Below are 57,671 nucleotides of genomic sequence, written 5' to 3'. Positions count from 1 at the left end.
CTATGTGGAAGTAGATGATGAAAAACGTTATCTGTTTGTAGGCGGACATCATGACGGACGTGTGACAATGATGCATCTGGAGAAAGATGGCAGCATTGGAACGATTGCAGATGGTATTTTCCATAAAGGAATGGCACGCGGCAGTGACAGGCGTACCAATACACCGCACGTTGACTGTGTAAAACTGACACCGGATCAGAAGTTTTTGTGTGCAGTTGATAACGGATTAGATCAGGTTAAGATCTATCGTGTGGATTATACTTATGGTAAATTAAAACTGGTGGATATCATTCGTGGACCGCTTGAGTCTGCGCCGAGAATGATCCGTTTTTCCAGAGATGGAAAATATGCTTATATCCTGTATGAACTGACACATGAGATCGAAGTGTACAAATACTCCGTTGAAAATGAACAGCCACAGTTTGATAAGATCCAGACGATCACAACACAGGGAAAGAAAGAGGAAGATATCTGTGCCGCATCCGGTATGGAGATCACTAAGAGCGGAAAATATCTCTTTGTTTCCAATGCCGGTGTGAACACAGTGGTTGCATATGAGATCGATCCTGCAACAGGTATGCTGACACAGGCATTCCGCACTAAAGTAGACAGTGATTATCCGAAAATGCTTGCAATTTATCCGGATGAGAAACATTATCTTACTGTAAATAATACATCCAATGATATCGTATCTTATACGATCAATTATGAGAAAGGTTTCTCTCTGCAGAACGGTGCGCCGGTCAAGGTTGATAAGCCAAACTGTATTTATATCTTAAAATTAGAAGAATAAAAAGAGTTCCATATGGCATGCCATATGGGCTACCATATGGCATGAATAGCACAGCAAAAGATAGCAAAATACCCACAGAATACCATAAATGGTGTGCTGTGGGTATTTTTTACACGAAACTTCTAAAAAAATGAAGAATATAAAATGTTTTCGGAAAAGAAGTTTTTAGTTTGATTTTAGGGGGAAAAAATTTGAAGAAGAATGTTGTTGGTTTAATAGGTATCTTAATTGTTATGTCATTAACTGCTTGTGGTAATAAAACAGAAATTTCAGAGGAGACAACGCAGAATGATGTACAGACAGATATGGTATATAACGCTTATAAAAACAAAATGACCGCAGAAGAACTATCGGATGCATTTATCGATGGTTCAGTAGACGCAGTTGATACCGCAGATCCGTCATCTGCATGGAATATTTCTGATCTAAATAAGGATTCACAGGGAGAGGAGTTGTATTCGATAGGGGAGAGAGTCGATCTTGATAATGACGGAGAAAATGAACTGGTTATCTGTGGTCCTTATGGCGGAATATATTTAGATTGCCGTGATGATAAGGTATACGAATTTGCCAGAGGAGACGGCAGTGCGATTGTACTTTCCTATACTTATTACAATGGAGATGTATGGATTATGTACAGCAATGACATGAATGCAGGATATGAAACCTATCATATGGAAAAGTATGAAGGAGCGGATAACCTGGCTGCAGAAATGAACTTTGGTGAAGAACTCATAGATGAAAATGATCCGGATTCTGGAATGAAATATTTCTGGAATGGAAAAGAAGTTTCGAATGACGAATATGACGCATTCTGCAGTAAGATTTTTGCGGCACAGGAAAATACAAATTAAAAGTACACATGGCATAGATCCCATCCAAAACGGATATAGTAATAAAAGATCAATAAGGCAGCAGTAAAGGAAAAGGGTGGGCGATGAACAGAGAAGAACGGTTGAGACGTCAGAAGGAATTTCTGATCAGCTTTGCATTTGGAGCAGTGTGGCTTGTGATCTTATGGGTAGTATTAAAAGCGGCGGGATCTGTGCTTTTCCCGTTTCTGGCAGCTTTTGCAGTGGCGGCGCTATTGGCTGAAGCAGTGAAGTTTATTTCGGAGAGAACACATATCAAAAGAGGAATCGTGGCGGTTACAACGGTTCTTTTCTTTTATATACTTCTGGCAGCTGTCCTTTATTTTGCAGGCAGTTATCTGGTGAGGCTGATCTATGATCTGACGCAGGAGCTGTCTGTCTTTTTTTCGGATATGGTTGTGCCTGTCATGCAGCGCTTTTACCAGTGGGTGGAACGTTTGTCAGTTGTGTTTTATCCGGTAGGGCAGACTGGAAAAACGCAAGGATTGCAGGATGTCGGTGCAGAGTCAGCACAGACGATAAAGAATGCAGGAAAGCTGATGTCGGGCATCTCAGATGGTGTTATTGACGGGGTATCCGGGATGGCAGCAGGAATACCGGGATTTTTTATGAAACTTCTGATCACAGTGATCGCAACGGTATTTATGGAACTGGAATTTCCACAGATCAGGGCATTTTTAAAGCGGCAGATTCCGGCGGAATACCAGCGTGCGTTCCGGGATGGAAAAAATTATGTGACAGGGACGATGGGAAAATGCATTATCTCTTATTGTCTGATCTTCGGGATCACGTTTGCGGAACTTGTGGCAGGTCTGTTTTTGCTTGGAATCAAAAATGCATTTGCCATTGCATTTATTATTGCGGTACTTGATATCCTTCCGGTGCTTGGAACCGGTACAGTGCTGATCCCGTGGGCGGTACTCGCCTTCGCATCGGGAAGGATCTCTACCGGAGTCGGTGTGTTCGCGCTTTACCTTGTAATAACAGTCGTGCGGAATCTGATCGAGCCGAAACTGGTGGGAAAACAGATGGGGTTATCGCCGGTGATCATGCTGCCATGTATGCTGATCGGTTTAAAATTTTTTGGAATCATCGGTCTGTTTGTAGTACCGCTTCTGGTTTCATTTCTGAAACAGTTGAATGACAGAGGGATTATAAAAATGTTTCGTTAAGCTGGGAACCATAAGTTTGTGGAATGATAAAAATAACCTCCGCTTATAAATGAAAAAATTTTGCGTTAAAAATTGAATTTTCCGGGAAATACGACGAAAATTGCATTGACGGAAAAATTTCTCTATGCTAAATTTACTCATGTATTTCTATCAAGTAGTGATACAGGAGGATGAAAAAAATGAAAAAAGCATTAAGCGTATTATTGACCATGGGACTTACCGTTTCCATGCTGGCAGGATGTGGTTCAAATGGAGCTGCAGATAATGCATCAGCAGGCAATGCAGCAGATAACAGTGCTGCAGACAATACTGTAGCTGCGACAGAGAGCAGTGCAGCAGCCGGCGAAGCGAAATCAGCATCGGATATCAAGGTAGGTGTGATCTACATTGGTGATGAGAACGAGGGATATACAGCAGCACATATGGCTGGTATCGATCAGATGATGAGCAATCTCGGATTATCTGAGGATCAGGTCGTAGAGAAAACTCTGATCCCGGAAGATGAATCTGCTTATGATGCAGCAGTTGATTTAGCAGATCAGGGATGTAACATTATTTTCGGTACAAGCTTTGGACATGAGAGCTACCTGCTTCAGGCAGCAGCAGAGTACCCGGAGGTTCAGTTCTGCCATGCAACCGGATATCAGGCAGCATCTTCCGGACTTTCCAATATGCACAACTATTTTGATTCTATCTACGAAGCACGTTATGTTTCCGGCGTTGTTGCGGGTATGAAATTAAACGGGATGATCGCAGACGGAACCATCACAGAGGATACAGCTAAGATCGGTTATGTTGGTGCATTCCCGTATGCAGAGGTTATTTCCGGATTTACTTCTTTCTATTTAGGAGCAAAGAGCCAGTGTCCTTCCGCAACTATGGAAGTACAGTATACAAACAGCTGGGCAGATATGTCCGGTGAGGCAGAGGTAGCAGCAAAACTGATCGATGACGGATGTGTCCTGATCAGCCAGCATGCAGATACCACTGGTGCTCCAAGTACCTGTGAGGATAAGAAAGTTCCATGTGTCGGCTACAACGTTGATATGACAACTGTTGCTCCGGATGCAGCACTTACTTCTCCGACAAATAACTGGGGTGTTTACTATACACATGCAGTACAGTGTGTATTAGACGGAACAGCAATCGAGACTGACTGGTGTCAGGGATTTGCAGAAGGTGCAGTTGACATTACACCGATCAACGAGGCAGTTGCAGCAGAGGGAACAGACGCAAAAGTAACAGAAGTTGAAAATGCAATCAAAGACGGATCACTTCATGTATTCGATACATCCGCATTTACTGTAAATGGTTCTTCCTTAGAAGACCTGATCGCAGAAGGTGGCGATTATGCAAAATATGCAGATTATGTATCAGACGGATACTATCATGAGTCTGAGCTGGCATCTGCTCCATCTTTCGATATCATTATTGATGGTATCACTTCTGTGACCAACTAAGAGCATCTGCGGTGCAGAATGATTGATTAAGATTTTTAGCAGAATATAATTCTGCCATAATGCAAAAGAGCATGTCTGAATGAATGCTTTTTGTATCATAAATAAGCGGAACTGTGAAAGGACAGACCTTTTATCACAGTTCCGCAGTTTACGTTAAAGGAGGACTGTTTGTGGAACCGGTAAATGCGATTGAACTTTTGGGAGTCACCAAACGTTTTGGAGAGGTTGTCGCAAATGACAATGTAAATCTGACAGTGAGAAAGGGAGAGATCCTTTCCATATTAGGAGAGAATGGTAGTGGAAAGACTACGCTGATGAACATGCTCTCCGGTATTTATTTCCCGGATGAGGGAGAAATCCGTGTGAATGGGAAAACCGTGACGATCCGGTCCCCGAAAGATTCCTTCGAACTTGGAATTGGAATGATTCATCAGCATTTCAAGCTGATCAATATCCTGACAGCCGCCGAGAATATTATTTTAGGTCTGCCGGGAAAAGAACGCCTGAATTTAAAACAGGTGGAAAAAGAAGTCAAAGAACTGACAGACCGCTATGGTTTTGATTTAAATCCATCCCAGAAAATTTATGATATGTCCGTTTCCCAGAAACAGACAGTTGAGATCGTAAAGGTTTTATACCGTGGCGCGGATATTCTGATCTTAGATGAGCCGACTGCCGTTTTAACACCGCAGGAGACTGAAAAATTATTTGCGGTATTGCGCAACATGCGTGCCGCAGGAAAATCCATCATCATCATCACACACAAGTTAAACGAAGTATTAGAGCTTTCTGACCGTGTGGCAGTGCTTCGAAAAGGAAAGTACATAGATACGGTGGAGACAAAGGGTGCAACGGTAGAGTCTCTAACTGAGATGATGGTCGGTGAAAAAGTAACGCTTGATATCAACCGTACCGAACCGGAAAATGCAAAAAAACGAATTGAGATGCGCGGTGTGACATGCCGGAACAAGGAAGGTTTAAAAGTATTAAAAGAGGCTTCTTTTACTGCATACAGTGGGGAAATCCTTGGAATCGCCGGTATTTCCGGAAGCGGACAGAAAGAGCTTCTTGAATCTGTTGCAGGTTTACAGCCGATCGAGAGCGGAGAGATCCTTTACGATTCCCCGGAAGGAAAGGTCGAAAAAATTTCCGACATGAAAGCGGAGGATATCAAAAAACTTGGTATTGCATTATCGTTTGTCCCGGAGGACCGTCTCGGAATGGGATTAGTCGGTTCCATGGATCTGACTGATAACATGATGATCCGCAGCTACAAGGAAGGAAAACATTTCTTTGCAGACCGTAAGGCACCGAAGAAACTGGCACAGGAGATCGTTGACAAACTTGAAGTCGTAACGCCGGGTGTTGAAACTCCGGTCAGCCGTCTTTCCGGTGGAAATGTCCAGAAAATTCTGGTAGGACGGGAGATCGCAAGCAATCCGAATGTGCTGATGGTAGCATATCCGGTGCGCGGACTTGATATCAATTCATCCTATACGATCTATAATCTCTTAAATGACCAGAAGAAAAAGGGAGTTGCTGTCATCTGTGTCGGCGAGGACTTAGATGTGCTCTTAGAGCTGTGCGACAGGATACTTGTGTTAAATGGCGGAAGAGTTTCCGGTATTGTGGATGCGAGAAGTACCACAAAAGAAAAACTCGGACTTTTGATGACAGGTTCGGGAGAGGAGAAACAGGCAAATGAGTAAAGAAGTAAAAGAACCGGCAGTTCGTATGATAAAACGGGATACGATAAGCACTGCTAAAGCATGGGGAATCCGTCTTATAGCTGTTGTATTATCGCTGATCGTTGCAGGACTTGTGATCGTTGCGATCACAAAACAGAATCCGCTTCAGGTATATCTTGGTATCGTAGATGGTGCGGTTGGAAGCAGCCGTCGTGTGTGGGTGACGATCCGCGAGACATTAGTACTTTTATGTATTGCGATCGGGCTGACACCTGCATTTAAAATGAAGTTCTGGAATATCGGAGCTGAGGGACAGATCTTAATGGGAGGTATGGCAACCGCCGCACTGATGATCTATGCGGGGGATGCAATGCCAAACTGGCTTCTTCTGATCCTGATCTTTGTTGCAAGCGCCACAGCAGGTCTGATCTGGGGACTGATCCCGGCAGTGTTTAAGGCATATTTTAACACAAATGAGACATTGTTTACGCTGATGCTTAATTATGTGGCAATGCAGCTTGTAACATTTGCCATTGTATTCTGGGAGAATCCATCTGGTTCGAATACGGTCGGTATTATCAATGCAGCAGGACAGAAAGGTTGGTTCCCATCTGTGTTTGGAAATATGTATGGACTGAATGTGATCGTGGTTCTTGTCATCACACTCGGTATGTATGTATACATGAAATACAGTAAACAGGGATATGAGATCGCTGTTGTCGGAGAAAGCCAGAATACCGCGCGTTATGCCGGCATCAATGTAAAAAAAGTAATCATCCGTACCATGATGATTTCCGGTGCTATTTGTGGTCTTTCCGGCTGTCTGATCGTCAGCGGTGCAAGCCATACGATTTCTACAAGTACAGCAGGCGGACGTGGATTTACCGCGATCATCGTAGCATGGATGTCTAAATTTAATCCATTTGCCATGATCTTAGTATCTGCATTTTTAGTATTTATGCAGCAGGGATCGATCCAGATCGCTTCCCAGTTTGGTTTAAATGAGAATGCATCAGATATCATTACAGGTATTTTGCTGTTTTTCCTGATTGGATGTGAGTTTTTCATTAATTACAGACTGGAATGGAAAAAGAACCATAAGGAGGGAAAATAAATGAATCTGCTTATGACATTTATACAAAAAGCAATCGGACAGGGCGTTGCGATATTATTCGGTGCGACCGGAGAGATCGTGACAGAAAAGTCCGGTAACTTAAATCTTGGAATACCGGGTATCATGTACATGGGTGGTATTGCCGGTCTGATGGGTGCTTTTTTCTATGAGAATGGCAATGAAAATCCAAATGGATTTATTGGTCTTTTGATCGCCTTTTTTGCAACACTGATCGTAGCTGCGTTAGGCGGACTGATCTATAGTTTTTTAACGATCACACTGCGTGCAAACCAGAATGTTGTCGGTCTTGCGCTTACAACATTTGGTGTAGGTTTTGGTAACTTCTTTGGTGGATCTATCTCAAAACTTGCAGGAGGTGTCGGACAGATTTCCGTACAGACAACAGCGGCTGCGTTTCGTGCAAAGATTCCGGGACTTTCCGCGATTCCTTTTGTCGGAGATTTATTATTTTCCTATGGATTTCTGACCTATTTGTCCGTGATCCTTGCGGTATGCATGACTTATTTTCTGAAAAAGACCAGACGCGGATTAAACTTACGTGCAGTCGGAGAGAGCCCGGCAACCGCAGATGCTGCAGGTATCAATGTATCGAAATATAAATATATTGCAACCGTGACAGGGGCAGCAATAGCAGGTCTTGGCGGACTTTATTTTGTCATGGAATATCTAGGAGGAACCTGGTCAAACAACGGTTTCGGTGACCGCGGATGGTTAGCGATCGCACTTGTTATCTTAGCACTCTGGAATCCGGATCATGCGATCTGGGGATCATTTCTTTTTGGCGGACTTTATATTTTATATATTTATCTGCCGGGACTGACACGTGCAACACAGGAACTTTGCAAAATGCTTCCTTATGTAGTAACGATCATTGTGCTTGTTATTACAAGTAAACGGAATAAACTGGAAAACCAGCCGCCGGCAAGCCTTGGAGAGGCATATTTCAGGGAAGACCGGTAATAGTTCCGTGAGAGGTGCGGGATATACGTTCTGCATAAAATCAGACAGAAAGAAAAGAAATCACTTTGCGGACAGCAGCACTTATCTGGGTGCTGCTGTTTGTGACTAAACATATTTCACGTTCCGGGATAGGCTCCACAAGGCGGATCGCGTAGGCATTGCCGCGTGCGATCGCTTCCGCAGCGAGCTCTTCCGGATAAAAACCGATACCGAGGTTGTGTGTGATCATCGGCAGGATCTGGTCGGTGGTAGCAGCCTCCATATCCGGTGCGAACATCAGGCCGTGACTTAAAAAATAACGGTGATACAATTCTCTTGATCCGGTGCCGTCGGCAAGCCCTATGAATGGTATCCCGGAAAGATCGTTTAAGCTTCGGATCTGCGAAGCCAATTCTTTATATTTTGTTCCCCCAATCAGAATTTCACGGTAGGAGGCAAGGTGCGTTTTGTGCAGTGGCTTTTGGATGGCGAGCGGTGAGGTGACGGCTGCAAAATCGACAACTTTGCTCTCTAATGCTAAAATTGCCTGTGGTGTGGAGTGATTGAAAATACGGATGCGTACATGAGGATATTGTTCATGAAAACGTTCTAACACCGGAAGCAGCCGCAGGCGTAACGCATTTTCGCTGGCTCCGATGGAAACCAGTCCATTTTCGAGTTCCATGTTCTGACGGATCTCATCTTCCCCAAGCGAAAGCTGCTCATAGGCGATCGCAACATGTTCATATAATCTTTTCCCTTCGGGAGTCAGTGTGATACCCTTGTTGGAACGTAAAAAAAGCGTACAGTGTAATTCTGCTTCCAGGTTATTCATGCACCTTGTGATATTTGGCTGGTTATTGTGCAGTGCCTCGGCAGCTCTGGTAAAACTTTTATATTGTGCAACATAGTAGAAAATACGGTAATAGTCGTAAGTGATCATGCGGTGTTTGCCTCCTGTGATTTTTATTTTACCATATAAAAATCATATGACAGATATATCAATAATACTTTTTACATCTGATAACAGGGATACTATAATACAGACGATGTGAGAAATCAATGAGAAAAAAGGAATAAGAGGTGAGAACATTGGCTTTGAATCAAAATGAGCCAAGGAGTACCAAAGTGCAGATGTCGGAGGCGTTTATCACGAGTGTGTTTCTGGCACTGTCCGGTGGATTTCAGGATGCGTACACATATTTTACGAGAGATGGCGTGTTCTCGAATGCACAGACCGGAAACGTGGTACTCATGAGTCAGCATTTTATGATGGGAGAGTGGAGTGAGGGATTGCGTTATCTTCTTCCATTGCTCGCATTTGCAGTCGGTGTGTTCGTGGCAGAGCGGATACAGGGAAGTTTTAAGTATGCGAGAAAACTGCACTGGAGACAGTCAGTATTACTCTGCGAAATTGCGATTCTGATGCTGGTCGGATTTCTGCCGGAAAAACTGGATATGGCAGCAACCGTCCTGGTTTCGTTTTCCTGTGCCATGCAGGTACAGACATTCCGGAAAGTCGGCGGATATTCCTATGCGAGCACAATGTGTATCGGAAATCTGCGGAGCGGGACAGCAGCATTTTCACTGTACCTCAGGGAAAAACGTCCCGAGCAGATCAGACAGGCACTTTACTATTTTGGAATCATTTTATTCTTTGCAGTCGGTGCGGGAATCGGAGGTAATCTGTCTGTGCGGTACGGGTTCCATGTGATCTGGATATCTGGTGGACTTCTGTTGATCAGTTTTCTGCTGATGTTCTTAGAAAAGATTAGATAATGGAGGGAAAAGGATGGAGACAATATTTCCAAGACAAGAAAAAGCAGATCTGTTGTTTGATAAAATTTTGAAAGATCCGGAAGCCTGTGAGCGTCTGATGCAGACTTTTTATGGAGAAATTGATTCGGATCTTGAACTGGTGGGGGGGTATCTTCCGCCGGAACAGTTTGCAAAGGCATTGTTTGATGCCTATAAAAACCGGGATCTGACAGCATTTTTGATGGCAGTCTGCAAAAACAGCATGTTTGACTTACTGCGCAACTCATTTTTAGCACCGTTCCGCTTTAATGCGGACGGACAGATCAATCCGTATCTGCTCACAGACGAGGATGGAAATCTGATCCAGACAAAGGAGATCCATGTGAGTGAAAAAGATTATAACCGGTTTAAAAAGGTATTCCGGAAAGAGAAAGGTGTAAAGATGTATCTTGCATACGGATACCGCAAGCGTCACAGTTATAATGCAGATACGATGGATGTGATGGAATATAAGATGGGTGAGCACATCGGTCTTTTGCTTGTCTATGAATTGCCGGATACTGTAAGGCAGCAGAGGACAGAGGCTCAGGCATATGCGGCAGTGTGGGATATCATGATGAAACTGCAGAAAGACCTGCCGCGTTCTTTTGTTTATTACGGACAGGATTCGTTGGAAGATGAGGGACAGCGGTTTGATGAACTGGGTGTATTTCTGCCGATCCACCGTTTCTCGGATCGGCTGGAAAAGAGTATTGACCGTGCAGAAAAAATCGTTCATGGAGAAATATAAAGGAGAGTGAGTATTATGTTAACAGCAGTAACAGGTATCAACTGGGGAGACGAAGGAAAAGGACGTATTGTAGATTTACTGAGTGAACACGCGGACTATGTAGTCCGTTATCAGGGAGGCAACAATGCAGGACATACCGTAGTGACAGATAAAGGAAAATTTGTATTGAATCTGCTGCCGTCCGGTATCCTGCACCCGGAGGTCGTCTGTGTGCTTGGCAACGGAATGGTCATTGATCCGGATCACTTAAGACATGAGATCGAGATGATGCGCTACATGAATGTACAGATCAGCCCCCAAAATTTAAAGATATCGGAAAAGGCGACCGTCTGCATGCCATTCCACGTCAGACAGGACGTTTTAGAGGAGGAGAGACTCTCTAAGACCGGCGAGGCATTTGGTTCCACAAAAAGAGGAATCGCCTATGCCTATGGCGATAAATATATGAAGAAAACGCTTCGGATGGGTGATCTTTTATATCTGGATTCGGATGTGATCCAAAAGAGGATTGCGATGATCGTGGAAAGCAAAAATCTGATCCTTGAACATATATATGGACAGGCACCGCTTTCGGTGAATGAAGTTTTAGACTGGTGCAGAGGACAGGCAGAATTTTTAAAACCATATATTACAGATACCGGTGCTCTGTTAGAACAAGCAGCTTCCAGAGATAAAAATATTCTTTTTGAGGCACAGCTTGGAGCACTGCGGGATATCGATTATGGAATTTATCCATATACCTCCAGTTCCAGCACGATCGCAGCTTATGCAACGATTGGTGCAGGCATTCCAAAGAGACAGCCGGATCGGGTTGTGGGAGTCATGAAAGCATACTCAACCTGTGTCGGTGAAGGACCGTTTGTGGCAGAAAAGGCAGCAGGCGAAGAATGGAATGAAAAATTAAGAAAAGCAGGAAATGAATTTGGGGCAGCAACCGGACGTCCGAGAAGGGTCGGACCATTTGATGCAGTTGCGAGCCGATATGGATTACAATGCCAGAATGCAGGGGACATTGCATTGACAAAGCTCGATGTATTAAGCTGTTTTGAAAAGATTCCGGTAATCATGGGATATCGTGTAAATGGAAAACTTATCACGGATTTTCCAACCAATATCCTGCTTGATGATGCAATGCCGGAGGTTGAGATGTTAGACGGATGGAACTGTGACATCTCATCCTGCAAAAACTGGAATGATCTTCCGGAAAATGCAAAGAAGTATATTGAAAGGATCGAAGAGCTGATCGGACATTCCATTTATCTTGTTTCCACCGGGGCAAAAAGAGATGAATATTTACTGAAAGAGTAATATGCTATTCGCCAAATGCTGGTTTGTGGGTGACATGAGTTTCCTTGTGTAGGGTGGTTCTGGGGATTTACGATTGGCAAATTGCATCAAGCCGGGACTCGTTTTGTTCCGTTGTACGAAAATAAGTCAATCTAAGGCTGCCTGGTATAGGTTGTGGCGGAGTGACGTGTGCGTCTTAAACGCCCCGTCCGGGGGGCATTAAGACTTGTGCTGCCGTCCGTGGCAGCACAACACTGTGTTACGGACAGGCAGACTAAGATTGCCTAATTTTCTCCCAAAGTCACAAAACGAATCCCGGCTTGATGCGATTTGCCAGCCGTAAGGCTGTGAACCACCCTTCGTCGGGGAACTCACATCACAACCTTGGGGGTGCGTAAATTTTTAGTGTTTTGTGTCTGAATCTGATTAAAAAAAGATTTCCAAATAACTATATTCAATGGTTTATTATTTGTTTGACAACACTGGCAAAAACCTCGATATATACCACTATGCCCATATTTATTGCCATACACATTTGAAAAAATATTCTGCGTTATTAATCTGGCAATTTACGAAAAATTTCATGTAATACAATGCAGCAGCTGAAAATTTTGGAAAGTCATCAGGCTAAATATTAATGATACAGCACATTAGAATTTTAAGCATATTCTCATTCGTGCGAATATCAAAAATCCACACCTACGCCCCCGAATTTTGAGATGAACCGCCCACCCAAATGGTGTTCACAACCTGACGATTGGCATCTTGCGCAAAGCCGGAGCTAATTTTGTGACTTTGGGAGAAAATTAGAAAATCTTGGTGTGCCTGTCTACATACAGTGATGTTCTGCCACGGATGGCAGAACAAGGCAGCATCGAGTCATGGATGACTCGTTGTTGCCGGTCACGTCACTCCGAGAAAATCTAATTCAGGCATACCTAGACTTTTCTTATTTTCGTACAACGGAACAAAAATTACTCCGGCTTTGCGCAAGATGCCACTCACAAGCCTACGATACACCATTTGGGGAGATGATTTATTTCATAAACAAACCAGCATTTGTCTCAACAAAATTCAGTTAGAAGTATTTTGAGAAATAATCAGTTGCAGTACCGGAACATTTTATCTGTCAGTATTCTTGCAAAGATCAGTCCAAGCGGCAGGCATACGATGATAAGGATCGCAGAGGCAAACCAGGAAGCCGACACATCCAAAGACATAATGCCGAGATTGTAGATCGCGCGGTACAGATACAATCCAGGCACCATAATGACAATGGATGGAACAGTGATCGCGATTCTTGGATAACCGACATGATTTTTTAAGAGCGATGCAAGAAGTCCGGCGGTCAGTGCACCTAAAAACGCAGCGGCTGCAGAAGGCATTCCGAAAAGATCTACAAGTTCCAGACGGAAAGTATTTGCAATAGCACCAATGATCGCGGCAGATGCGGCAAGCTTTGCCGGACTGTTGAACATGACGGAAAATCCAAATACGCCACAGAAACTTGCGAGCAGACGGAATACGATTTTTTCAGCCAGACTGAGATTTAATGGAAGAAAATCTACCGGCTGTAAATGCAGTAAAAGTGCTACCATCCATGCAAACATTGTGGCGACGGCAATAATGATCAGCGCATAAGCAAGACGTTCCAAACCGGAACGCATATCCAGTTTTGCAAGGTCGATACCGCTTGTGATAAATGGAAAGCCTGGGATGATAAAAAGCATTGCACAGATATAGCCTGCTTCATGCTGAATGGAAATCCCCCACAGAAGCTCTGCGATTTTTAAAAGTCCGGCATAAACCAGACAGGCACCTGAGACGGAAGCAGCAATGCACAAAAACAGTGTAAAATGATGCTTTGTGAGTTTGCACCGGAGATAATTTCCGATGCCTGCGCCGAAGAAAGCACAGAGCATTTCAACAGGTCCGCCGCCTAACAAAAATGTAAACGCACTGCATGCAAAAGCAGCAGCACATCCAAGTGCAAAGGGCGAATAAAGACCATGGATCTGTTCGATCTGGTCTAAATAAGCATGAATCTGCTCCCCTGACATTGTGCAGCATTCACCTGCAAAGTCATTGACGAAACGTTCTAACCTGTTTAATTTTGAAGTGTTGACACCGGTGTTTGTCAGGCAGAGAGACTGTGAAAAACAATCGTTTCCGTCAAAACATGTATATTCGATCGACATTAAACCAATGTCTGCGGTACAGGTGATGCCGAGCAGAGAGGCAAGCGTATTCATAGAACTGCGTACCCGCCATGCACCTGTACCACAGGAGAGCATCATCAGACCGGTACGCCCGATCACGGATGCTTTTTCGGTAAGACCTGCCTGGGTGATCGGCAGTTCTTTATCATTTCCTGTGAACTGATGCCAGGGAATATCCATATGATTTTTGATGATCCGATTCTGTGTCATTTAAAACACTTCCTTCTATAATAAATAATGTTTTGGCTGATATAAAGTGTATCTGCTCTTAGCAAAAAGTCAAGTCAGTATTCGTATAAATTTATCTGTAAATGAGCCGATAACCATAATAGAAACGAGAAAAACCCATAAATGGAATTAGAAGGCAAAAGTCAGATTTTTCACGGAAGAAAGGGGATTATTATGAGTGAGATCAGTAACAACAGTGCATTAAATTCTTATGCAGCGGACTATTCTTACCGCACAGAATACAACAGGAAAACGGATAATAACAAAAAGACCGATGGCACAAAAGAGATGGATAAGACGGCAAAGAAAAGCAGGGTAAGTGGAAGAACGATCGGAGATCCGGTTCTGAGTGATAAAGCAAAAAAATATTATGAACAGTTAAAAGCAAAATATTCCAATATGGATTTTATCCTTGTTTCACCGGAGCAGAAGGAGGAAGCCGAGAGTAAAAAGGGGATGTACCAGAGTTCGAAAGAACTTATTGTCCTGATCGATTCAGACAAGATTGAGAAGATGGCAGAGGATGAGGAGTATCGCGCAAAATACGAGGGAATTTTAAGCAATGCAACATCCCAGTTAAGCCAGATGAAAGACAGTTTAGGATCGAAAGCAGATTCTGTCAGTTCTTTTGGGATGACCTTTGATGACAACGGAAATGCATCATTTTTTGCAGTTGTCGATAAATCTCTTGCGGCACAGAAAGAGCGTATCGCTGATAAAAAGGAGGCTGCAGCAGAAGAAAAAAAGAAAGCGCAGAAAAAAACACAGGAAAAACGCGCGGAAGAGAGAAAAGCAGACAGGGCAGATAAAAATAAGAAAATGGATTCTGCCGATAAGACGAATTCGAAGGAAAAGTCATCAGATGCGGACAAAGTGACGGTTTCCGCTTCCTCCTGGGAAGAATTGCTCAAAAAGATAGATAATGTCATTTATGAGAGCAGGGCAGATTCTGTCCTGACGAAAGAAGAAAAAGCAGTCGGACAGTCTTTTGATTATTCCATATAAAAATACTGGTTTTAGTGGGAAAAAAGGACAGTTGAATCACAGCGCATTCTATGGCAGAATAAAAGAAAATACAGTAGAAAAGATGTATAGGGTGACATTGTGAAATATACAGTATTGATTGCGGATGATTCAAAACTTCAGAGAGTAATTTTAAAAGAAAATTTAAAAGATATCTATGATGTGGCAGAAGCATCATGCGGGCAGGAATGTCTTGATCTGGTAGAGAACAGCGAAGGAAAGATCGATGTCGTTCTTTTGGATATTGTGATGCCGGGAATGGATGGATTTGAGGTGCTGAGGAAAAGACAAAGATCCGAAATCTTTAAAAATATACCTGTGATCGTACTTACCATGAGTGATATGAAAGCAGATCAGGAACTCGCAGAACAGTTAGGTGCCGATGGATTTCTGTTAAAACCGGTGAATCTGAAAGATGCTCACTTTCGGATTCGTCAGGTTTTAGGGGAATAAATGAAGAGATTGCCTATATGTAAAAGAAAAAATTGAATCACGGAAACAAAACGTGTATAATGGATATAGAAATATGTTTGACAGGGGAAAAATTATGGCACAGAAAATTATTTTAACAGGTGACCGCCCGACGGGCAAATTACATGTGGGACATTATGTAGGCTCTTTAAAGCGAAGAGTTGAACTTCAGAATTCCGGAGAATATGACAAGATCTTTATTATGATCGCAGATGCACAGGCACTTACAGATAATGCAGATAATCCTGCAAAAGTGCGCAGCAATATCATGGAAGTAGCACTCGATTATCTTTCTGTAGGAATTGATCCGGCGAAGTCGAATATCTTTATCCAGTCTTATGTGACAGAGCTGACAGAGCTGACATTTTATTATATGAACCTTGTTACGGTATCGAGACTGCAGCGCAATCCGACCGTAAAATCAGAGATTCAGATGCGTAACTTTGAGACAAGCATTCCGGTTGGATTTTTCTGTTATCCGATCAGTCAGGCTGCTGATATCACTGCATTCCATGCAACGACAGTTCCGGTTGGCGAAGATCAGATGCCGATGCTTGAGCAGACAAAGGAGATCGTACACAAATTTAATGCCGTATACGGTGAGACACTGACAGATCCGCAGATCTTACTGCCGGAAAACAAGGCATGTTTAAGACTTCCGGGTATTGATGGAAAGGCAAAGATGAGTAAATCACTCGGCAACTGTATTTATCTCTCCGAGCCGGAAACTGACGTAAAGAAAAAGATCATGTCCATGTATACTGATCCGAATCATATCCGCATTGAAGATCCGGGTAATCTTGAGGGCAATACAGTATTTACTTATCTGGATGCGTTCTGCAATGATGGACATTTTGCAGAATATCTTCCGGAATATTCCTGTTTACAGGAGTTAAAAGATCATTATACACGCGGTGGTCTTGGCGATGTCAAAGTGAAGAAGTTCTTAAATAATGTCATGCAGGAAGAGCTTTCTCCGATCCGTGCACGCAGAAAAGAATACGAAAACCGTATCGATGATGTGTATGATATCTTAAAGAAAGGCAGTGAGACTGCAAAAGCTGAGGCAGAAAAAACGCTTGCCGAAGTAAAACATGCAATGAAGATCGACTATTTTGATACACCGGAGTTTTTAGAAGAACAGAGAGAAAAATTCAAGTAAAATATAAAAAGACTGCCCTGCAGGTGGAAACACAGCGGGGCAGCTTTTTAATTCATAGGAAATTACGTCCTAAGAATCAGAAAGCTCTCCGGGCGGGATGCGCATCTCGCGGAGAAGAAGTTAGCTGTAAACAGCATCGCTCGAGCGCGAAAGAGTCGCAAGCGACTCTTTGTTCTGTAACGGGATTTTATCCACGGATAAGGTTTACGAAGTGTGGCATTTTGTGATAAAGTATAGAAGTACATTTTTTGGAAAGGAAAACAGACGTGGTAAGACGAAGAAAAAGTGGTTTAAACTTTGGAAAACGAAAGAAAAAGATCAATTTTACAGTAGTAAAAGAAGTTTTGTCATGGACAGTAGAAATAGCGCTCACATTACTTATTGCATTTACCTTTGTTTATTTTATCGGACTCCGGACAAGTGTTGTAGGACAGTCAATGTCTAAGACATTAAATGGCGGAGACCAGATTTTAGTAAACCGTTTTGTTTATAAAGTGACAGATCCGAAAACAAATGATATAATCGTATTTCTGCCAAATGGAAATGGAAAATCCCATTACTATGTAAAGCGTGTCATAGGTGTTCCGGGAGATACCATACAGGTTAAAAATGGAACGGTATACGTCAACGGAAAAGCATTTGATGAGGAAACGGATGTTGCATCTATTGAAGATGCAGGACTTGCGGCGGATGAGATCACACTTGGACCGGATGAATATTTTGTTCTGGGAGATAACCGTAATAACAGTGAGGACAGCCGTTATGCAAATATTGGAAATATAAAAAAAGACTATATCATAGGAAAAGCCTGGTTTCGGATCGCGCCGTTCTCGGAACTTGGATTTCTATAAAAATAAGAATATAAGATTTTATGCAGAGAAATGGAGGAAAATATGCAATTTCAATGGTATCCAGGGCATATGACAAAAGCAAAACGTCAGATGCAGGAAGATATAAAACTGATCGATCTGGTTATTGAGCTGGTGGATGCAAGAATACCGCTCGCAAGCCGTAACCCGGATATAGATGAACTTGGAAAAAATAAGGCAAGACTGATCCTGATGAACAAATCAGATCTGTCAGATACGAGAAGAAACCGCGAGTGGTCGGATTTTTTCCGTGAAAAAGGTTATTTTGTGGTCTGCTTAGATGCAAGAAGCAAGGCAGGGATGAAGGATGTTACAAATGTTGTGATGGAAGCCTGCAGGGAGAAAATCGAGCGTGACCGGAAAAGAGGAATCAAAAACCGTCCGGTACGTGCGATGGTTGTCGGTATTCCTAATGTCGGTAAATCGACATTTATCAATTCTTATGCCGGAAAGGCGTGTGCAAAGACTGGGAATAAACCGGGTGTTACAAAGGGAAAACAGTGGATCAGACTCAACAAAAACGTGGAACTGTTAGATACACCGGGGATTCTCTGGCCTAAATTCGAAGATCAGAGAGTCGGACTTTATTTAGCACTCATCGGTGCGATCAAAGATGAAATATTAAATATTGATGAGCTGTCGTTAGAGCTGATAAAAATACTGTTAAGTGATTATCCGTCCGTACTTCATGAACGTTATGGTGTGGAGGAGGATGCAGAACCACCGGTAATTTTAGGACAGATCGCAGAAAACAGAAAGTGCATCTCAAAAGGCAACGAATTAGACTACAGTAAAGCAGCAGCACTTCTGATCGATGAATTCCGGAGTGGAAAATTAGGACAGATCACACTGGAACGTCCGAAAATGCAGGAGGACAGTGCCGGGTGAGACAGACGGATATCAGGGCAGTGTTAGAACTGATCCTGTATTTTGCACTTGTGGCAGGAATCACGTTTCTGATCATTCACTTTGTGGGACAGCGTACAGTTGTAAATGGTGTTTCCATGCAGCCGACGCTTTCCGATGGGGATAATCTTATCGTAGATAAGCTGTCCTATCGTTTTCATGACCCGGACAGGTTTGATATTATTGTTTTTCCACAGGAAGACGGCAGATATTTTATCAAGCGGATCATTGGACTTCCGGGGGAAAACGTACAGATCGATGAGGATGGATTTATTTACATCAATGGCGAAAAGCTGATGGAGTCTTACGGAAAAGAAGTGATGCGTGATCCGGGACTGGCAAAAGATGGGATAGATCTCGGGGCGGATGAATATTTTGTGCTTGGGGATAACCGGAATAACAGCATGGACAGCCGTATGGAAGAAGTCGGACTGATCGCGAAAAACAGGATCATAGGACGTGCATGGCTTCGTATTTATCCGTTTTCAGAAATCGGTTTTCTAAAACATGGTTCCTGACACAGGGATACCCGTAAAATATGTGAGCTATTGTACAAAATACAGACAGCAGAAATGGAAGTGTCAGAGATGGAAGAACGAAAAATAGGACAGATCAAAGATGAATTAAAGGCGGCAACGGAAGCAATGCTGCCTTCTTTTATTGCTTCTTATGAGCCGGATGAGAGAAGCGGCGTTAAAAAACTTGTGGAGCAGGCAAAAAAGCGCCTGCAAAAATTAGAGGAAGAGCGAAAAAGAGTCTGGAATCTGCAGGAATATGAGCGAAAATACAGTGAGTATGCATATATCTGTGGAATAGATGAGGTAGGAAGAGGACCTCTTGCCGGTCCGGTCGTTGCCGGTGCGGTGATCCTGCCCAAAGACTGCGATATACTATATATCAATGATTCTAAAAAACTTACAGCGGCAAAACGTGAGGAACTTTATGATGAGATCATGGAGAAGGCGGTCGCAACAGGGATCGGTATGGTGCCGCCGCAAAGGATCGATGAGATTAATATTTTACAGGCAACTTATGAAGCAATGCGTGAAGCTATAAGTAAATTAAATCCTTCACCCGATATATTATTAAATGATGCGGTGACGATACCGGAAGTTACAATTCCGCAGGTACCGATCATAAAAGGAGATGCAAAGAGTATTTCCATCGGTGCAGCGAGTATTATCGCAAAGGTGACGAGGGACAGACTGATGGTTGAATATGACCAGATCCTTCCGGAGTATGGTTTTGCGTCAAACAAAGGATATGGTTCGGCGGAGCATATTGCGGCATTAAAGAAATACGGCGCATCCCCGATCCACCGCAGGAGTTTTATCCATAATTTTATAGAGTAAACGTTTGAAATCGGGTGTAGTGTGAAAATATATTTTTCGCACATGGGAATGAGGTTTGTTATGCAGATCAGAGATATGTTGGGGCAGTACAGTCAGAATGTCAAAAACGGAACAGAGGAACTTATGAGTGCGCAGGGAACACAGAAACTTGTGTCATCCATGCAGGAACTAGAGCCGGGCAGCACGTTTGAAGGAACGGTTAACAGTGTCAAAAATGGCAAAGTTATTCTGGCACTCGGAAACGGACAGACTATAACAGCAAGACTCGATGGAAAAGTATCCATTCAGCCGGGTGAGTCTATGTTTTTTCAGGTCCGTTCCAATGATGGGACAACGATCGCACTTCGTCCTTATGTTCAGGCAGGCAATATCAATAATCCGATCCTGTTAAATGCTCTGACTGCCGCAGGAGTTCCGGCGACAGAGCGGAATATCACGATGGTGGATTCCATGATGAAAGAACAGATGTCGATCAATAAACAGAGTATTCTTGATATGGGAAGAGTTATAGGAAGCAATCCAAATGTCAATGTAAATACAGCGGTTCTGATGACAAAGATCGGACTTCCGGTCAGTACAGAGATGGCATCACAGTTTGAAAATTATATGGCTGACCAGCATGCGATCGTAGATGAAATGGATCTTGCAATGAATCAGCTCGGACGTCTTTTAGGAGATGCGGATTTAGGAGAGCAGCAGTCCTTTGAATTATATGGGAAAGTATTAGATATTTTAAACGGAGAGGGAGAAAGTCTCACACAGGCTGCGGATGGATTACAGCAGGATCAGACAGGAGCAGCCATAAATGCCGGAGAAAACATACAGGCAGGCACAGCCATAAATGCAGACGGCAATCTACAGGCAGGCACAGCTATAAATGCAGATGGCAATCTACAGGCAGGCACAGCCATAAATGCAGATGGAAATATACAAGCAGGCGCAACAGTAAATGCCGGTGGCAACATAAATACAGAGACCGCTGCAGATCAGATTCAGAATCAAACAGCAGCTGGAGAAGCGCAGATGCAGCAGACTGCAAAAGATCTGCTTTCAATGGGAACTGCAGAGTCAGGAGCAGAAAATGCATCATTAAAAAATACGCAGATGCAGACGGACACGTTAGAGCAGATCTTAGATCAGAATGGTCTGGATCATTTAAAACGTTTACTGCAGAATATCCCGACGCTGACCGGCAATACAGATCTTTTTGAGATGAATGCAGAGGAAGATGTGTTTGTGGATACAATGTCAGGAGAGGATGCGGGGAAGAAGACATTAGAATTAGCGCAGACAGTGACAGAACCGGAAGTAAATTTAAAACAGTCCATGACGGCAGAAGATTTTTTAAATACACTCCGGGATGCGTTAGGACAGAACCGGGAGTATGGATTTGCAGGAATGACCAAACTGTTCGGAAGTAAGGAATTTGCTGCGATCTTAAAGAACCGTGCCCAAAAACAGTGGCTGCTTGAACCGGAACAGTTAAAAGAAACATCTAAGGTCAGTGAACTTTATGAACGTTTAGATCACCAGATGAAACAGATGGAAAATGTAATGAAAGCTGCCGGAGTCACACAGAACTCTTTTGTACAGACGGCAGCAGACATCCGCAGCAATGTGGAATTTATGAACCAGATCAATCAGGTGTATACTTATGTACAGCTTCCACTAAAATTGTCGGGACAGAATGCATCCGGGGATTTGTATGTGTACACCAATAAAAAGAATCTGAATGATCCGGAAGCAGAACTGACCGCTTTTTTGCATTTAGATCTTGATAATTTAGGTTCCACGGATGTTTCTATCCGCATGAAGGACAAAAATGTAAAGACAAATTTTTATATTGCAGATGATGCGTCCTATGATCTGATCGAAAAGCATCTTCCGGTGTTAGAAAAGAGACTGGCACAGAAAGGGTATCATTGCAGCATTACGATGTCAAAAGAAGAAAAAAAGGTTGAATTTGTAGAAGATTTTCTGCAGAAAGATATGCCACAGATGGGAATGGTTCACAGATATTCGTTTGATGTACGTGCATAAGCAGCGCAGGAGGCAGTTAGTTATGTGGTTTGATGGAAAAAATAAAGAACAGGGGAAAAAACAGAAAACTGCAGTGGCGGTAGCATATGAGCCGGGTGATGCGGCACCGAAGATATTAGCAGCGGGAAAAGGAGAAGTTGCAGAGCGTATCATTGAAAAAGCGAAAGAAAATGATGTGCCGTTTTATCAGGATAATAAATTGGCAGAAACTCTCTCAAAACTTCAGATCGGTGATACGATACCGCCGGAACTTTATGATGTTGTGGCAGAAATCCTGGTGTTTGTAGATGATATGGATAAAATGAAAGCAAAATTAAGCAGGGCAGGATTACTGTGATCAGGTCTTGTTTTTACAGGATGGAAAATGTAAAATAAAATAGCGGAACAATGGGGGATAAACTACGGAGAAAGTAAATAAACGTGCAGTGGGGGCTGCATATGAGAAAACAGCGGGAGAATATTTACAAACAAAAGGATATGAGATCCTGCAGTATAATTTTCGCTGTCGCATGGGAGAAATCGACATCATTGCAAAAGATCAGGGATACCTTGTGTTTATTGAAGTGAAATATCGTAGGAACAGCAGGTGTGGACGTCCGGCAGAGGCAGTAACACCAAAAAAACAGCGCACGATCAGCAAGGTCGCATCCTATTATCTGCTGACACATGGCTGTGGAATGGATACGCCGTGCCGCTTTGATGTTGCAGCTGTATCTGGTGATGAGGTGGAACTCATAAAGAATGCATTTGAGTATCAGGGATATCTTTAGAATGGGAAGGATGACAGTGTGAGTTTTAAAAAGAAAAATAATGACGTTGTATTAGAAGAAGTATGGTGTGAAAGTGGAGCGGGGGCAGGACTACCGCTCCTTAAATATCCTCTGCTTGAGCAGAACGGAATCGTAGAGCACTGTTTTACCACAAGATGTGGTGGTGTAAGTAAAGGAATTTATGAATCCCTGAATTTAAGTTTTACGCGCGGAGACGAGGAAGCGGCTGTACGGGAAAATTTTAAAAGACTTGCCGGTGCGATGAAAACAGATATTTCAAAGTTTGTTTTTACAGACCAGACACACACGACAAATATAAAAAGAGTGACGGCTGAGGATGCCGGAAAAGGTATTGCAAAAGAGAGAGATTATAAGGATATCGATGGTCTGATCACAGATGAGCCGGGACTTGTGCTCTCAACTTTTTATGCGGACTGTGTGCCGTTATATTTTGTGGATACGGTGCACCGGGCAATCGGAATGAGCCATTCCGGCTGGAAGGGAACCGTTGGAAGAATGGGGGCAGCCACGATCACAGCAATGAAGCGTGAATTTGGCACTGAGGCAGAAGATTTAGTCTGTGCCATCGGTCCGTCTATATGTCAGGATTGCTATGAGGTCAGTGAGGATGTTGCAGATGCTTTTAAGGAAGCATTCCCCGGTCATACGGATGAAATCCTTCTGGATAAGAAAAATGGCAAGTATCAGCTTGATCTTTGGAAGGCGAATGAGATCGTCCTGACAGAGGCAGGTGTTTTAAAGGAAAAGATCGCAGTTACAAATATCTGTACCTGCTGTAATCCGGATCTGTTATTTTCCCACCGTGCCAGCCATGGAAAAAGGGGAAATCTTGGAGGATTTATTTATCTGAAAGAAAAGAATGGAGATTAGTGTGAAAAATATATTTTTCACACGTAAGATTTGTGCTGGCGCACAAACTTAAGATGCGCTGGAGGACAGCACAGAAATGGAGATTAAAAATGGAAAAGAAAAATTACGTTGATTATATCGTGGAAGAAACAAAAAAGATCCTTGCGATCGACAGTCCGTCAGGCTACACCAAAGAGGTGGCAGATTTTGTCTTAGACGAATACCGTGCGTTAGGATATGAGCCGGAACTTACCGTAAAAGGCGGCGTTCTTGTCGCATTAGGAGGTAAAGAGAAAGACAATGCAGTGATGTTAGAGGCACATATTGATACACTCGGTGCGATCGTAACAGAGATCAAGTCAAACGGAAGACTAAAGGTATCTCCGATCGGTGGCATGAATGCAAACAATGCGGAGGCAGAAAACTGTCGTGTGGCAAGTAGATTTGCCGGTATTTTTGAGGGAACCTGCCAGCTTTCTAACGCTTCTGTCCATGTGAACGGGGATTACAGTGATACCAAACGAAGCTGGGATGAGATGGAGATCGTGCTTGACGAGAAAACAGCGTCTAAAGAAGAAACAGAGAAATTAGGTATCATGGCAGGTGATTTTGTATGCTTTGATCCGCGCACTACGGTCACAAAGACAGGTTATATCAAGAGCCGTTTTCTGGATGACAAATTAAGCGTCGGTATTTTACTTGGATATGCAAAATATTTAAAAGAAGAAAATATCACGACAGAGCGCATGATATACCAGCATATCACAGTCTATGAGGAAGTCGGACATGGCGGTGCAGCATCTATCCCGGAGGGTGTGACAGAAGTGATCTCCGTGGATATGGGCTGTGTGGGAGATGGACTCTCCTGCAGGGAAACACAGGTATCTATCTGTGCAAAAGACAGCAGGGGACCTTACAATTATGATGTTGTTACAGGACTGATCAAAGCAGCGAAAGACAACGATATTGATTTTGCCGTGGATGTTTACCCATACTATGGCTCAGATGCAGATGTGGCACTGACAGCAGGCTATGATGTGCGCCATGGTCTGATCGGTGCGGGTGTATACGCATCCCATGGATATGAGAGAAGCCATAAGGATGGTGTGAAAAACACATTTGAGTTACTGCGTGCATATCTGGGTTAGTCAGGCACAGATGACAAAAGGTTGTATTTTTTTAGGATAACAGGCTGCAGGCTTCATAAAATCTTCATAATATCTTCATAATATCATAGGATTATCTTTATTGTATCAGCAGATGCCCCGTGTTATAGTGACCGTATGATAGAAAATAGTACGGTTAGTACGGACAGGGGGTATCTGATTGATACAGTTAAATTATCGTGATTCCAAACCGATCTATGAACAGATCAAGGATGGACTCAGAAAACTTGTAATATCAAATTCTCTTTCTGCAGATGAAAAACTGCCATCAGTCCGGGAACTTGCGGCAAAGCTTGCCATTAACCCGAACACGATACAGAAAGCCTATCGGGATCTGGAAAGTGAAGGTTATATCTATACGGTCACTGGAAAAGGAACTTTTGTTGCAGAACGAAAAGAAGTATATGATGCGAGAGCGAAAGAGTTATTGACGGAATTTGATGAGATTGTGGAAGAACTATTCTTTTTGTCTGTAAAGGAAAAGGAATTGGTCGAACGTATGGATAATCTGGCAGAAGGGAAGGTGGACCAATGATACAGGTAAGTCATTTGGAAAAGTCCTTTGAGGGATTTCGTGCATTGAAAGGTGTGGATATGCATGTGGAAAAAGGTGCGATATACGGACTGGTCGGACCAAACGGAGCGGGTAAATCAACATTGATCCGCCATATTACAGGGGTATATAAACCGGATGCGGGTGAAGTTTTAATTGCAGGAGAACCTGTATATGAAAATAAAAAAGTAAAAGCAAAATTTTCCTATATTCCGGATGAAATATTTTATTTTATGCAGGCAGACACGATGGAAATGAAACGTTTTTATCAGGGAATTTATCCTGCATTTGATGAAAAACTTTTTTACCGTATGCAGGAGTTTTTCCCGAATATCGACGTAAAAAGAAGTATCAGACGACTGTCGAAAGGAATGCAGAAACAGGTTGCTTTCTGGCTTGCGATCTGTGCAAAACCGGAGTTTATGATCTTAGATGAACCTGTGGACGGACTTGATCCGGTCATGCGCAGACAGATCTGGAGCATTATCATGTCAGAAGTTGCAGAAAATCAGATGACAGTACTGGTATCATCCCACAATTTAAGAGAGCTGGAGGATGTCTGTGACCATGTTGGTATTATGCATCAGGGAAAAATCATGATCGAACGATCCTTAAGTGATCTGCAGGGAAATGTGTCAAAGATCCAGGTCGCATGTCAGAGCGGTGTGCCGAAACTACCGGAAGAATTTGAAGTCCTTCATATGTCTAATACAGGACGTGTATATACACTGATCGTAAAGGGAAATCCGGAAGATGCCAAAAGAGCACTGGCCGAAACAAATCCGCTGATCGTGGATGTGCTTCCACTGACATTGGAAGAAATCTTTATTTACGAGATGGGAGGTGCTGATTATGAAGTCAAAGACATCCTCTTTTAATATGACGATATTTCGAAAGAATCTTACACATTACTGGCCGATCTGGGTGGTATATCTTTGCTATCTGATCATGGTGGTGCCGGTCAGCATCGGATTGATTTATGCGAATGTTGAAAATAATTATATTGGAAATATGCCGTTTGAACATAAACAGTACTATGTTGTTGGTTCCATGCTGTCAGGTGCGGGATCGGTGATACCTGTTTTTGTTGCGGCAGCGGTGGCTGCACTTGCAGTATTTTCCTATTTATATAATCCACGCAATGCAAATATGATACATTCATTGCCGGTGGACAGACGGGAACTTTATATCACAAATTATGTGTCAGGATTTGTGTTTCTGTTTGTCCCGGAGCTGCTCGCTTTTATTGCAGGCGTGTTAGTATGTCTGGCGAATCAGATTAACTGTATACAGTATGTATTTTACTGGTTTATAGATATCGCAGGAATATCATTTTTTGCATATTCGCTTGCAGTATTTGTTGCCATGCTCACCGGAAATATTTTTGCCATGCCATTTTATTACCTTGCGGTCAATTATCTGTGGATCGGCGGTACAAAGATGATACAGAATATTTCGAGTCTGATCTGTTATGGGGTATCAGATACATGGTCATATAATCCGTCGAGTATTTTATCTCCGCTTGACTATCTGTTCCGTAATCTGTCGATGGGCATAGAGTATGATAAAGATTATGTACAGGCAGTCGGTGTTACGATCAGTGGTGGGAAAATTGTAGCGGCTTATGCGGTGGCTGCAGTTGTGATTACGGTTCTTGCATATGTTTTATATAAAAGACATAAGGTTGAGACGGCGGGAGATGTGGTCAGCATTTCCATTCTAAAACCGGTATTCCGCTGGTTGTCCGGTATATGTGGCGGCGGACTGATCGCACTTGCAGTATCGGCATTGTTATTAGAGTATATCAAAATGAATGAGTTTATCTGTCTTTTCATTCTTATGCTTGTTTTTGGCAGTATCTGTTTTCTGGCAGCGGAAATGGTTCTGCAGAAAAGTTTTCGGGTATTGTGCAAAAAAAGAATTATGGAATGGGTTGGCTTTGCAGCAGCAGTCCTGATCCTGTTAGGATGTTTCCGTATCGATGTATTTGGCATTGAGCGCCGTATTCCGGATGCATCTGAGATTGAGGCGGCATTTGTGAATATGGATTATCCGATCTACATTTCAAAAGAACAGATACCTGAGATATTGAAGTTACAACAACAGTGCGTTGATAGTAAGGATGAATATTTATCTGTATATAAAAAAGAAAAAAATTATTATTATACAACATTCCGTTATTATATGAAGGATGGCTCTATGTTTGAGCGGAGATATCCGGTTTCTGTTACCGATACGGCATTAAAAGATAAAAAATCCGTTGCATATAAGCTGGCTGCTTTAGAGGCAGATCAGGATAATCTGATGAAACAGGTTCTGGGCGATGGATATAAGGAAAATGATTATTATTCCGGTTATCTGACTGTTTATAATGGCAGGGGTGAGTCTGATGTATATACGTTTTCAAGGGACGAGAGCAACATTCTCAAAGAAGCCATTGAACAGGATGTAAAAGAGGGCAATTTTGATGCTTATCAGCTTCCTGCGGTTTATAAAGATGAACAGGAAAGCATCTATACCAATTCGCTTTCACTTTCCTATTATGGAAAAGGGAATGGTTACCAGACATGGGATTATTATTATAATTATATGGATTACAGGAATATGAGAAATAATAATGTTATGGTTGGTGATGCATCCGGCAGCTGTTATATTCAGGTTGGCCCAAAGTGTGTGAATACGATAAGAGTGTTAAAAAAGATGGGTGTGATAAATGATACCTGGCATCTGTACAATTATAATGAGCTTGAGGAGATTCAGAAAAATACAGGTGTGGCAGAATAAGTGAATGGGTCATGCTGAAAAGTCCGATGAGGAAAATATCTTTACAAGAACCACAGGATATTGTAAAATCAAAATAGTGTTCAGAGCATGGTTTTAACCGCTCATGAGTGTATGAGATTTGAAGATAAAAGGAGTACAGAAAATTATGAGTAAACCTGTAGTGGCAATCGTAGGTCGCCCGAATGTTGGAAAATCAACGTTGTTTAACGTGCTTGCAGGCGAGCGGATTTCCATCGTAAAAGATACGCCGGGAGTGACCAGAGACAGGATTTATGCAGATGTGACTTGGCTGGATTATCATTTTACCATGATCGATACCGGTGGTATTGAGCCGGACAGTAAAGATATTATTTTATCCCAGATGCGTGAGCAGGCAGAGATTGCAATCGCAACTGCGGATGTGATCATCTTCCTGACAGATGTAAGACAGGGGCTTCAGGATTCAGATGCCAAGGTGGCAGATATGCTGCGCCGTTCGGGAAAGCCGGTCGTTTTAGTTGTCAATAAAGTGGACAGCTTTGAAAAATTCATGCCGGATGTGTATGAGTTTTATAATCTGGGTATCGGGGATCCATATCCAATCTCAGCATCCTCCATGTTAGGTCTTGGAGATATGCTTGATGAGGTGGTTAAAAATTTCCCGGAATATAATAAGGACGAGGCTGAGGATGAGAGACCGAAAGTTGCAATCATCGGAAAACCGAATGTAGGAAAGTCATCCCTGATCAATAAACTTGCACAGGAGGATCGTGTGATCGTATCCGATATCGCAGGAACGACACGTGATGCGATCGATACGGATATCCGTTACAATGGAAAAGAATATGTGTTTATTGACACGGCAGGACTCAGACGCAAGAATAAGATTAAAGAAGAAATAGAGCGATACAGTATCATCCGTGCAGTGACTGCAGTGGAACGTGCTGATGTATGCATCATTGTGATCGATGCGACTGAGGGTGTGACAGAGCAGGATGCAAAGATCGCAGGTATTGCCCATGAAAGAGGAAAAGGCATTATCATTGCAGTCAATAAATGGGATGCCATTGAAAAAGACGATAAGACGATCTACCGCCACACAGAGAAGATCCGTCAGATCTTAAGTTTTATGCCATATGCGGAGATCTTATTTATCTCTGCAAAATCAGGACAGCGTTTAAATAAACTGTTTGATATGATCGATCTTGTCATCGAGAATAACAGCATGCGTATAGCAACCGGTGTATTAAATGAAATTGTTGCAGAGGCAGTGGCAATGCAGCAGCCGCCTTCAGACAAGGGAAAACGTTTAAAGATCTACTATACCACACAGGTTGCAGTAAAACCGCCTACGTTTGTTATTTTTGTCAATGACAAAGAACTGATGCATTTTTCCTATACACGTTATTTAGAAAACCGTATCCGTGATACGTTTGGATTCCGTGGAACAGCGTTAAAATTTATCATTCGTGAGAGGAAGGAAGAACAGTAATGCTTGGGGCAAGAATCATAGCAGTGGCAGTGGGGTATTGTTTTGGATTATTCCAGACAGGATATATTTATGGAGAAAAGCATGGCGTTGATATTCGGACACAGGGAAGCGGCAATGCCGGAACGACGAATACGCTTCGTGTGTTAGGCTGGAAAGCGGGTCTTATCACGTTTCTGGGAGATCTGTTCAAAGCTATTTTTGCTGTGCTCTTGATCCGGTTCATTTTTATTGGAAAATATCCGGATGCGGTCAAAATATTAGAACTTTATGCAGGATTTGGAGCAGTTTTAGGACATAACTTTCCGTTTTATCTGAAGTTTAAGGGCGGAAAGGGAATCGCGTGCACATCCGGTATGATACTTGCCGTATGCCCGCTTGCAGCACCAATCTGTCTGATCCTTTTTATCGGATCGATCGCAATTACAAGATATGTATCGTTAGGTTCGATTCTTGTGGTTACAAGTTATCTGATCCAGGTGCTTATTTTTGGACATATGGGATATCTGCATGTGGATGCTGTATATCTGCCGGAGTTTTACATAGTCAGCGCATGTTTTACAGCGATGGCATTATGGAGACACAAAGCCAATATTAAGCGTCTGCTTACTGGAACAGAAAACAAATTTGGAATGAAAAAAAATTAGGAGGAATCGGCATGTCAAAGACAGCGGTTATTGGTGCAGGAAGCTGGGGTACAGCACTTTCTCTGGTATTACATACAAATGGCAATGATGTGACAGTCTGGTCAATCGTGGAGCAGGAGATACAGATGCTCCGTGAAAAACATGAGCATGTGGATAAACTTCCGGGAGTAAAATTGCCGGAAGATATTACGTTTACAACAGATTTAAAAGAAGCGATCGAAGGAAAAGATTATCTGATCCTTGCAGTACCTTCTGTTTTTACAAGAAGCACAGCGAAATCTATGACTCCTTTCGTGAAAAAGGGACAGGTGATCGTCTGTGTGGCAAAAGGGATTGAGGAAGACACGCTTATGACACTTTCTGATATTGTAGAGCAGGAGATTCCTGCCGCAGATGTAGCAGTAATGTGTGGACCAAGCCATGCTGAGGAGGTCGGAATCGGACTTCCTACCACGGTGGTTGCCGGTGCAAGAAAAAAATCTGTGGCTGAGGGTGTGCAGGATATCTTTATGAACGAAGTATTCCGTGTATACACAAGCCCGGATGTCCTTGGAATGGAGCTTGGCGGATCTTTGAAAAATGTGATCGCGCTTGCAGCAGGAATGGCAGATGGACTTGGGTATGGAGACAATACCAAGGCAGCTTTGATCACACGCGGTATTTTTGAAATCAGCAGACTTGCAATTAAGATGGGGGCAAATGCTGAGACGTTAAACGGACTTACCGGCATCGGTGATCTGATTGTAACCTGTGAGAGTAAACATTCAAGAAACCGTAAAGCCGGTATGCTGATGGGACAGGGTTACACGATGAAGCAGGCGATGGATGAAGTAAAGATGGTTGTTGAGGGTGTTTACTCTGCGAAAGCAGCCATTGCGCTTGCAAGAAAATACGAAGTAGATATGCCGATCATTGAGGAGATCAATCATGTTCTGTTTGACGATAAAACGGCAAAAGATGCAGTGCGCGAGCTGATGCTGCGTGACCGCAGGGAAGAACACAGCAGTTTAGAGTGGGCAGAATAGACAGGAGTAAAAATGGAACAGCAGACAATCAGGATTAAATATCATTCAGATGAGATAGAAAAACTTACTTATATTGACGGAAAAAGTGACTGGATCGATCTTCGGTCAGCAGAGCATGTTGTATTAAAAAAAGGCGAATTTAAGCTGATAAAACTTGGAGTATCCATGCAGCTTCCGGCAGGATATGAGGCGGTCATCGTACCGAGAAGTTCTACCTATAGGAATTTTGGAATCATTCAGACGAACCATATGGGTGTCGTGGATGAAAGTTATTGCGGAGATGATGATGTGTGGATGATGCCGGCACTTGCAATGCGTGATACAGAGATCAATGTCAATGACCGCATCTGCCAGTTCCGTATCCAGAAACACCAGCCGGTTATTCATTTTGAAGAGACGGATACATTAGGCAATGAAAATCGTGGTGGTATCGGCAGTACCGGAAGAGCGTAAAAGATGATATATATATTTTGTGCCTTGTACCATGAGGCAGAACCATTGATTCGTGAATATGGACTGAAAAAAAAGACAGATGAAACTTGTTTCCCTGTCTTTTTTGATGAGGAAGAAAATATTCTGCTCACAGTAACAGGATGTGGAATGAATGCGGCAGCGGCTGCGGTGATGCGAATCTGCACAAAGAGAACTCCACAACCGGAGGATTTTCTGGTAAATATCGGAACCTGTGCGTGGATATCCTGTGGAGAACATGGAGTATATGTACCCGATGATAGTGGATATCAATCTAAAAAAAAGATATATCTGTGTAAAAAGATTACAGAACATGTGACGGGACGAACGTTTTATCCGGATATTTTGTACAGACATCCTTTTACAGAAGCAGAGATTATAACAGGAGCAGTGGCTTACTGCGTCAAAGACAGGATGAAATTCATAAAAAAATATGAAACATCTGCAAAAAACAGCGTATCAGACAGTTTTTTGTATGATATGGAAGCATCAGCCGTGTATCAGTCCGGGGCATATTTTTTTGGACCGCATCAGATGTCATTCCTGAAAATTGTGACAGATGATGGAAATGTACAGAATATGTCAGCAGAAGTGCTAAGACAAAGTGTTGAAGGTGTAGTTGCAAAAATCAGTCATTATCTGGATGAACTGGTAAAGATTGGTGAAATGAAAAGATCACAGTATGAAAAAAAAGCCAGCGAAGTATCAGAATTTGCGCAGCGGTTAAGCACCGATATGCACTGCTCGGCAGTGATGCGTGCTTCGGTGGAACAGCAGTTAAAATATGCTTCACTTGCGGGGATTGATTATCAGGGGGTTATCAGCGAAATGTATCAGAGCGGGAAATTGCCCTGCAGGGATAAAAGAGAGGGGAAACGCTGTTTTGAAGAACTTGGACGAAAATTATTATAATCCGTTTTTTTCTCATATTTATGTGGAAGAAGAAATAGCAGATCATCCGCGGGTAAAGAAGATCCTCACACGGTTTGAAAATGCAGAAGTTGTATATATCAGACATTATAAAGATATATTCTGCAGACGCAGACAGGATTATGAGGAACAGCACCATGCGCAGAACCTGATCCTGGCGAAAAAGACAGGCAGTCTGATCTATCAGGGCGCCCCGGTGTGCCAGAATTTTGGGAATACCTGGTTTTATTATACTTCCTGCATGATGAACTGTATTTACGATTGTGAATACTGCTACTTAAAAGGAATGTACCCTTCGGCTAATATTGTAATTTTTGTTAATATAGAAGATATTTTTAAAGAACTACATCAGATGCTGTCAGAGCATCCGGTATATCTGTGTGTGTCCTATGATACGGATCTTTTAGCGTTCGATTCCGTGACCGGTTACGTCAGGGAATGGGAACATTTTGTACTGGAAGAAAACAAAAGATCACCGAATCCGCTTAAAATTGAAATCCGCACGAAATCAGCGAATGAAAAATCTTTTGAAAGCCTTATTCCGGATGAAAATATTATTTATGCATTTACATTATCACCACAGCGTGTTACAGAACAGTATGAGCATAATACGCCATCGTTAAAACAGCGTATTTCCTGTGTAACAGGGGCGGTTCAGAAAGGCTTTCCGGTGCGTCTGTGTTTTGATCCGATGATATACTGTCCAGACTGGCAGCAGGAGTATGATGAAATGATAAAACTTGTTGCAAAAGAAGTACCGATGGATCAGATCTTTGATGTCAGTGTCGGTTCTTTCCGTGTATCACAGGATTATTTGAAAAAAATGAGAAAAAGCGAACCTTATTCTGCGGTGGTACAGTTTCCATTTCAGAATGATGGCGGTGTGTATCATTATGGAAAAGAGCTGACAGAACAGATGGAACACTATCTGACCGGTAAACTTCTGCAATATGTGCCGGAAGATAAGATTTTCCGGTGGGAGTCGTGAGAAAGGGATAGTATGATACAGACAGCTATTGTAACAGGCGCTTCATCCGGTATCGGACGCGCTGTCAGTGAAAAATTATGTGCGTTGGGATATGATGTATTTGGTATCGGGCGCAGGTTTGATTCAAAAGTGGAAACAGAACAAAATGTGGGTGTATTCCATCCCATCATCTGTGATCTGACTGATACGGACAAACTGTGTGCCATCGTAAAACAGATCACATCGGAACACACAGTAAAAATCCTTGTCAATAATGCAGGGGCAGCTTACTATGGACTTCATGAAGAACTGAATCCAAAGAAGATACAGGAAATGGTCCGCGTGAACTTAGAAGTACCATTGATCCTTACACAGCAGCTTTTACGGACACTGAAGAAAAATAACGGTTATATCATCAATATATCGTCTGTTACGGCAAAACAGCCAAGTCCGCATGGATGTGCTTATGCTGCAACTAAGGAAGGACTTGCAGCATTTTCTGCAAGTTTATTTGAAGAGGCAAGAAAATATGGGGTTAAAGTGACTGCGATATACCCGGATATGACTGAAACAAATCTGTACCGGAATGCGGATTTTACAGTTGGAGAAGAAAAAGCATCTTATCTCACCCCGAAAGAAGTGGCAGAGGCAGTGGAATATGTGCTAAAGCAGCGGGAGGGAATCGTAATTCCGGAACTTGTATTAAGACCGCAGCTTCACCGAATCCGTAAAAAATGATTATGCCTGATCATAAAATAAACTTTTTATAAAAAAGAAGAACATCTGTATCCGTCAATCTGTACAGTTTTTGATAAAAAAGCCGTCAGTTTGACGAAAAAAGGAAAAAGATGCACAGAGCACTGTGACATCCTACAAGAAAAACAAAAATTCTTTGTGTAGGAGACATATGGCGCTTTTTGCATCTTTTTTGTATAGTATATTTATCAAATAACGAAACACAAATATCAGGAGGTATTTAGACCAATGGCAAGTTTATCATTAAAAAACATTTGCAAAGTTTATCCTAACGGTTTTGAAGCTGTTAAGGATTTCAACCTTGAAGTAGAAGATCAGGAATTCATCATTTTCGTAGGACCATCCGGATGTGGTAAATCTACTACACTTCGTATGATCGCCGGACTTGAGGAAATCTCCTCTGGTGAGTTCTATATCGACGGAAAGCTCATGAACGATGTTGAGCCAAAAGACAGAGATATCGCAATGGTATTCCAGAACTACGCTCTGTATCCTCATATGACAGTTTTTGATAACATGGCATTCGGATTAAAATTAAGAAAAGTTCCGAAGGATGAGATCAAGAGAAAAGTTGAGGAAGCAGCTAAGATCCTTGACCTTGAGAAATTGTTAGATCGTAAGCCAAAGGCTTTATCCGGTGGACAGAGACAGCGTGTTGCTATGGGACGTGCTATCGTTCGTAATCCTAAGGTATTCCTTATGGATGAGCCGTTATCCAACCTGGATGCAAAACTTCGTGTACAGATGCGTTCTGAGATCGCTTCCTTACATAACAGATTAAAAGCAACTATCATCTATGTAACACATGATCAGACCGAGGCTATGACACTTGGTACCAGAATCGTTGTATTAAAAGATGGTGTTATCATGCAGGTTGATTCTCCGCAGAAATTATACAATGAGCCGAATAACTTATTCGTTGCTGGATTCATTGGTTCTCCGCAGATGAACTTCATCGATACAAAATGTAAAGTAGAGGGAGACAAAGTATCTCTTACATTTGATAACACAACAATCGTATTACCACCAGCAAAAGCAAAGAAACTTGCAGATGCAGGATGCAACGGAAAGACTGTTGTTATGGGTATCAGACCAGAGGATATCGGTGATTCCGAGATCGAGATCGAAGCACACAAAGACTGTGCATTCGAGGCTGATGTAACAGGATACGAGTTATTAGGTTCTGAGGTATTATTATACTTCAAAGCAGCAGGCACAAGCATGACTGCAAAAGTTGATTCAAGAACAACAGCACGTATGGGAGATCACATCAAACTTGCTATTGATCCTGAGAAGATTCATGTTTTCGACAAAGAAACAGAATTGACAATTACCAACTAATTCGGTAAAATTAAACAGAACATCATTTAAAATAAAACTGGGTACAGTGATGTACCCAGTTTTTGTTCGTCAGTGAGGCTGAAATTGTAAAGCAGATGATGAATGTAAACCAGACGAAGGGGAGATATCGGAAAGGAAACAGATTATGATTTCAAACCATAAAATACAGACAGCACTTGATGAGATAAAAGATATATCGAGAATTGATCTTGCACTTTATACAGAAAAAGGAAAACCGGTTGCGGCAACCTTTGAGCCGGAGGAGGATTTAGAAGATGCGATCACGTCTTTTGCAGATTCCATGGCAGAGAGCCAGATGCTCTCAGGATATCACTTTTTTAAAGTTATCGTGGATGGCGAGGTGGAATATATTCTGCTGACAAAGTCGCAGGCAGAGGATGCTTATATGGTAGGGCGTTTAGCAGTCTGCCAGATCAGGAATCTTGCGGCGGCATATATGGAACAGTTTGACCGGAACAATTTCATGCAGAATATCCTGCTTGGCAATATGTTAGTCGTAGATATGTATAATAAGGCGCAGAAACTTCATATTGAGCAGGCGGAACGTGTGGTTTATGTGATCGATCTGGAAGATAAAAAAGATTCCACAGCAGTGGAACTTGTAAAAAATCTCTTTGCAACCAAAATGCGCGATTATGTGACAGAAGTGGACGAGCAGAGTATTGTGCTGATCAAAGATGTACGTGACATCAAAAGTGAAGATGAATTACAGAAGTTAGCCGATATGATCGTGGATAATATGCACACGGAGGCGATGGTGCGTGTAAGAGTCGGTTACGGTAATCAGGTGAATAATCTGCCGGATATTGCAAAATCCTATCAGGAGGCAAAGATGGCGCTTGAGGTCGGGAAGATTTTCTATGCGGAAAAGGAGACGATCGCATATCGTTATCTCGGCATCGGACGTCTGATCTACCAGCTTCCAATGAGTCTGTGTGAAATGTTTATTCATGAGGTGTTCGGTGATGAGATACCGGATATCTTTAATGAAGAGACAACAACAACGATACAGAAATTCTTTGAAAACAACCTTAATATATCAGAGACAGCCAGACAGCTTTATGTACACAGAAATACTTTAGTGTATCGTCTGGAGCGGTTAGAAAAGATCATTGGACTTGATATCCGTAAATTTGATGATGCGATGACATTCAAACTTGCACTGATGGTTATTTCACATATGCAGTATGCGAAACGTCAGGATACGGATCAGAGATAGAAATTTGAAGCAGATACAAAGGTTATCTGGTAAATAAGGAATAGATTTAGCAGGAAAGGGAAGAAAGAAATGGCAAAGACAGGCGGCTATGACGAGAGCAGTATTTCTGTTCTTGAAGGGCTTGAGGCGGTAAGAAAAAGACCGGGAATGTATATCGGCAGTGTTTCACGGAAAGGTTTAAATCACCTGATCTACGAGATCGTGGACAATGCGGTGGATGAACATCTTGCGGGAGCCTGCGATACGATTTATGTAACGTTAGAAGCGGATGGTTCCTGTACCGTGGAGGATAATGGACGAGGTGTTCCGGTCGGCATGCATGCAAAGGGAGTTTCGGCTGCCCGTATAGTTTATACGACACTGCATGCAGGAGGAAAGTTTGATGATTCCGCTTATAAGACCAGCGGTGGTCTGCATGGAGTCGGTTCTTCGGTTGTAAATGCATTATCGACACATATGGATGTCTGGATCAGCAGAGATGGCTATATCCATCATGATGGTTATGAGCGTGGTATTCCGGTGGTCGAATTGGAAAACGGGTTACTTCCGACCATTGGAAAAACGAAAAAAACAGGCACAAAAGTCAACTTTCTCCCAGATCCGGAGATTTTTGAAAAGACAAGATTTAAAGAAGATGAAGTAAAGAGCCGTATGCATGAAACAGCATACTTAAATCCGGCACTGACGATCATTTATGAGGATAAACGCGGGCCGGAAGTGGAGCATATCGTATATCATGAGGAGGAAGGAATCATTGGTTTTGTCAAAGATCTGAATAAAAACAATGAGGTACTTCACGATGTGGTCTATTTTAAAGGTGAGCAGGATGGAATCACAGTTGAGGCTGCATTTCAGTATACAAATGAGTTCCATGAGAATATTCTGGGATTCTGTAACAATATTTTTAATGCAGAAGGTGGTACGCATATTACCGGATTTAAAACGGTATTTACAACTGTCATCAATTCCTATGCGAGGGAACTTGGGATTTTAAAAGAAAAGGATTCTAATTTTACCGGAGCAGATGTCCGTAATGGTATGACGGCGATCGTTTCCATCAAACACCCGGATCCACGTTTTGAGGGACAGACCAAGACGAAACTGGACAATCAGGATGCAGCGCGTGTCACGGCAAAAGTGACCGGGGATGAGATACAGCTTTATTTTGACAAAAATTTAGAGGTATTAAAGACCGTGATCTCCTGCGCGGAGAAAGCGGCAAAGATCCGCAAGACCGAGGAGCGTGCGAAGACGAATCTTCTGACAAAACAGAAATTCTCTTTTGATTCCAACGGAAAGCTTGCAAACTGTGAGAGCAGGGACGCGTCGATCTGTGAGATATTTATCGTCGAGGGAGATTCCGCGGGAGGTTCTGCAAAGACGGCGCGTGACCGTAATTTTCAGGCAATTCTGCCGATCCGTGGTAAGATTTTAAATGTTGAGAAAGCAAGTATTGACAAGGTGCTTGCAAATGCAGAGATCAAGACGATGATCAATGCATTTGGATGTGGTTTTTCCGAAGGATACGGCAATGATTTTGACATCACGAAACTGCGCTATGACAAGATCATCATCATGGCAGATGCCGACGTCGATGGAGCACATATTTCCACACTGCTTCTGACACTGTTTTATCGTTTCATGCCGGAATTGATCTATGAGGGACATGTCTATGTGGCAATGCCGCCATTGTACAAAGCGATCCCGTCTAAAGGGGAAGAAGAATACCTTTACGACGATGCGGCATTGGAACGTTACCGCAGGAACCATAAGAGCAATTTTACTCTGCAGCGTTACAAAGGTCTCGGTGAGATGGATGCGGAGCAGCTCTGGGAGACGACATTGAATCCGGAAACGAGGATCTTAAAACGTATTGAGATCGAAGATGGACGTATGGCATCTGATATCACGGAACTTTTGATGGGAAATGATGTGCCGCCGCGCAAGATGTTTATTTACGAACACGCGCAGGACGCAGCACTTGATATCTGACAAGGTGAATGACTGCCGTTCATTTGATAAATGTGGATAGCAGCCGAAAACTTATTATGACAGAATGGAGTATGATATGAATCAGGAAGAACAGATTATCCGCACAGAATACTCGGAACTGATGCAGAAATCTTATATTGATTATGCCATGAGTGTTATCATTGCGCGTGCGCTGCCGGATGTGAGGGACGGCTTGAAGCCGGTGCAGAGAAGAACACTTTACGATATGTATGAACTGGGCATCCGTTACGACAAGCCGTACCGTAAATGTGCGCGTATTGTTGGTGATACGATGGGTAAATATCATCCGCACGGTGACAGCTCTATTTATGATGCACTTGTTGTAATGGCACAGGATTTTAAAAAAGGTCTGCCGCTTGTGGACGGGCATGGTAATTTTGGTTCTATCGAAGGTGATGGTGCCGCTGCAATGCGTTATACCGAGGCACGTTTACAGAAGATCACACAGGAAGCATATCTGGCAGATTTAGACAAAGATGTAGTAAATTTTGTCCCGAACTTTGATGAGACAGAAAAAGAACCGGAAGTACTTCCTGTAAAAGTGCCAAATCTGCTTTTGAATGGAGCAGAGGGAATCGCTGTCGGTATGACGACAAGCATTCCGCCACATAATTTTGGCGAGGTCATTGACGGTGTGATCGCATATATGAAAGATCCGGATATCAACACAGAGCAGATGATGCAGTATATACCGGGACCGGATTTCCCAACAGGCGGTATCGTTGCAAATAAGGACGAGCTGATGGCTGTCTATTCAACTGGTATGGGCAAGATCAAGATCCGTGGCAAGGTAGAAGTGGAAAAGGGAAAAGGCGGAAAAGACCGTCTTGTCATCACCGAGATTCCATATACCATGATCGGTGCGAATATCGGAAAGTTTTTAAATGATATCTATAATCTGGTTGAGACAAAGAAAACTTCTGATATCGTTGATATTACAAACCAGTCTTCGAAAGAAGGAATCCGTATTGTTCTGGAATTAAAAAAAGGTGCGGATATCGAGAATTTAAAGAATCTTCTCTATAAGAAAACGAAACTGGAAGATACATTTGGCGTCAATATGTTAGCAGTAGCGGATGGCAAACCGGAAACCATGGGAATCGTTCCGATCATCCGTCACCATGTGAATTTCCAGTATGAACTTGCAACACGCAAGTATCAGACACTTCTTGCAAAAGAACGTGATAAAAAGGAGATTCAGGAAGGTCTTATCAAGGCAACCGATGTCATTGATCTGATCATTGAGATCCTGCGTGGAAGTAAAAATGTAAAGGATGCAAGAGCATGTCTGACGGATGGCATCACGGATAACATCAATTTCAAATCCGAACAGTCGAAGCGTGAGGCGGCAAAACTCCGTTTTACAGAAAGACAGACTACAGCGATCCTCGAGATGCGCCTGCAGAAATTGATCGGACTTGAACTGGAAGCACTTTTAAAAGACCATGACGAGACGCTGAAAAATATTGCAAAATATGAGGATATTTTAGGCAGCCGTGCAGCTATGGCAAAAGTTATCATCAAAGAGTTAGAGAATTTTAAGAAAGAGTATGAAAAACCAAGAAAAACGGTGATCGATAACCTGGAGGAAGCGGTTGTTGAAGAGAAGAAGATCGAGGAAATGGATGTTGTATTCCTGATGGATCGTTTTGGATATGCAAAAACTGTGGATGTTGCAACTTATGAGAGAAATAAAGAGGCAGCGAATACGGAAAACCGCTATATCTTAACCTGCAAAAATACGGATAAAATCTGCATTTTTACAAATAAGGGACAGATGCATCTGTTAAAGGTATTAGATCTTCCTTATGGTAAATTCCGTGACAAGGGAACGCCGATCGATAACTTAAGTAATTATAACAGCAGCGAGGAAAATTTTGTCTATATCACGAATCTTGCTGCAATCAGCCGGTCACAGGTTCTTTTTGGAACAAAATCTGCAATGTTAAAAGTTGTGGATGGAAGTGAATTTGATGTAGCAAAACGTACCACAGCCGCGACAAAGTTAAACGAAGGTGATGAGCTGATCTTTGTACAGGCGCTTACACTGGAAGAAACACTTGTGATGCAGTCTGAAAAAGACTTTTTCCTCAGAATTGATATTTCAAGTATCCCGGAAAAGAAAAAGGGAGCGGTCGGAGTGCGTGGCATGAAATTAGGTGCAGGCGATGCACTTACTGCCATTTATCTGCTGAATGCAGAAGATTCGGTCAATGTTGAGGTAAAAGGCAAAGAGGTAGCATTAAACCGCCTGCGTACTGCAGGACGTGACACGAAGGGAACCAAACGATGAAACAGACAAAAGGTTACCAGATCTGGCAGATCCTTTATCCGATCGGACTTTATTATGTAGTATCGAGTCTCTGCTATTTTGCACTGGAGATGCTTCTTGGTACTGCGAATGAGACGTATATGCTGCGTCAGCTTGTATGTGCGGCGGTTACGATCCCGGTTATATTAAAATTTTATATGGCAGACCAGAACGTACGTGATACCGTTTATGGAAAAAGAAAGTTTAATATGGGCAGGGAACAGTTTATAAATATTGCAGTGACGGTTGTATCTGTAGCTGCACTTGGAATTGCAGTCAACAATATTATTGCAATGACACCGCTCATCCAGGCATCTGAAGGGTTCCAGACTGCAAATCAGGCATTTTTTGCGGGAACAGCAGTTTACGAGTTCCTTGGTTCTTGTCTTCTGATCCCGATTGCAGAAGAATTATTGTTCCGTGGAGTGGTTTATCAGAGATTAAAACTTATGATTGGTGTGTATCCTGCAGTCATTTGTTCTGCACTGATCTTTGGACTGGTGCATGTGAATCTGGTACAGTTTTTATATGCGGCAGTGTTAGGATGTCTGCTGGCGTTTTTGTATGAAAAGACAGGATTTTTCTATGTACCGGTATTAGGACATATCGCAGCGAATACCGTGGCAGTTGTGCGTGCAGAGACGGGATGGCTGTCCTTTGGCTATGCGGCGGATGCGAAAGGGATTGGCTTTACGGCGGGGATGCTTGTTGTGGCTGGTGTTGTAATCGTTGGATTCTGGAGGTGGAAGAAGAATGTGGGATTTGATGAGAGAGACTGAAGAAAAAGTGCGCGGATATTTACTAATATGGAAAAGGAAGCTATCAACTCCGGGTGGTCGATACGGGAATTAAAGTGGCAGATTTCCACGTCTCTCTATGAAAGGCTGTTATTATCAGAGGGAAAAACAAACAAAAAAACAGTGCTTGCTCTCGCAGAAAAAGGAATTGAAAACTACCAAACTGACACCAGAAGCTGCTGGACAGCTCAATATGTATCTGAATTATTATGCCGCAGAAATAAATGACGAACATGATAATCCACCGATTGGCATTATTCTTTGTACGGACAAGGACAGTATAGCAGCAGAATATGCACTAGGCGGTCTGTCTAATAATATTTTTGCTTCGTGCTATGTTTCCTATATTCCCGATAAGGAGCAGTTGATCGCACAGGTGGAGGCGGTTTTGAATGAGTGGCATAAACAGGAAAATAAATAGTAAGAGAAAAAAATGGGACACGGACGCTAAATGAGCAGCCAATGAGTCCCATTTTTTGCTAGAAAAACATATGATGAAGAAGAGGTTGAACAACTGATACAGATCAATGTTTCATATGTAAATGATTCTGAAAATTAACTTTTTGTGAGAGCGGATAAAAAGATATCTGTGCAGTGCGTAAAGACAAAAGTAAATAGGGAGTAAGCTATGATAAGAAAAATGGAAGAAAAGGATATATCTGCTGTTATGCAGATATGGCTTGAGACAAACATCAAAGCGCATAACTTTATCACAAAGGCATATTGGACCAGCAAGTATGAAATGGTAAAACAAATTCTGCCGGAAGCAGAAGTATATGTATATGAAGAGGGAAAAAATGGTCAGATAGATGGTTTTATCGGAATAAATGATTGCTATATCGAGGGATTGTTTGTGAAAGAATCTGCACAATCGATGGGAATTGGAAAATATCTGCTGGATTATGTAAAAAGCAGAAAAACCGAATTGCGTTTATGTGTATACGAAAAGAATGTGCATGCAATTTACTTTTATCAGAGGGAGAATTTCCTGATTCAGGCGGAAGAAACAGATGAAGATACAAACGAAAAAGAGTATGTTATGAGGTGGGGAAAATGAAAAATAAATTAGTCATGGCGATGATTACTGTTGTATTTGCAAGTGAGTGTTTTGCTGGATGCAGTAAAAAAACAATAGAAAATTCTGCTGCTTCAAACACGTCAGTATTGGAAGAAAATGAGAAAGAAGCAGAAGACGCGAAGAAAACAGAAAATGCTCCTGATGCACAGACAGAAAAATATGTCGTGGAGAATCAGGAATATGTCTATTCCACATACAGCGATATCGGTCAGTTAGGGGAAGAGGGAAACTATTATAATTCAGATTATCCGGGGAAGGATGCCTATGAGGTGCCTGTATTTGAAACGACTGCAGACATCACACACGATGGAATCGCAGATCTGGTTTCAGTAGTCGGATATGGCGGTGAGCCGGATGCAACAGTAGATGATGTTGTAAGTAACAGTTCATATGGATGTTATGTGAAAGTCTATCGCGGAACAAAAGATAGAGAATATGAACGTTATCCGAGATTTATCAGCAGAAACTTTCACCTGTCGCATGCAGGAAATGGAACGATATGTCTTTCAAAAAAGGACAACCTGGACTATCTTTTGATAAGCACAACCTATGAAATGCAAGGGACTGCCCAATATGATTTCGCAGCCTTTTATGTGGATGATGAAAAGGGAATTGTGATCGATGACACCTATGGTGTTGAATTTGCAGTTGACAAGGACGAACATCCGGACTGGAACGAATGTACACACAGGGAAGACGTTGTCCCGCTTTTGCAGGAAAAAATGACACACTACCTGAAAGATTCTATGCTTCTTCTGTCACTTGACATTGATAATGGTGCCCTGTACAGTTGTGAGGAAAAAACACTGGAGGGAAACGTCCAGAAAAACAAAAACAAAACAGGAGAAACGAAACAGGAAACATGATGCATGCTCAGAAACTGGATATCCGTCTGACGTTTATCCGGATCATTTTGCCGGAAGTTATGTGGGCAGATTCCTGTTTCTGCTGCTTGCGATCGTTCTGACCGGAGTGGGGACTGCGATGTCACTGAACATGCGGCTGATCCCGAATCCGGGAGATGGAATTGTGCAGGCAATCGCGGATACGATACATAAGAGCGTAGGATTTACCAAAAACAGAAAAAATACACAGATGCAATTTAGACACAATTTAATAAAACTGGTAAAAATGCGAAGATGCAGAAAAATTAATGAAATTTTTTTGCATCTTCTTTTTATGTAATTGTTTGTATAAATATGATTTGAAACAAAAATAAAATAAAAAGACAGATAACTATATATAATAATGCGTAATTGACATATTATCAGACAATAGAGTAAAAAAACTGGTAGACAAACGGATCTGAAAGTTGTATATTAATACATAACAAATCCAGCAAAAGACAACTGTTTTTCTGACAAAGACAGACGAGCAGATGGAGAAAGGAAGTTGAAGATGAAAGAGCAGAAATTAGACCGTTTTTCTGTAACAGGCAGCTACAAGAAGGAAACCGGAATGTATGATCCGAGATTTGAGCATGATAACTGCGGTATCGGTGCTGTTGTCAATATCAAAGGTATCAAGACACATGCAACGGTAGAGAATGCATTAAAGATCGTAGAAAACTTGAAACACAGGGCAGGTAAAGATGCAGAGGGCAAGACAGGTGACGGTGTTGGTATTCTGCTTCAGGTATCACATAAGTTTTTCTCGAAAGTGACAAAACCACTTGGCATCGAGCTTGGAGATGAGAGAGATTACGGTGTCGGCATGTTTTTCTTCCCACAGGATGAATTAAAACGCAATCAGGCGAAGAAAATGTTTGAAGTCATTGTCAACAAGGAAGGAATGGAGTTCTTAGGATGGAGAGAAGTTCCGACCGATCCGACCAAACTCGGACAGAAAGCAGTTGACTGTATGCCATATATCATGCAGGGCTTTGTCAAACGTCCGGCAGAGGTGGCAAAGGGACTTGACTTTGACCGTAAACTTTATGTTGCAAGACGTGTTTTCGAACAGTCTAACGATGATACGTATGTGGTTTCTTTGTCCAGCAGAACCATCGTATACAAAGGAATGTTTTTGGTAGAGCAGCTTCGTTTATTTTTTGCTGACTTACAGGATAAAGATTACGAATCAGCGATTGCAACGGTTCATTCCCGTTTCTCCACGAACACGAATCCGAGCTGGGAGAGAGCACATCCAAACCGTTTTATCGTACATAACGGTGAGATCAATACCATCAAGGGTAATGCGGACAAGATGCTTGCACGTGAGGAGACAATGGAATCCGAACACTTAAAGGGAGAACTTCAGAAGGTACTGCCGGTTATCAATTCCGAGGGTTCTGATTCCGCAATGCTTGATAATACCTTGGAGTTTCTGGTTATGAGCGGTATGGATCTTCCACTTGCAGTCATGATCATGATCCCGGAACCATGGGCAAACAACCGTATCATGTCACAGAAGAAAAAAGATTTTTATCAGTATTACGCAACGATGATGGAGCCATGGGACGGACCTGCATCTATTCTGTTTTCCGATGGTGATATGATGGGAGCGGTACTTGACCGCAACGGACTGCGTCCATCCCGTTACTACATTACCGATGATGATTATCTGATCCTTTCCTCTGAGGTCGGCGTACTTGATATCGATCCGACAAAGATTCTTGTAAAAGAGCGCTTACGTCCTGGTAAAATGCTTTTAGTTGATACAGTTGCAGGCCGTGTGATCGACGATGATGAATTGAAAGAAACTTATGCAAACAAGCAGCCATATGGTGAATGGCTTGACCGCAACCTCTTAAAACTGGAAGATTTAAAGATTCCGAACGAGCGTGTGCCGGAATATACCAAGGAAGAACGCCAGAGAATGCAAAAAGCATTCGGTTATACTTTCGAGTCCCTGCGTGAAGCAATCCTTCCGATGGCAAAGAACGGCGGCGAGGGTACATCTGCCATGGGTATTGATACACCGCTTGCTGCACTTGCGAGTGACCATCAGCCGTTATTTAACTATTTCAAACAACTGTTCGCACAGGTAACAAACCCGCCAATCGATTCGATCCGTGAGAAAGTTGTAACATCCACAACAGTTTATATCGGTGAGGACGGTAACCTCTTAGAGGAAAAGGCAGAGAACTGTCAGGTGTTAAAGGTTAATAACCCGATCCTGACAAACACAGACCTGATGAAGATCAAAGCTATGAAGGTGCCGGGATTTAAGGTAGAAGTGATTCCGATCATTTATTATAAAAACACAAGCCTTGAAAAAGCGATCGACCGTCTGTTTGTGGAGGCAGACCGTGCATACAGAGATGGTGCAAATATCCTCATCCTTTCCGACCGTGGAATTGATGAGAACCATGTACCGATCCCATCACTGCTCGCCGTATCTGCCTTACAGCAGCATCTGGTAAGAACGAAAAAGAGAACATCCGTTGCGATGATCTTAGAGTCCGGTGAACCGAGAGAGGTACATCATTTTGCAACACTGCTTGGCTATGGTGCCTGCGCAATCAACCCATATCTGGTACAGGATACAGTAAAACAGCTTGTAGACGAGCATATGCTTGACAAAGATTACTATGCAGCAGTACAGGATTATAACAATGCAATCTTAAACGGCATCGTAAAGATCGCATCCAAGATGGGTATTTCCACGATCCAGTCTTACGAAGGTTCTAAGATCTTCGAGGCGATCGGTATCGATAAAAATGTCATTGACAAATATTTTACCAACACAGTCAGCCGTATTGGCGGTATCACATTAAAAGATATCGAAAACGATGTCAATGAGCTTCACTCCGCAGCCTATGATCCGCTCGGACTTGAATCCGATCTGACCTTAGAGAGCCGCGGACGTCATAAGATGAGAAGCGGGGCAGATCCACACCTTTATAACCCGGCAACGATCCATCTGTTACAGGAAGCAACCAGACGTGGCGATTATGAGTTATTTAAACAGTATACAGATTTAGTAAATAAGGAAGAAAGAGAGATCACACTGCGTGGACTGATGGATTTCAATTATCCGAAAAAGGGCGTGCCGCTTGAAGAAGTCGAGAGTGTGGAATCTATTGTTCAGAGATTTAAAACAGGTGCTATGTCCTATGGTTCTATTTCACAGGAAGCGCATGAGACACTTGCGATCGCAATGAACCGTCTGCACGGTAAATCCAACTCCGGTGAAGGTGGTGAGGATGCAGAACGTATCGCAAGTAAAAACAGCAGTGTGAACCGTTGTTCTGCGATCAAACAGGTCGCATCCGGACGTTTTGGTGTTACCAGCCAGTACTTAGTCAGTGCACAGGAAATCCAGATCAAAATGGCACAGGGCGCTAAACCTGGTGAAGGCGGACATCTTCCGGGCAAAAAAGTTTATCCGTGGATCGCAAAAACAAGACTTTCCACACCGGGTGTGGCTCTTATTTCCCCGCCGCCACATCACGATATCTACTCCATCGAGGATCTTGAACAGTTGATCTTTGACTTAAAGAACTCGAACCGTGATGCGAGAATCACAGTAAAACTGGTATCTGAGGCAGGTGTGGGTACCGTTGCAGCTGGTGTTGCAAAAGCTGGTGCACAGGTTGTACTGATCTCTGGTTATGACGGTGGTACCGGTGCAGCTCCGGCAAGCTCTATCCACAATGCAGGTCTTCCTTGGGAGCTTGGACTTTCTGAGACACACCAGACGCTGATCATGAATGGACTTAGAAACAAAGTCCGCATTGAAACAGATGGGAAACTGATGAGCGGACGTGACGTTGCAATCGCAGCACTGCTCGGCGCAGAAGAATATGGTTTTGCGACCGCACCGCTTGTAACTTTAGGCTGTGTCATGATGCGTGTATGTAACTTGGATACCTGTCCGGCAGGTATTGCAACACAGAACCCGGAACTCCGCAAACGTTTTGCAGGAAAACCGGAGTATGTTGAGAACTTCATGCGTTTTATCGCGGCAGAGCTGAGAGAGTACATGGCAAAACTTGGCTGTAAGACGATCGATGAGATGGTCGGCAGAAGCGATCTGTTAAAGGTTCGTGATGATTTAAGCGGCAGGGAGAAAGAGATCGATCTTTCCAAGATCTTAAACAACCCGTTTGCAGACCAGAAAAAGAAAGTCATCTTTGATCCGAAACAGGTTTATGATTTCGAGTTGGAAAAATCAAAAGATATCACGGTGCTCTTAAAACAGTTAGGACCGGCACTTGAAAAACAGCAGAGCAGAAGCATTGACGTGGAAGTGACCAACACCGATCGTTCCTTCGGTACGATCTTCGGTTCCGAGATCACCAAGAAATACGGCGGCGAGGGACTCCCGGAAGATACCTTTATCGTAAAATGCAGCGGCGCAGGCGGACAGAGTTTCGGCGCATTTATCCCGAAAGGACTGACCTTAGAGTTAGTCGGAGATTCCAATGACTACTTTGGAAAAGGACTTTCCGGTGGAAAACTGGTTGTCTATGCTCCGGCAGGCGTGAAATACAAAAAAGATGAGAACATCATCATCGGTAACGTTGCCCTCTATGGTGCAACCAGCGGAAAAGCATTTATCAGCGGTGTCGCAGGCGAGCGTTTCTGTGTCCGCAACTCCGGTGCATCCGCAGTTGTTGAGGGAGTCGGCGACCATGGATGTGAATACATGACCGGCGGTCGTGTCGTAGTCCTCGGTAAGACTGGAAAGAACTTTGCAGCAGGTATGAGCGGCGGTATCGCATATGTGCTCGACGAGGACAACGATCTGTATACAAGAATGAACAAAGAAATGGTATTTTCCGAAGAAATATCCAATAAATATGATGTTATGGAATTAAAGGATATGATCAAAGAGCATGTGGCATTGACCAATTCCGAGAAAGGAAAAGCAATCCTTGACAATTTCAGCGAATATCTGCCGAAATTCAAAAAGGTCATTCCATACGATTATAACCGGATGCTGATGGCGATCGTTCAGATGGAGGAGAAAGGTTTATCCTCGGAACAGGCGCAGATCGAAGCATTTTATGCAAACACGAGAGGTTAAATAAGCAAGATGTTCCTGCGGCAAGTGCCGCAGGGCATCACGATGGAGGATATGAGCAATGGGAAAACCAACTGGATTTATAGATTACGAGAGAGAAGATGCGAAAGCGATCGAGCCGAAGGAGCGCATCAAAAATTTTAAGGAATTTCATATTCCACTTTCCATGGAAAAACAGCAGGTTCAGGGCGCAAGATGCATGAACTGCGGTGTGCCGTTCTGCCAGTCCGGTATGACCATCATGGGAATGACAAGCGGATGTCCGCTGCACAATCTGGTACCGGAGTGGAATGATCTTGTCTATACCGGAAACTGGGAACAGGCATATAACCGTTTAAAGAAAACCAACAACTTCCCGGAATTTACATCGCGCGTGTGCCCGGCACTCTGTGAGGCGGCCTGCACCTGCGGTCACTGGGAAGATCCGGTCACCTGTAAGGCAAACGAGCACGGCATTATTGAAAATGCTTATGAAAAGGGATATGCAGCAGCAAAACCGCCGAGAGTGCGTACCGGAAAGAAAGTTGCAATCATCGGTTCCGGTCCTGCAGGACTTGCCGCAGCAGACCAGTTAAATAAGCGTGGGCATCAGGTGACGGTGTTTGAACGTGACGACCGTGTCGGCGGACTTTTGATGTATGGTATCCCGAACATGAAACTGGAAAAATGGGTGATCGACCGTAAAGTGGATATCATGAAAGAAGAAGGTGTGGAATTTATCACAGGAGTCAACGTGGGCAAAGACGTAAAAGCTGCCAAGCTGTTAAAGGATTATGACCGCGTGATCTTAGCCTGCGGTGCAAAAAATCCGCGAGACATTAAGGCACCGGGACGTGATGCAAAGGGCATTTACTTTGCAGTGGATTTCTTAAAGGCAACCACAAAGAGTCTTTTAGATTCCGACCTGAAAGATAACAATTATATTTCTGCAAAGGGCAAAAAAGTGGTCATCATCGGTGGCGGTGATACCGGAAACGACTGTGTCGGAACATCCATCCGCCATGGCTGCGCGAGCGTGACACAGCTTGAGATGATGCCGAAAGCACCGGATACCAGAGCAGAGAACAACCCGTGGCCGGAGTGGCCGAAAGTCTGCAAGACAGACTACGGTCAGGAGGAAGCAATTGCTGTATTCGGGCATGATCCGCGTATCTACCAGACGACAGTCAAAGAGTTCTTAAAAGATAAAAATGGCAACTTAAATGGTATTATTACCGTGAAGTTAGAGAGTAAAAAAGATGAAAAGACCGGACGTATGATGATGACAGAGGTACCGGGGTCTGAGACGAAACTTGATGCAGATCTGGTTCTGATCGCAGCAGGATTCCTTGGAACCGAAAAATATGTTGCGGATGCGTTTGGCGTTGAACTGAATGCAAGAACAAATGTATCAACGGCAGAGGGGGCATATGCGACCAGTGTGAAAAATGTATTTGCAGCAGGCGATGTGCACAGAGGACAGTCTCTTGTTGTGTGGGCAATCCGTGAAGGACGTGAGGTTGCACATGCGGTGGATGAGAGCCTGATGGGATATTCTTACCTGTCGGTACAATAGGGAAAAATAAGAATTGTTGATGGAAATAATATAATAAAAGACCGGAGTGACATGATTTGGGACACTATATGAAATCATGCGGCTCCGGTCTTTTTCAAAAGTTGTTTATTGAAACATTTTATGGAATGTGCTATTTTCATCATATAGATTTTCCGGCGGATGGGGAGTCCGGGAAGAAGATATGATGGGGGAAACAGAAACGATGTTGAAAATTTTTCTGGCAGAAGATGAGATTGTAATGCGGGAGGGGATACGAAATAATATTGCATGGCAGGAGGAAGGATTTGAATTTGTTGGTGAGGCGAGTGATGGAGAACTCGCGTATCCGATGATTCAGAAACTAAAACCGGACATCCTGATCACGGACATCAGGATGCCTTTTATGGATGGACTGGAACTTAGCCGGATCGTAAAACAGGAACTTCCGGATACGAGTATCCTGATTCTGAGCGGATATGGTGAGTTTGATTATGCAAAAGAAGCTATCTCGATCGGTGTGGAAGACTATCTGCTGAAACCGGTGACCAGTGCACAGCTTTTAGAAGCAATCAGGCGGATCGCAGAAAAAATTTACGGCAGGAGAGGCAGACAGGAAGAGACAAAAAACGAAAAAGAACAGAAAACACTTACAAAAAGAAGACTGTTCCGACATATCGTATCCGGTGAGCACTCCTTTTCGGAGGTGTTAAAAGAGGCCAGAGAACAGGAGATCGAACTGGCAGCGGAGCGCTACAATGTTTTTATGTTACAGCTCTTTTTCGAGGATGGGACGGAGACGTTTTATGAAAAAGATGAAGCATTTGAAGATCATATGGAACAGTTTTTTGCATACGGTTCGAGTGTGATCCGCGCAAAACTAAGCTGTGGGGAATATCATCTGGTACTGAAAGAGGAAAATGGTGTGACGCTTGAACAGCTGAAAAATGCCATTGAACAGGAACTTGAAATATATCTCTGCGGGGAAAATAAGATCGATTATGCCGCGGTATACGGGATACCGGTCACACGGTTCAGCGAGATCAAAAAATGTTACGAGGAAGCGAATCTTCTTTTTGCAAAGCGGTATTCCTTAGAGAAAAATAAGATCACGGAACAGGTAAAGAAGATAGAAAATGAGATGGAAACAAAAGAGACATTAGATCTTGGGGAACTCAATGTGTCCGGGATCGACCGCAGACAGGTGGAACAGTTTTTGTATACAGGAAGAAAAGAGGAAGTATCCGGGTTTGTGGATGATTATTTCCGGAAAATCTCAAACGGTAGCTTACAGTCGGTTCTGCTGCGTCAGTATGTGCTGATGGATCTGTATGTGAGCGCGGTCTCCGTGTTGGAAAAAAGCGGATATACCAGTGAAAATCTGTTGGAACAGTACAAAGATGCGCAGAAGATGGAAATTTTTCTTGGCACTGCAGGACAGGCGAGGGAGTACATCAAAAATCTGTTCGGGGCAGTGATCGAACTGCGGGAGCAGGGCATGGAACGCAGATATGACAATCTGATCCAGCATGCAAAAGCCTACATAGAAGATAACTATAATCATGAGGATATCTCCTTAAATATGGTCGCTTCGGAGGTAAATTTAAGTTCGAGCCATTTCAGCACTGTATTCGGACAGGAGACGGGAGTGACGTTTGTTGAGTATCTGACAAAGGTGCGCATGGATAAGGCAAAACAGTTATTGCGGACGACCGGGACTAAGACCACGGAGATTGCATTTGAAGTCGGTTTCCGGGATGCACATTATTTCAGTAACCTGTTTAAAAAGACACAGGGGTGTACGCCGCGGGAATACAGAAACAGGAGTGACAGACCAGAGCAGGAACAGGAAAAATTATGAACGTAAGAAAAAAATTTTCATTAAAAAACAGGTTGTATCTGCTGCTTCTTATCTGTGTGATCCCACTAACGGTTATGATCACATATTTGCTTTTTATGATCAACAATGTATCGTCAAAATATGACCATATTGTGGAGAAGATCACAAAGGCAAATGCATATAACATCGGATTCAAGGAAGATATCGACTATGTGATGTACATTATCGTGGTTAATTCGGAACGTGCGGAGGAGTTAGTCGATACACAAAAGCCGCAAAAGATGATCAAAGAGGCGAGAGAGGTGTTTGGGGAATTGGCAGAGGATGCCGATTCCGCATATGCGAAACAGCGTCTCTCGCGAATTTTAAAGAGTCTTGACACCCTTGAAAAAAGGGTGCAGGAGATTGAGGAAGATGCGTTAGTCAGTGGATCTTATGAGACAAATATGGAGAGTTTGGACTTAAATATCAGGGTGCTGACGGAGCTGATCCAGGAACAGATCCAGTATTATATTTATTACGAGAGCATGAACATGGAGGATCTGCGGGGTGGGATCCGTAATGATGTGGAGCAGGCGATTGCGATCACGAGCGGTATTTTACTGGTGATCTTAGTGGGTGCATTTGCAGTCAGCAGAAAAATCGTGACGGGCATCACAGAACCAATCGGGGAGCTGTGCGATGCCGCAGTGGCTGCCGGGGGTGGCGATTTCAGAATCCGGGCGGTGAAAACCGGACCGGAAGAGATTGAGGTGCTAAATAAGAGTTTTAACCAGATGGTGGAAAAAATCGGCAACCTTGTGGAAGATATCCATACGGAGGAGTTGAATTTAAGGGCAGCAGAGCTTCGGGTGCTGCAGGAGCAGATCAATCCTCATTTCTTATATAACACGCTCGATAATATCATCTGGCTTGCCGAGTCAAAAAAGACAGACGAGGTCGTAATGATGGTGTCCTCCCTGTCCACATTTTTCAGGACTTCTTTGAGTAAGGGAAGGGAGTTTGTCTCCGTGAAAGAAGAGACAGAGCATATCCGCAGCTATTTAGAGATCCAGCAGTTCCGCTACCGGGACATTTTAGATTATGAGATTGCGATCCCGGAGGAATATTACGGTTATGAGGTCATCAAACTGACACTTCAGCCGTTAGTGGAAAATGCACTTTACCATGGCATAAAAAACAAGCGTGGAAAGGGACATATCACGGTCTCGGCGGAGCGTTGTGCGGATGTCCTGATCTTTAAGGTAAAAGATAACGGGATCGGGATGGATAAACAGAGACTTGCAGAAGTATGCGCGATGTTAAAAGAGGATGGCAATACGAAAAAAGAAAATGACGGCTTTGGACTGTTTAATGTCAATCAACGCATCCAGTTGCATTATGGCACGGAATATGGACTGAAAGTGCAGAGTACCTACGGGGAAGAAACGGAAGTCTGGGTAAGAATTCCGGTAAGAACAGAAAGCAGTTCATAAAAAATACACATTTTTCCAAAAAAAATACACTTTTTTACCGAAATATATGAAAGCTGTTCACAATTTAGTAAAAAATTATACTTAATTCAAATTTAATTCGGTATTCATAAAAACCTCTCACAGTTATAATTAGACCATGGTTAGCAACGAAACCAAATCTAAAAAAACTATGGGAGGTTTTTGAAATGAAAAGAAAATTGGTGAGTATGGTAATGTGTATGGCATTAGGGGCAACAATGTTAGCAGGATGCGGAAACAGCGCAAACACGTCAACAGGTAATGCGGGTGCATCCAATGATGCCGCAGCAAAAACAGATGATGCAGCTGCTGCAGATCAGACAGATGACAGCGCAGAGGCAGCCGGAACAGAGAGCTCCGCAGCAAGCGGTGATACGGTTACAATTGGTTTTGCACAGGTTGGACACGAATCTGACTGGCGTACCGCTTCCACAGATTCCTGTTTAAGTGTTTTTTCCGCAGACAATGGATACGATCTTCAGTTTGTAGACTGTGATAATGATTCTGCAGTACAGTTAGAGGCAGTCAGAGGATTTATCGAGCAGGATGTTGATTATATCATCATCGATCCGATCGTATCAACCGGATGGGACACTGTACTGACAGAGTGCGAGGAAGCAGGAATTCCGGTTATCGTTATTGACCGTACGATCGATGACTCAGATAAATATGTTTCATGGGTAGGTTCTAACTTCAAGACAGAAGGTCTTGCAGCAGGAGAGTGGTTAAAAGCATATACAGATGCAAAGGGCATCAGTGATGTCAATGTACTTGTGATCGAGGGATCTACCGGAGCTTCCGCAACGATCGGACGTACCGACGGATTTAAAGAGATTGCAGATGCAAATGGATGGAATATCTTAGATTCCCAGACAGGTGATTTCACACAGGCAGGCGGACAGGAAGTCATGGAGTCCTACATCAAGAGTTATGAAGGTAAATTTAATGTTGTTGTATGCCAGAACGATAACGAAGCATTCGGTGCAATGGATGCAATGAAGGCAGCTGGTATCTCCTACGGTGTAGATGGTGATGTGATCCTTGTTTCCTTTGATGCATGTACCGCAGGACTTGAGTATGTAATGTCCGGTGACATCAATGCAGACTTTGAGTGTAACCCGCTTGCAGCTCCGTTCGTAGAGGAAGTTATCAAACAGCTTCAGGCTGGTGAGACTCCGGAGAAAGAAGTATACATGACAGAACACTGGTTCGTAAATGAGGATGTCCTTTCTACGATCAATGTAAATGGAGAAGATCAGGATCTGACCGTTGTCACAAAAGAAATCGTAGATGCCCAGTACTAATCAAACCTGATGGCATAAAATGCGGGGGAGACCATCTGGTCTCTCCCATTTTAAAGAAAGGGTGAAGGAAGATGGAGAGTAATGTTGTATTGACCATGCGCGGAATAACCATGACATTTCCGGGAGTAAAAGCATTGGATCATGTGGATCTTACATTACGCAAAGGTGAGATCATGGCACTGATGGGGGAAAATGGTGCCGGAAAATCTACGCTGATCAAATGTCTGACAGGAATCAATGCATTTGAGGCAGGAGAAATACATGTGGAGGGCATCGATGGTCCGGTTGTCAATCATTCGACGCTGGATGCACAGAAAAAGGGCATTTCCACTGTGTATCAGGAGGTAAATCTTTGCCCGAATCTTAGTGTTGCAGAGAATTTATTTATTGGAAGGGAACCGAAAACAAAACTTGGAACGATCGACTGGAAGACCATGGTCGCAAAATCGGAAAAGATCATGGACAGTCTGGATATAAAAATTGATGTAACGCAGAATCTGGAAGAATATTCACTTGCCCTGCAGCAGATGATCGCAATCGCGAGAGCGGTGGATATGGAATGTAAAGTACTTATCTTAGATGAGCCGACGTCATCGTTGGATGACCATGAAGTAGAAAAATTATTTACCCTGATGCGTCAGCTGAAAGAAAAGGGAGTTGCAATCGTGTTTGTAACCCATTTTTTAGAGCAGGTCTATGCGGTCTGTGACCGTATCACAGTACTCAGAAACGGTAAATTAGTCGGGGAATATCCAATCGAAGAACTGCCGAGGGTGCGTCTGGTTGCGGCAATGATGGGAAAAGATTTTGATGATCTTGCGGCCGTAAAAACAGAGCAGGCGAAAGACTTTTCAAAGGAACCGCTGTTTATCGATGCAAAGGGATTGAGCCATAAAGGAAAAATCAAACCGTTTGACTTACAGATCCATAAGGGAGAGGTAGTCGGATTGACCGGACTTTTAGGTTCTGGTAGAAGTGAGTTAGCACGTGTTATTTACGGCGCGGACAAAAATCAGACCGGAGAGCTGAAAGTGGCGGGAAAAGAAGTAAAGATCAATGCTCCGATCGATGCCATGAACCTTGGAATGGGACTATTGCCGGATGACAGAAAGGCAGAAGGTATCATAGGTGACCTGTCGGTAAGGGAAAATATTATTCTTGCACTGCAGGCAAAACGTGGAATATTCAAACTGCTGCCGATGAGTAAGCAGATCGAGATCGCGGACAAATACATAGAACTTCTTCAGATCAAGACCGCAAACAGGGAGACACTGATTAAACAGCTCTCCGGTGGTAACCAGCAGAAGGTGATCTTAGCGCGCTGGCTTGCGACCGATCCGGAATTTTTAATTTTAGATGAACCGACGCGTGGTATCGATGTCGGAACAAAGACAGAGATCCAGAAACTTGTGATCCAGTTAGCGGAGGAGGGAAAGAGCCTGATCTTTATTTCTTCTGAGATCGAAGAGATGCTTCGAACCTGTTCGAACCTTGTCGTATTAAGAGATGGGGAAAAAGTCGGTGAGATCACGGATAATCTGACACAGGAACATGTAATGCAGGCGATCGCAGGAGGTGGCACAAATGAATAATATAAAGAAACTGATCAGCAAACCGCTGTTTCTGCCTATCTTTTGTATGTTATTGGTAATGGCGGTAAATATCATTTACGATGTTGCATCGGGAAATTTTGCATTTAATTTCTTTACGATCTCCATTCGAAACGGAGTATTGTATGGACGTATTATCGATATCTTAAACCGTGGAAGTGAGATCGCAATCCTTGCGATCGGAATGACTCTGGTTGTATCCTGTTCTGCAGGTACTGATATTTCCGTTGGTTCGGTCATGTCACTGGCAGCGTCGTTCTGCTGTATGCTGCTTGCAGGCTATGGAGTTTCCTCCACGAATGAACTGGCGAGACCGCTTATCATCGGAGTGCTTGGCGGTATCCTGATCGGATGTGTCTGCGGTGCATTTAACGGATTTTTAGTATCGTATCTGAATGTACAGCCGATGGTCGCAACGCTTATTTTATTCTCGGCAGCAAGAGCGATCGGTCTGTTATTATGTAACAATATGATTGTGTATGTAAGAGAGGATTCCTTTAAAATTTTTGGTGGATATCTTGGATTTATCCCGACACCGATTGTTGTGGCAGCCGTATGTATCATAATCACTT

General features: G+C 43.0%; 49 protein-coding genes and 1 pseudogene (2 of these 50 running past the window's edge). 48 read left to right on the top strand and 2 right to left on the bottom strand.

Features of this window, described 5'->3' with window-relative positions; translation table 11 throughout:
• From H8S51_RS13305 to H8S51_RS13275, 7 genes are all read left to right on the top strand, one after another.
• Nucleotides 1-793, top strand: partial view of a lactonase family protein gene (locus tag H8S51_RS13305; RefSeq protein WP_117921227.1) — the 3' portion only. The gene continues 260 nt to the left of window position 1, outside the view; only the last 793 of its 1,053 coding nucleotides appear in the window; its start codon lies off the left edge, out of view; it ends in the stop codon at nt 791-793.
• A 191-nt stretch (nt 794-984) separates the two neighbouring features.
• Nucleotides 985-1,647, top strand: coding sequence for a hypothetical protein (locus H8S51_RS13300; protein WP_186899377.1), 663 nt, complete (start codon nt 985-987; stop codon nt 1,645-1,647).
• Between the two features lie 83 nt (nt 1,648-1,730).
• Nucleotides 1,731-2,837, top strand: a complete 1,107-nt coding sequence (gene ytvI, locus H8S51_RS13295) for a sporulation integral membrane protein YtvI (RefSeq protein ID WP_186899376.1) — start codon at nt 1,731-1,733, stop codon at nt 2,835-2,837.
• Nucleotides 2,838-3,007: 170 nt separating this feature from the next.
• The gene (locus tag H8S51_RS13290; RefSeq protein ID WP_456300211.1) at nt 3,008-4,297 is read left to right on the top strand and encodes a BMP family ABC transporter substrate-binding protein; all 1,290 of its coding nucleotides are present in this window, start codon (nt 3,008-3,010) and stop codon (nt 4,295-4,297) included.
• A 170-nt stretch (nt 4,298-4,467) separates the two neighbouring features.
• A complete protein-coding gene (locus tag H8S51_RS13285) occupies nt 4,468-6,006 on the top strand; it encodes an ABC transporter ATP-binding protein (RefSeq protein ID WP_186899375.1) in 1,539 nt (512 codons plus the stop codon).
• Nucleotides 5,999-7,099 (top strand): ABC transporter permease, encoded by a 1,101-nt coding sequence (locus H8S51_RS13280; protein WP_186899374.1) that lies wholly within the window; start codon nt 5,999-6,001, stop codon nt 7,097-7,099. Before H8S51_RS13285 ends, H8S51_RS13280 begins: the two co-directional genes overlap by 8 nt.
• The gene (locus H8S51_RS13275; protein WP_118210322.1) at nt 7,100-8,080 is read left to right on the top strand and encodes an ABC transporter permease; all 981 of its coding nucleotides are present in this window, start codon (nt 7,100-7,102) and stop codon (nt 8,078-8,080) included.
• A 40-nt stretch (nt 8,081-8,120) separates the two neighbouring features.
• On the opposite strand, the gene H8S51_RS13270 is transcribed toward H8S51_RS13275, so the two are convergent.
• Nucleotides 8,121-9,002 (bottom strand): LysR family transcriptional regulator, encoded by an 882-nt coding sequence (locus H8S51_RS13270; RefSeq protein WP_118772235.1) that lies wholly within the window; start codon nt 9,000-9,002, stop codon nt 8,121-8,123.
• Nucleotides 9,003-9,193: 191 nt separating this feature from the next.
• Between H8S51_RS13270 and H8S51_RS13265 the strand changes: the two genes are divergently transcribed.
• Genes H8S51_RS13265 through H8S51_RS13255 form a run of 3 tightly spaced genes read left to right on the top strand, consistent with a single transcriptional unit; the run spans nt 9,194 to nt 11,915 of the window.
• Nucleotides 9,194-9,838 carry a YoaK family protein gene (locus H8S51_RS13265; RefSeq protein ID WP_118210330.1) on the top strand — a complete coding sequence of 215 codons (645 nt, stop codon included), beginning with the start codon at nt 9,194-9,196 and terminating at the stop codon, nt 9,836-9,838.
• Between the two features lie 13 nt (nt 9,839-9,851).
• Nucleotides 9,852-10,607: a DUF4866 domain-containing protein gene (locus H8S51_RS13260; RefSeq protein WP_118772236.1), complete on the top strand. Its 756-nt coding sequence runs from the start codon at nt 9,852-9,854 to the stop codon at nt 10,605-10,607.
• Between the two features lie 15 nt (nt 10,608-10,622).
• The gene (locus H8S51_RS13255) at nt 10,623-11,915 is read left to right on the top strand and encodes an adenylosuccinate synthase (RefSeq protein WP_186899373.1); all 1,293 of its coding nucleotides are present in this window, start codon (nt 10,623-10,625) and stop codon (nt 11,913-11,915) included.
• 1,079 nt (nt 11,916-12,994) lie between these two features.
• On the opposite strand, the gene H8S51_RS13250 is transcribed toward H8S51_RS13255, so the two are convergent.
• Nucleotides 12,995-14,323: a threonine/serine exporter family protein gene (locus tag H8S51_RS13250; RefSeq protein WP_186899082.1), complete on the bottom strand. Its 1,329-nt coding sequence runs from the start codon at nt 14,321-14,323 to the stop codon at nt 12,995-12,997.
• A gap of 192 nt (nt 14,324-14,515) precedes the next feature.
• Here H8S51_RS13250 and H8S51_RS13245 point away from each other — a divergent pair, with 192 nt between their 5' ends.
• The 38 genes and pseudogenes from H8S51_RS13245 to H8S51_RS13060 form a co-directional block, all read left to right on the top strand.
• Nucleotides 14,516-15,346 (top strand): DUF6033 family protein, encoded by an 831-nt coding sequence (locus H8S51_RS13245; RefSeq protein ID WP_186899083.1) that lies wholly within the window; start codon nt 14,516-14,518, stop codon nt 15,344-15,346.
• Between the two features lie 99 nt (nt 15,347-15,445).
• Nucleotides 15,446-15,817: a response regulator gene (locus H8S51_RS13240; RefSeq protein ID WP_186899084.1), complete on the top strand. Its 372-nt coding sequence runs from the start codon at nt 15,446-15,448 to the stop codon at nt 15,815-15,817.
• Nucleotides 15,818-15,911: 94 nt separating this feature from the next.
• The gene (gene trpS / locus H8S51_RS13235) at nt 15,912-16,997 is read left to right on the top strand and encodes a tryptophan--tRNA ligase (RefSeq protein WP_117919517.1); all 1,086 of its coding nucleotides are present in this window, start codon (nt 15,912-15,914) and stop codon (nt 16,995-16,997) included.
• 266 nt (nt 16,998-17,263) lie between these two features.
• Nucleotides 17,264-17,848 carry a signal peptidase I gene (gene lepB, locus H8S51_RS13230; protein ID WP_118209214.1) on the top strand — a complete coding sequence of 195 codons (585 nt, stop codon included), beginning with the start codon at nt 17,264-17,266 and terminating at the stop codon, nt 17,846-17,848.
• 42 nt (nt 17,849-17,890) lie between these two features.
• Nucleotides 17,891-18,754 (top strand): ribosome biogenesis GTPase YlqF, encoded by an 864-nt coding sequence (gene ylqF / locus H8S51_RS13225; protein WP_117919523.1) that lies wholly within the window; start codon nt 17,891-17,893, stop codon nt 18,752-18,754.
• Nucleotides 18,751-19,290, top strand: a complete 540-nt coding sequence (lepB, locus tag H8S51_RS13220; protein WP_118209213.1) for a signal peptidase I — start codon at nt 18,751-18,753, stop codon at nt 19,288-19,290. Before ylqF ends, lepB (H8S51_RS13220) begins: the two co-directional genes overlap by 4 nt.
• A gap of 69 nt (nt 19,291-19,359) precedes the next feature.
• Entirely contained in the window at nt 19,360-20,124 is a 765-nt protein-coding gene (locus H8S51_RS13215) for a ribonuclease HII (protein WP_186899085.1), read from the top strand.
• A gap of 60 nt (nt 20,125-20,184) precedes the next feature.
• Nucleotides 20,185-22,164: a flagellar hook-length control protein FliK gene (gene fliK, locus H8S51_RS13210; protein ID WP_186899086.1), complete on the top strand. Its 1,980-nt coding sequence runs from the start codon at nt 20,185-20,187 to the stop codon at nt 22,162-22,164.
• Nucleotides 22,165-22,186: 22 nt separating this feature from the next.
• A complete protein-coding gene (locus tag H8S51_RS13205) occupies nt 22,187-22,501 on the top strand; it encodes an EscU/YscU/HrcU family type III secretion system export apparatus switch protein (RefSeq protein ID WP_117919529.1) in 315 nt (104 codons plus the stop codon).
• A 76-nt stretch (nt 22,502-22,577) separates the two neighbouring features.
• Nucleotides 22,578-22,934 (top strand): annotated as a pseudogene (locus tag H8S51_RS13200) (YraN family protein); the annotation flags it as partial.
• Between the two features lie 18 nt (nt 22,935-22,952).
• Complete coding sequence (gene pgeF / locus H8S51_RS13195; RefSeq protein WP_186899087.1) at nt 22,953-23,825, top strand: peptidoglycan editing factor PgeF; 873 nt, start codon at nt 22,953-22,955, stop codon at nt 23,823-23,825.
• An 89-nt stretch (nt 23,826-23,914) separates the two neighbouring features.
• Nucleotides 23,915-24,952 carry a M42 family metallopeptidase gene (locus tag H8S51_RS13190; RefSeq protein WP_186899088.1) on the top strand — a complete coding sequence of 346 codons (1,038 nt, stop codon included), beginning with the start codon at nt 23,915-23,917 and terminating at the stop codon, nt 24,950-24,952.
• 178 nt (nt 24,953-25,130) lie between these two features.
• A complete protein-coding gene (locus H8S51_RS13185) occupies nt 25,131-25,505 on the top strand; it encodes a GntR family transcriptional regulator (protein ID WP_006859078.1) in 375 nt (124 codons plus the stop codon).
• The gene (locus tag H8S51_RS13180) at nt 25,502-26,401 is read left to right on the top strand and encodes an ABC transporter ATP-binding protein (protein WP_117919537.1); all 900 of its coding nucleotides are present in this window, start codon (nt 25,502-25,504) and stop codon (nt 26,399-26,401) included. Before H8S51_RS13185 ends, H8S51_RS13180 begins: the two co-directional genes overlap by 4 nt.
• The gene (locus H8S51_RS13175) at nt 26,376-28,307 is read left to right on the top strand and encodes an ABC transporter permease (protein ID WP_186899089.1); all 1,932 of its coding nucleotides are present in this window, start codon (nt 26,376-26,378) and stop codon (nt 28,305-28,307) included. The genes H8S51_RS13180 and H8S51_RS13175 overlap by 26 nt, the downstream gene beginning before the upstream one ends.
• 145 nt (nt 28,308-28,452) lie before the next feature.
• Complete coding sequence (gene der, locus H8S51_RS13170; RefSeq protein ID WP_186899090.1) at nt 28,453-29,778, top strand: ribosome biogenesis GTPase Der; 1,326 nt, start codon at nt 28,453-28,455, stop codon at nt 29,776-29,778.
• A complete protein-coding gene (gene plsY / locus H8S51_RS13165; RefSeq protein ID WP_117919542.1) occupies nt 29,778-30,422 on the top strand; it encodes a glycerol-3-phosphate 1-O-acyltransferase PlsY in 645 nt (214 codons plus the stop codon). The genes der and plsY overlap by 1 nt, the downstream gene beginning before the upstream one ends.
• A gap of 11 nt (nt 30,423-30,433) precedes the next feature.
• Nucleotides 30,434-31,447, top strand: a complete 1,014-nt coding sequence (locus H8S51_RS13160) for an NAD(P)H-dependent glycerol-3-phosphate dehydrogenase (RefSeq protein ID WP_117919544.1) — start codon at nt 30,434-30,436, stop codon at nt 31,445-31,447.
• A gap of 12 nt (nt 31,448-31,459) precedes the next feature.
• On the top strand, nt 31,460-31,900 hold the full coding sequence (locus H8S51_RS13155) for a dUTP diphosphatase (RefSeq protein ID WP_186899091.1): 441 nt from the start codon (nt 31,460-31,462) through the stop codon (nt 31,898-31,900).
• 3 nt (nt 31,901-31,903) lie between these two features.
• Nucleotides 31,904-32,830 (top strand): hypothetical protein, encoded by a 927-nt coding sequence (locus H8S51_RS13150; protein ID WP_117919548.1) that lies wholly within the window; start codon nt 31,904-31,906, stop codon nt 32,828-32,830.
• Nucleotides 32,802-33,836 (top strand): SPL family radical SAM protein, encoded by a 1,035-nt coding sequence (locus H8S51_RS13145; RefSeq protein WP_186899092.1) that lies wholly within the window; start codon nt 32,802-32,804, stop codon nt 33,834-33,836. Before H8S51_RS13150 ends, H8S51_RS13145 begins: the two co-directional genes overlap by 29 nt.
• A gap of 12 nt (nt 33,837-33,848) precedes the next feature.
• Nucleotides 33,849-34,553, top strand: a complete 705-nt coding sequence (locus tag H8S51_RS13140; RefSeq protein ID WP_118209208.1) for an SDR family oxidoreductase — start codon at nt 33,849-33,851, stop codon at nt 34,551-34,553.
• Nucleotides 34,554-34,799: 246 nt separating this feature from the next.
• Nucleotides 34,800-35,912, top strand: coding sequence for an ABC transporter ATP-binding protein (locus tag H8S51_RS13135; protein WP_117919554.1), 1,113 nt, complete (start codon nt 34,800-34,802; stop codon nt 35,910-35,912).
• A 145-nt stretch (nt 35,913-36,057) separates the two neighbouring features.
• Nucleotides 36,058-37,152, top strand: coding sequence for a PucR family transcriptional regulator (locus tag H8S51_RS13130; protein WP_118209207.1), 1,095 nt, complete (start codon nt 36,058-36,060; stop codon nt 37,150-37,152).
• A 69-nt stretch (nt 37,153-37,221) separates the two neighbouring features.
• Complete coding sequence (locus H8S51_RS13125; protein ID WP_186899093.1) at nt 37,222-39,144, top strand: DNA gyrase/topoisomerase IV subunit B; 1,923 nt, start codon at nt 37,222-37,224, stop codon at nt 39,142-39,144.
• Nucleotides 39,145-39,208: 64 nt separating this feature from the next.
• Nucleotides 39,209-41,458: a DNA gyrase/topoisomerase IV subunit A gene (locus H8S51_RS13120; protein ID WP_118209206.1), complete on the top strand. Its 2,250-nt coding sequence runs from the start codon at nt 39,209-39,211 to the stop codon at nt 41,456-41,458.
• A complete protein-coding gene (locus tag H8S51_RS13115) occupies nt 41,455-42,255 on the top strand; it encodes a CPBP family intramembrane glutamic endopeptidase (RefSeq protein WP_118209205.1) in 801 nt (266 codons plus the stop codon). Before H8S51_RS13120 ends, H8S51_RS13115 begins: the two co-directional genes overlap by 4 nt.
• A gap of 166 nt (nt 42,256-42,421) precedes the next feature.
• Nucleotides 42,422-42,694, top strand: coding sequence for a PDDEXK nuclease domain-containing protein (locus tag H8S51_RS13110; protein WP_330414594.1), 273 nt, complete (start codon nt 42,422-42,424; stop codon nt 42,692-42,694).
• A gap of 207 nt (nt 42,695-42,901) precedes the next feature.
• The gene (locus tag H8S51_RS13105; protein ID WP_186899094.1) at nt 42,902-43,330 is read left to right on the top strand and encodes a GNAT family N-acetyltransferase; all 429 of its coding nucleotides are present in this window, start codon (nt 42,902-42,904) and stop codon (nt 43,328-43,330) included.
• A complete protein-coding gene (locus H8S51_RS13100; protein ID WP_186899095.1) occupies nt 43,327-44,217 on the top strand; it encodes a hypothetical protein in 891 nt (296 codons plus the stop codon). Before H8S51_RS13105 ends, H8S51_RS13100 begins: the two co-directional genes overlap by 4 nt.
• Before the next feature lie 61 nt (nt 44,218-44,278).
• Complete coding sequence (locus tag H8S51_RS13095; RefSeq protein ID WP_186899179.1) at nt 44,279-44,536, top strand: hypothetical protein; 258 nt, start codon at nt 44,279-44,281, stop codon at nt 44,534-44,536.
• 213 nt (nt 44,537-44,749) lie between these two features.
• Complete coding sequence (gene gltB / locus H8S51_RS13090; protein WP_186899096.1) at nt 44,750-49,324, top strand: glutamate synthase large subunit; 4,575 nt, start codon at nt 44,750-44,752, stop codon at nt 49,322-49,324.
• A 58-nt stretch (nt 49,325-49,382) separates the two neighbouring features.
• Complete coding sequence (locus H8S51_RS13085; protein ID WP_186899097.1) at nt 49,383-50,876, top strand: glutamate synthase subunit beta; 1,494 nt, start codon at nt 49,383-49,385, stop codon at nt 50,874-50,876.
• A 181-nt stretch (nt 50,877-51,057) separates the two neighbouring features.
• Complete coding sequence (locus H8S51_RS13080) at nt 51,058-52,713, top strand: response regulator transcription factor (protein WP_118209199.1); 1,656 nt, start codon at nt 51,058-51,060, stop codon at nt 52,711-52,713.
• Nucleotides 52,710-54,167, top strand: coding sequence for a sensor histidine kinase (locus tag H8S51_RS13075; RefSeq protein WP_006859060.1), 1,458 nt, complete (start codon nt 52,710-52,712; stop codon nt 54,165-54,167). The genes H8S51_RS13080 and H8S51_RS13075 overlap by 4 nt, the downstream gene beginning before the upstream one ends.
• A 185-nt stretch (nt 54,168-54,352) precedes the next feature.
• Nucleotides 54,353-55,489: an ABC transporter substrate-binding protein gene (locus H8S51_RS13070; protein ID WP_015559981.1), complete on the top strand. Its 1,137-nt coding sequence runs from the start codon at nt 54,353-54,355 to the stop codon at nt 55,487-55,489.
• A gap of 71 nt (nt 55,490-55,560) precedes the next feature.
• Nucleotides 55,561-57,081: a sugar ABC transporter ATP-binding protein gene (locus tag H8S51_RS13065; protein WP_186899098.1), complete on the top strand. Its 1,521-nt coding sequence runs from the start codon at nt 55,561-55,563 to the stop codon at nt 57,079-57,081.
• A protein-coding gene (locus H8S51_RS13060; RefSeq protein WP_015521339.1) for an ABC transporter permease crosses the window boundary here: on the top strand, nt 57,074-57,671 show its 5' portion. 467 nt of this gene lie beyond the right edge of the window; 598 of the gene's 1,065 nt are visible here — the first part of the coding sequence; it begins with the start codon at nt 57,074-57,076; the stop codon falls past the right edge of the window. Before H8S51_RS13065 ends, H8S51_RS13060 begins: the two co-directional genes overlap by 8 nt.

The sequence above is a fragment of the Roseburia rectibacter genome (assembly GCF_014287515.2).
In the GTDB taxonomy this organism is placed as follows: Bacteria; Bacillota; Clostridia; order Lachnospirales; family Lachnospiraceae; genus Roseburia; species Roseburia rectibacter.
This window is presented reverse-complemented; position numbering and strand designations above follow the sequence as displayed.

Coding starts and splice junctions, on each gene's coding strand:
- H8S51_RS13280 (WP_186899374.1), top strand. CDS start 5,999: ATGAGTAAAGAAGTAAAAGAACCGGCAGTTCGTATGATAAAACGGGAT.
- H8S51_RS13065 (WP_186899098.1), top strand. CDS start 55,561: ATGGAGAGTAATGTTGTATTGACCATGCGCGGAATAACCATGACATTT.
- H8S51_RS13140 (WP_118209208.1), top strand. CDS start 33,849: ATGATACAGACAGCTATTGTAACAGGCGCTTCATCCGGTATCGGACGC.
- plsY (WP_117919542.1), top strand. CDS start 29,778: ATGCTTGGGGCAAGAATCATAGCAGTGGCAGTGGGGTATTGTTTTGGA.
- H8S51_RS13270 (WP_118772235.1), bottom strand. CDS start 9,002: ATGATCACTTACGACTATTACCGTATTTTCTACTATGTTGCACAATAT.
- ytvI (WP_186899376.1), top strand. CDS start 1,731: ATGAACAGAGAAGAACGGTTGAGACGTCAGAAGGAATTTCTGATCAGC.
- trpS (WP_117919517.1), top strand. CDS start 15,912: ATGGCACAGAAAATTATTTTAACAGGTGACCGCCCGACGGGCAAATTA.
- H8S51_RS13205 (WP_117919529.1), top strand. CDS start 22,187: ATGTGGTTTGATGGAAAAAATAAAGAACAGGGGAAAAAACAGAAAACT.
- gltB (WP_186899096.1), top strand. CDS start 44,750: ATGAAAGAGCAGAAATTAGACCGTTTTTCTGTAACAGGCAGCTACAAG.
- H8S51_RS13120 (WP_118209206.1), top strand. CDS start 39,209: ATGGAGTATGATATGAATCAGGAAGAACAGATTATCCGCACAGAATAC.
- H8S51_RS13075 (WP_006859060.1), top strand. CDS start 52,710: ATGAACGTAAGAAAAAAATTTTCATTAAAAAACAGGTTGTATCTGCTG.
- H8S51_RS13275 (WP_118210322.1), top strand. CDS start 7,100: ATGAATCTGCTTATGACATTTATACAAAAAGCAATCGGACAGGGCGTT.
- fliK (WP_186899086.1), top strand. CDS start 20,185: ATGCAGATCAGAGATATGTTGGGGCAGTACAGTCAGAATGTCAAAAAC.
- H8S51_RS13070 (WP_015559981.1), top strand. CDS start 54,353: ATGAAAAGAAAATTGGTGAGTATGGTAATGTGTATGGCATTAGGGGCA.
- H8S51_RS13080 (WP_118209199.1), top strand. CDS start 51,058: ATGATGGGGGAAACAGAAACGATGTTGAAAATTTTTCTGGCAGAAGAT.
- H8S51_RS13190 (WP_186899088.1), top strand. CDS start 23,915: ATGGAAAAGAAAAATTACGTTGATTATATCGTGGAAGAAACAAAAAAG.
- H8S51_RS13160 (WP_117919544.1), top strand. CDS start 30,434: ATGTCAAAGACAGCGGTTATTGGTGCAGGAAGCTGGGGTACAGCACTT.
- H8S51_RS13255 (WP_186899373.1), top strand. CDS start 10,623: ATGTTAACAGCAGTAACAGGTATCAACTGGGGAGACGAAGGAAAAGGA.
- H8S51_RS13100 (WP_186899095.1), top strand. CDS start 43,327: ATGAAAAATAAATTAGTCATGGCGATGATTACTGTTGTATTTGCAAGT.
- H8S51_RS13085 (WP_186899097.1), top strand. CDS start 49,383: ATGGGAAAACCAACTGGATTTATAGATTACGAGAGAGAAGATGCGAAA.
- H8S51_RS13125 (WP_186899093.1), top strand. CDS start 37,222: ATGGCAAAGACAGGCGGCTATGACGAGAGCAGTATTTCTGTTCTTGAA.
- ylqF (WP_117919523.1), top strand. CDS start 17,891: ATGCAATTTCAATGGTATCCAGGGCATATGACAAAAGCAAAACGTCAG.
- H8S51_RS13245 (WP_186899083.1), top strand. CDS start 14,516: ATGAGTGAGATCAGTAACAACAGTGCATTAAATTCTTATGCAGCGGAC.
- der (WP_186899090.1), top strand. CDS start 28,453: ATGAGTAAACCTGTAGTGGCAATCGTAGGTCGCCCGAATGTTGGAAAA.
- H8S51_RS13135 (WP_117919554.1), top strand. CDS start 34,800: ATGGCAAGTTTATCATTAAAAAACATTTGCAAAGTTTATCCTAACGGT.
- H8S51_RS13155 (WP_186899091.1), top strand. CDS start 31,460: ATGGAACAGCAGACAATCAGGATTAAATATCATTCAGATGAGATAGAA.
- H8S51_RS13180 (WP_117919537.1), top strand. CDS start 25,502: ATGATACAGGTAAGTCATTTGGAAAAGTCCTTTGAGGGATTTCGTGCA.
- H8S51_RS13130 (WP_118209207.1), top strand. CDS start 36,058: ATGATTTCAAACCATAAAATACAGACAGCACTTGATGAGATAAAAGAT.
- H8S51_RS13290 (WP_456300211.1), top strand. CDS start 3,008: ATGAAAAAAATGAAAAAAGCATTAAGCGTATTATTGACCATGGGACTT.
- H8S51_RS13175 (WP_186899089.1), top strand. CDS start 26,376: ATGAAGTCAAAGACATCCTCTTTTAATATGACGATATTTCGAAAGAAT.
- H8S51_RS13215 (WP_186899085.1), top strand. CDS start 19,360: ATGGAAGAACGAAAAATAGGACAGATCAAAGATGAATTAAAGGCGGCA.
- H8S51_RS13250 (WP_186899082.1), bottom strand. CDS start 14,323: ATGACACAGAATCGGATCATCAAAAATCATATGGATATTCCCTGGCAT.
- H8S51_RS13265 (WP_118210330.1), top strand. CDS start 9,194: ATGTCGGAGGCGTTTATCACGAGTGTGTTTCTGGCACTGTCCGGTGGA.
- H8S51_RS13115 (WP_118209205.1), top strand. CDS start 41,455: ATGAAACAGACAAAAGGTTACCAGATCTGGCAGATCCTTTATCCGATC.
- H8S51_RS13105 (WP_186899094.1), top strand. CDS start 42,902: ATGATAAGAAAAATGGAAGAAAAGGATATATCTGCTGTTATGCAGATA.
- H8S51_RS13150 (WP_117919548.1), top strand. CDS start 31,904: ATGATATATATATTTTGTGCCTTGTACCATGAGGCAGAACCATTGATT.
- H8S51_RS13260 (WP_118772236.1), top strand. CDS start 9,852: ATGGAGACAATATTTCCAAGACAAGAAAAAGCAGATCTGTTGTTTGAT.